This is a genomic window from Peribacillus sp. YIM B13481 (assembly GCF_042787985.1).
In the GTDB taxonomy this organism is placed as follows: Bacteria; Bacillota; Bacilli; order Bacillales; family DSM-1321; genus Peribacillus; species Peribacillus simplex_A.
In genome coordinates, this window is record NZ_JBHZPE010000012.1 from 57,672 (window position 1) to 108,149 (window position 50,478).

Sequence of the window (50,478 nt, forward strand, 5' to 3'; positions counted from 1 at the left end):
AAGGATCGAGAAGAGATACTAAAACTTGCTGTAAAGTATGGTGTCTATATTGTAGAAGATGATTATTTAGCAGATTTCGAAGAGAATATGAAGGTAGACCCCATTTTTTCCGGGGATACTCATCACATGGTCATTTATTTAAAAAGCTTCTCTAAAATAATGTTTCCAGGATTGCGCATAGGTGTTGCCGTATTGCCTAAACCATTAGCGGTCAACTTTCAACTTTATAAAAGAACAGCGGATATTGATAGTTCAATGATTTCACAAGCAGCCTTGGAAATCTATATAAAGAGCGGTATGTTTGAACGCCATAGAAACAAAGTACGTCTGTCCTATCTAGGGCGTGCAAAATTGCTATATGATGCTCTAGAAAAGCACTCTGCTCAAGGCTTTTATCGCCCATCATCCATATGTATGAACGCTCATATCGTACTGCCTCATCGTTTAAATAGTGCTCACCTCATCAAAAACTTACAAAATCAACAAGTACTGGTAGAGACGATAGGTCAAAATTATATAGATGATTTTCACCAGGAAAAAATATTAAAGATAAACGTGTCCAATACAAATATACAAAAACTTGACCAAGGAATAGCTCTCATTTTTAAAGAATTGAATAACAAGCAAAATTATTACTTATAGAACTTTTACATAATGTATAGCCACTATATAGCAAAAATTAGTGGAAATATTTTTTGCTATTGTAATACTGAAAACATGGGCAAATGAGCACAAACAAAAGAGAGCCAATTAGAATTGGCTCTCAACAATGTTTCTCTTATCAGTCCACTTTATTTATAAAATTTTATACGATCCTCAAGTGGTTTGAACTCTTTATCACCCGGTTGAGCTGCTGGATTTCCAAATGGCATTTGCGCAATCAATTTCCAATTACTTGGGACATCCCATTCTTTTTTCACTTCATCATCAATTAGAGGATTATAATGCTGTAAAGTTGCTCCCAACCCTTCTGCTTCAAGTGCAGTCCAAATAACTAATTGATGCATCCCTGATGTTTGTTGTGACCAGATAGGGAAGTTATCGGCATAAGTTGCAAATTGTTCTTGAAGTGATTTCACAACAGATTCATCTTCAAAGAATAAAACTGACCCATATCCCGCTTTAAAGGAATCCATTTTTTGTTGAGTGCCAGAGAAATCTCCCTCTCCAACAGCTTTCCTTAACGCTTGCGTCGTAATATCCCATAATTTATCATGTGCTGAGCCTGTCAAAACAACAAGTCGGGAAGATTGGGAATTAAAAGCCGATGGAGTGTGTTTTACGGCAAATTCAACAATTTCTTTAATTTTCTCATCCGATACTTGGATATCTTTATTGATTCCATAATATGAACGTCTCTCTTTAATGGCCGTGTAAAAATCTTTTGTCATGAGTAATTCCTCCAGAGCATTTTTATATTTCAAATGATTATTCCATTTTTTATTTCTACCTAATTTAGTATGGGCATAAACCAATATATAATTCGCAAAAGGCTATCATTTATTCTTTAATGAATTCCTTGGTGCTTCTTACTGTATCAATGGGACGGACCAACTTTTCGATTTGATCCCTTTTCGGTTCTAAGAACGGTGGTAAAGATAACTTTTCCCCAAGCGTTTCATATGGCTCATCCCCCATAAATCCAGGACCATCCGTGGCAAACTCGAATAAAATTTGCGGCGCCACTCGCACGTAAAGCGACTCAAAAAAGTGACGATCAACATAACCAGACGTATGAAATTGAAAGCTTTCCATTCTTTTGATCCATTCTTCCAGAACGGAACGGTCTTCTACACGGAAGGCTGTATGGTGAACAGTCCCAAAACCCTGCCGTGCCTGAGGAAGGATCGAATTATGTTCGACAATTACTTGTGCACCATTCCCACCTTCCCCTACTTCGAATAAATGAAATGATCCTTCAGTGTCTATTTCTTTGAATAATAGGACTTTTTCCATCATTTCTTTAAAGTATTCGAAGTTGGCGATGCGAATGAAAATTGGTCCTAATCCTGTTATTGCATACTCCAGGGGAATCGGTCCTTTTTGCCAAGGGATTCCAGCTGCTATCCCTTCATTGTTTTCATCTGAGATCAATTGATATTGCTGATCATCAAAATCAACAAAAGAAATGATTTTTTTACCAAATTGTTCTTGGATTCCTTTATTCCCCACTTCTAATCGATCGAAGCGCTTAACCCAATAATCTAATGCTGCATCATTCGGTACACGGAAGGATGTTTTTGAAATCTCATTAGTCCCATGCACTCCTTTTGGAATACCAGGAAAGTCGAAGAAAGTCATATCAGTACCTGGACCGCCTACATCGTCAGCAAAAAAGAGGTGATACGTTTGGATATCATCTTGGTTAACTGTTTTCTTGACTAAACGCATGCCTAATATATTTGTGAAAAATTCATAATTCTTTTCTGCACTGCTTGTTATGGCCGTTACGTGGTGTATTCCTTTTAATCCGTTCATATTTTATTCCTCCCATTAAAACAATTCAACTTTTGGATGTTCAGCTTTTTCCTTAATCCCCTACATTTTTCCTTCAATAAGAGTGGCCTATTCATTAAAGGAGGTTTATTATCTCGAATTGATATATCTTTATTTAAAGATAATTTATCATGAATAACATTTGTTGTCAACAACATTACCTCAAATTAATATATCTCAGCTTCAAAATAATTTAAGACAAAAAAAACACCCTTGTCCATTTTCATTTCTATAATATCCATTCTAAAGCAAATGCCATTTTTAAATATGGGTTACTGCTATAGCTATAAGTCGCGGCAAAGACGATCCATCACTTCTTTGGCAAAATTGAATTAGAGTTAAATACGAAAGCCCCCAGGAAAAAACAAATCCTTTACGTGAGGGCTATTTCGTTTTGTTTTTTTATTTTACGTGACGCAATTCCCCATGTTTTCCGGATGAAGAGTTTGTACCATCATTTACTTTTGACTTCTTAGATGAAAGATAAACTCCTGCGAAAATAATCAGCAGGCCAATAATTACATTAGGATTAATCGCTTCTCCCAGCAGGACATAGCCCCAAACCATAGCGGTTGCAGGAATAAGATATGTGACCGTTGCGGCTAACTCTGGGCTGCCATTTTTATTGATGTAGAAATAGATCAGCTGTCCTAGCCCAGAGCCAAAGCACCCAAGACCGACTATGGATAAAACCGTTAGCGGTTCCAACAACATCACTGGCTTAATCGGCTCAGTTATCAGCATCCCGATCAAACCGATAACGGCACCCGTGAGCAGCGTAAACGTCGTAATGACCAATATGCTGGTATTGGAAAGAAATCTTTTCGTAAATTGGCCGGCAAAACCATAACAGGTGGACGCTAGCAGCATTGTCCCAACCCCAATGAATTCCTTGCCGAAAAGCTGACCGACTTGAAAATCCATCAATACTAGAATTCCGAAAAAACCGATAAGAATGCCCACCCATTGTCGGGCGGTTAAAACATATGAAAAAATGATAAATCCGATGATACCCGTCCAGATCGGAGTGGTTGCATTAAGAATCGATGCCGTGCTGCTGTTAATCTCTGTTTCACTTAAAGCTATTAATCCCCATGCTAATCCACAATTGAAGATTCCGACAACGACCAGTGCTTTCCACGGCAATTTCCAGTTGATATCCCTGCGCTTCAACCATAAAATGGGAAGCAGCATTACAGCACCTGCCAAACAGCGGAGAAAAACAATTCCCCAAATGCCCGCTGGCGGGAGCAACCACTTCATAAAAACAAACGATAAACCCCATATCAAACTAAGGCCGATTAAAGCCCCGTATAATCGAAGCATGATGTTCCCCCTTCCTACTTTCTTATTATGACAAACATTGTCAGGGATTTCATATAAAATATAAGATGAACTTGAAATTTATTTTCTGCCAAAATCGGTATAGAATAAACAAAAACCTATAAAGGCAGGATAAAAATGCCACAGATTTCGAATCAAAATAAATGTTTTTTCATATCATAAAAAACTAAAGAAGCTGGAGATCATTAAAGAAGGCAAGCCAGTCTATAGGCTTGCCTTTATCTGAAAAATAAAGTAAAAAAACTTAACATGTTATTTCGTTTCTTCTTCCTACCGCCCGTTTAAATTCTGTGCTAAGTTTTGAGGTAATACTTTACATGTTCACCAATCACTGTGCCGCGTACAACATTTAAAAATTCACAATATTCATTGCTAATATATCGAATTTATCGACAATTACAATTCCATAATATGTACTTTCAAATACCATATCTAATAGTTTATTATTGGAGAATTGTCCAGTAAGTCTCCTTTACCCAGAATCATTTACCATATAATGCCGCGCTTTTGTTCAATACATCCTTACAAAATGAAATTTTTTCAAAAAATCACTGCGAAATAAAGTGTTTTTAAAAGGCTGTTTTCACATACTTTGTTGCTATTTACCAGGTAGTGAGTTGTGGTTGATTTCCCCTCCAGATGCTCGCTTTCCGCGGGGCGGGCGGTGAGCCTCCTCGGCGTAAACGCCTGTGGGGTCTCACCTGTCCCGCTGCTCCCGCAGGAGTCTCGCACTTCCGCTCCAATCAACCTTAAATAGTTTCGTTTTGTAAACAACAATCTTACGAAAAGAGCCTTTTAAAAAAATCGGTCGAGATATATAAGCCCTCTCTAGCGTAATCAAATAGATTATTTTTTCACGCTTCTATGGTTTATATTTAGCGCAAAAAAAGTCTGGCAAACTTTTTTATAGTTGCTAGACTTACGTTCATTTTTAAGATTCAACCCCGATATAAAAGGCAGATTTTGATGATTACTGATCTGTATTATATGAACTATATATGGATGGTATTGAAAGTAATAATAATTTATGAAATAGTCAACTTGTTCGAACATTACCCTTCAGGTGCTTGGTCTATACTCGCTGCAGTCTCGTCTCCAATAAATACAAGGTAAAGTTTATTATTTGCCCGACTTGCTGCAACGTATAAGATCCGAGAAAATTCTAAGGTCGTTTGACGATAGACTCAACTTGAAGGGTGGTATTCTGTGGATGATTGATTATCCCCATTGGCTGAATGGAACAGAAAGCACCTGTTTTATTGATTGTTAATGTACCCTTCTCCCATATCTTCAGGTTTCACCTTACCTGTTCGGAATTTTTGGGCAAGTTCACGGACATCCTTGGCAATTTCCTTAATTGATTTTTCATCGGAATGATTAATAACGGAAATACAAGGTTCGTTCCTCCGTGCCGATCATTTAATAGGCTGCCAGGTCCCGCAGTGCCTTTTCGACTTTTTCAGGATTCACCATGAAGGATTTCTCCAATGCTGGGGAATATGGCATCGCTGGAACATCCGGGCCTGCCAGTCTCATGATTGGAGCATCCAGATCGAAGAGGCAGTTTTCTGCAATAATTGCCGATACTTCACCAATGATGCTCCCCTCCTTATTATCTTCAGTAATCAATAGGACCTTTCCTGTTTTCGATGCAGCTTCAATAATGGCTTCTTGATCCAATGGATAAACGGTTCGCAGATCAAGTATATGAACGGATATGCCATCACTGGCAAGTCTTTCAGCTGCCTGAAGCGCAAAATGAACACAAAGGCCGTAAGTAATCACGGTAACGTCCTCGCCGTCACGTTTTACATCCGCTTTACCAATGGGTAAAACATAATCATCAGTCGGCACTTCTTCTTTAATAAGGCGATAGGCACGTTTATGTTCAAAGAAAAGGACTGGGTCCTCATCCCGAATTGCCGCTTTCAATAACCCTTTCACATCATAGGGCGTAGATGGCATGACAATTTTAAGTCCTGGCTGATTGGCAAAAATGGCTTCAACAGATTGTGAATGGTATAACGCGCCATGTACTCCCCCGCCGTATGGAGCCCTGATGACGATAGGGCATTGCCAGTCATTATTGGAGCGATAACGAATTTTTGCAGCTTCTGAAATGATTTGGTTGATTGCAGGCATGATAAAATCAGCAAATTGCATTTCTGCAATCGGCCTCATCCCATACATGGCCGCGCCAATGCCCACTCCTGCGATTGCTGATTCAGCAAGCGGGGTATCAATGACCCGCTGTTCCCCGAATTGTTCGTATAAACCAGATGTCGCTTTAAAAACGCCGCCTTTTTTCCCTACGTCCTCCCCTAAGACAAATACACGGGAATCACGTTCCATTTCTTCTCGCATAGCCATTATTACGGCATCTATATAAGATATCACTGCCATCTTCTTTCCTCCTTACTTATCTGCATAAACGTATTTTGAAAGCGTGTCTTCATTTGCAAATGGAGCATTTTCCGCATAATCCGTCGCTTCGTTCACAACTTCCATTATTTCCTCGTTCATTTGTTTCTCTAATTGATCATCCATGATCCCTACAGCTTTTAAATAGGCCCCGAATGTAATGATTGAATCTATTTTTTTTGCCTCCGATACTTCTTCAGGCGACCTGTATTGACTATCATCATCGTCGCTTGAATGGGGTGTCAACCTGTATGAAACCGTTTCAATCAAGCTTGGTCCTTCACCACGCCTTCCCCTCTCAGCCGCTTCTTTCACCACCCGGTATACTTCGATCGGATCATTTCCATCAACCGTCACCCCTGGCATGCCATAACCAATGGCTCGGTCCGACACTTTGCTGCAAGCCAATTGTTTTTCGATAGGGACGGAAATGGCATATTGATTATTCTCGCACATCAAGATAACCGGAAGTTTATGTACACCTGCAAAATTCGCTCCTTCATGGAAATCACCTTGGTTTGATGACCCTTCACCAAATGTAACGAACGAAACGATATCTTTTCCTTCCATTTTTGCAGCGAGTGCAATCCCCACTGCATGCGGCACTTGAGTGGTAACTGGCGAAGATCCCGTTACGATGCGATTCTTTTTTTGCCCAAAATGCCCAGGCATTTGCCTTCCGCCTGAATTCGGATCTTCCGCTTTTGCAAAACTGGATAACATTAAATCTCTGGCGGTCATCCCAAATGCAAGCACTACCCCAAGATCCCGGTAATAGGGAAGGATATAATCCTTTTCACGATTTAAAGCAAACGCAGCACCCACTTGAGCTGCTTCTTGTCCTTGACAAGAAACGACGAATGGAATTTTTCCAGATCTGTTCAACAGCCACATCCGTTCATCTATACGTCTTGCCAACAACATCACTTTATACATCTCTAGAACATTTTCATCACTCAGACCTGCTTGCAGATGACGGTTTTCAACCATATGTCATCATCCCTCCTAATAATCAGAACATTTTACTTTAAAACCCAAATGCTGGTCCTCATACTGGCATCCTTTTCAAACGGGAGTGCTGTATCACGAAACACTATTGTTTCTCTTTAGCTATCTCTTTGTCTCGCAAACTAAATTCGCTTATGTTTTCTCGAAGGAAGAAAAATCTCCATTATGTAAACATGCTTTCTATTTAACACCCATACATTCTCATTTACGTTATCATCTAGTATTATTACCTGGTACTAATCCAATTCAATATTATCCTAACACTTTTTATCACATATTTTCAACTAATTTCACTTTGTAAAACAGATCAATTTTCTTGTCTAGTGAATTAAGAACATGAAAAAATGTGTTGTTTGAATTTCCTAAACGACTTTGCCTGAAGTACAAAGCCTATTTATGTACGAACCAAAGTCAAGAAAAACACCGGAATGATGAAAGCGTTTTTTTTGTTGACTAAGTTGAAAAATAGATGTAAATTAAAATAATTCATAAAAATAAATGTTCAGTTTGGAACAGTTTAATAAAGAAAGAATGGTGATGTTGAGTGAAGAATGAAAAACAAATAATTCGATCAGTACAACTATTGCGTTCATTTTGGAACGTGCAGAAAAATATCATGCGATTCGTTCAAAAGACAGCGGCAGAAAATGATTTAACAGTTCCGCAATACTCCATTTTGATGACCATTTCCCCTCATAAGGAGACCACTCAAAAAATAGTTGGGGAGAAAACGTTTCTTCCAAAAAGCACGCTGAGTCAAGCGGTCGATGGCCTTGTTCGGGCAGGCATGCTCCAACGAGAGCATGTGGAGGGCAACCGGCGTGAGATTCAGCTGTCAATCACCGAAAAGGGGGAAAATACATTAAAAATGATTCATTTTCAAGAAAGCAGTATCCACCAAATATTTCAATCGGCGATTGAATTGCTTTCTGAAGAACAGTATGAAGAGTTGCTTGAAACGCATCTTCAAATTACAAACTTTTTAGAAGCTCAAGCAACAGAACAAGGAGAGTGTACAAAATGATAAAAATACTGAAAAATTTATCCGTTTATAAGTGGATTATTTCAGCAGTTATCGGTCTGGTTTTTATTCAATCGATGTCGGACCTCTTTTTACCTACACTCATGGCGGATATTATTGATAAAGGCGTCGTTCGAGGTGACACTCCTTACATTTGGAAAATCGGTGGTTTGATGCTGTTAGTTTCAGCACTTGGCGCTTGTGCTTCCATAATCGCAAGCTACTATTCGTCCAAAGCGGCAATGGGAATGGGACGGGATCTCCGGCTGAGAGTCTTTAATCATGTAGAAAAATTTTCGTTACAAGAATTTGATGAAGTCGGTACCGCGTCATTGATTACAAGGACGACCAATGATATAACACAAGTCCAGCAAGTGGTTATCATGATGCTACGTATGGTAATCAGTGCACCCATCATGTTAGTCGGTGGAGTGATCATGGCAGTATCCATGGATGCAAAATTATCCCTTGTCATTGTCGTCACTATGCCTTTGTTGATTGGTTCGATCCTGCTTATTCTATACAAAGGTGTACCTCTTTTTCAAAAGGTGCAAAAACGATTAGACCGGTTAAACCTTGTATTAAGAGAAAATTTAACTGGAATTCGTGTCATTCGTGCCTTCAATCGTGAAACCCAAGAAAAAGAACGTCTTAAGAAAGCGAATAAAGAATTGACAGATGTCTCGATCAAAGTCAATAAAATCATGGCGTTCATGATGCCTGTAATGATGCTTGTCATGAACTTGACGGTTGTTGGTATCATTTGGTTCGGAGGAGTTCGTATTGATAACGGCGGCATGCAGATTGGGGACTTAATGGCCTTTATCCAATATGTAATGCAAATTATGTTCGCCCTTGTAATGGCATCCATGATGTTCGTTATGGTTCCACGCGCGGCTGTATCCGCAACGAGGATAAACGAAGTCCTTGACATGAAACCTTCATTCTTAGATGAAGGGACAGAAAAGGCAGATCGTGAACACGGTACACTTGAATTTGAACATGTGACGTTCAGTTACCCAGGGGCAGAAGAGCCTGCATTATCGGATATCAGTTTTTCTGCAAGACCTGGTGAAATCACCGCAATAATCGGCGGAACTGGTTCAGGGAAAACGACGCTCGTCAATTTGATCCCTCGCTTCTATGATACTTTAAGTGGGACAATTCGTGTCAATGGTGTTGATATTCGTAATTCATCACAAGATGAAGTCCGGTCAAAAATTGGCTTTGTACCACAAAAGGCTGTCCTCTTTACTGGTACCATTGCTGAAAACATTCGCTTTGGAAAACAAACCGCCACACAAGCTGAAATTGAGCATGCAGCCCGTATCGCGCAAGCTGAAGATTTTATCAGTAGCATGAAAGACGGCTATCATGCAGAAATCGAACAAGGAGGCTCAAACCTGTCAGGAGGGCAAAAGCAACGGCTTTCGATTGCACGGGCACTCATTAGGAAACCTGATATTTATATATTTGATGATAGTTTTTCTGCACTAGACTTCAAGACAGATGCCAACCTTCGTGCAGCCTTGAAAGATGAAACGAAAAATGCGACGGTACTACTCGTTGCACAGCGTGTCAGTACGGTCGTTGACGCTGACCGAATCATTGTATTGGACGAAGGACACATTGCGGGTATGGGAACACACCAAGAATTGCTAAGTACAAATGACATATACCGTGAAATCGCCTTATCACAGCTCTCAGAGGAGGAAATTGCATGAGTAATCAAAAAAAACCTCAAAGCGGCGGTCAGATGGGGCATGGTCCTGGTGGCGGTAACATGATGATGATGGGTCAAAAAGCAAAAGATTTTAAAGGAACACTAAGACGTCTCTTGGCCTATTTAAAACCGCGGCGCAACAAATTGATTGCCGTGTTCTTCGCTGCAATCATGAGTACGATTTTCATGATTGTTGGACCAAAAATCATGGGAACGGCGATTACGGAATTATTCGAAGGAGCCTACGGGAAATTTCAAGGAATACCTGGAGCTGCTATTAATTTTGATAAAATTGGCCAGATTCTTCTACTACTTGCTGGACTGTATGTCTTAAGCAGCCTTTTCAACTATGTACAACAATACATTATGTCCAGTGTTGCACAAGAAACGGTATATGATCTACGGGAAGATGTTAATAAAAAGCTCGAGAAACTTCCTCTCAAATATTTTGAAGGACGTCCTAACGGTGAAACACTTAGCCGAATGACAAATGATATTGATACAATCGGGAGCACCCTTCAACAAAGCTTAACGCAGTTCATCACATCAATCGTCACGATTTTGGGGATTATCATCATGATGCTTTCCATTAGCCCGTTATTGACATTAATCTCGATAGTCAGCTTACCTTTGTCAATATTTGCAATCCGGCCTATTTTAAAAAGATCCCAAAAACATTTTGCCGATCAACAGCGTACACTTGGGCAATTAAATGGGCACATTGAAGAGATGTACACTGGCCATCAAGTCGTTAAAGCATTCGGACATGAAAAAAAGGCAAGTGCCCAGTTTACTAAGGTTAATGAAGAATTGTATAAAGCGGGAAGAAAGGCACAGTTTATATCTGGTATCATCATGCCCATGATGTTTTTTATCGGAAATTTGAGCTATGTCCTCATCAGCGTTGTCGGCGGAATATTGGTAACGCAACGTTCGATCTCAATTGGTGATATTCAAGCATTCATCACATATTCAAAGCAGTTCACCCAGCCGATCACACAAACAGCCAACATCGCAAACATTATTCAGTCAACGGTTGCAGCAGCTGAGCGTGTCTTTGAGCTACTTGATGAAGAAGAGGAAATGAAAGAAAAAACCACAGCTAAAATAAGGAGAGCAAATGGTGCTGTCACTTTTGAACATGTCGACTTTGGATATGGGGAAGAAATGTTAATTAAAGATATGAACATCGATGTCTCGTCTGGACAGACGGTCGCAATTGTTGGACCAACTGGTGCTGGAAAAACGACTATGATAAATCTCTTGATGAGATTTTATGAACTAAATGCCGGAAAGATTAAAATTGATGGTCTGGATACACGGAATATGTCCAGGAATGATCTTCGTAAGAACTTTGGGATGGTGCTTCAAGATACCTGGCTCTTTAATGGCACGATTAAGGACAATATCGCTTATGGAAAAGATGGAGCAACAGATGAAGAAATTTTTACAGCTGCTCGGACGGCACATGCCGACCATTTCATTCGGACACTGCCAGATGGTTATGAGACAGTTTTGAACGAAGAAGCTTCGAACATCTCACAAGGACAAAAGCAGCTTTTGACAATCGCACGAGCTGTTCTTGCAGATCCACCAATCATGATATTGGATGAAGCGACGTCGAGTGTGGACACTCGGACCGAAGTCTTTATCCAAAAGGCGATGAACAGACTGATGGAAGGACGGACTAGCTTTGTCATTGCCCATCGTCTCTCAACGATTAAGGATGCAGATTTGATTCTCGTTATGGATCAAGGAAAAGTGATCGAGCAAGGAACGCATTCGGAACTATTAGAAGTAAATGGTTTCTACGCAGATCTTTACAATAGTCAGTTTACTGAAAATGTAGCTGGTTAATAAGAAAGAGGCTCGATTTCCATTCGGAATCGAGCCTCTCTTTATAATACACAACCACTCCATGCTTACACCGATTAGTCACCCATAAATAAGCGATAACTTATAAGCTGTATCAATATCCCCTTTTATTTCCCTTTTTCATAAATTCCCAATCTACCTCAATATTTTTTCTGACCCTTTGAAGAAGATGAAACACCGCTTCCGTTTCTTCCAAAGAAAATCCAGATAATGCAACCTTGTCGGTATACTCCCCTTCTTTCTGTAAAAAAGGATAGACCTTTTCACCTTTATCAGTAGGATATAACTTTTTAATTTTTTTGTTGCCCTCATCATTTTTCTTTTCGATAAAACCTTGAATTTCAAGTTTTTTAATGGCACGAGCTGCTGTCGTTCGGTCGACCTTTATCATTTCTGCTAACTTTTCTTGAATGATTCCTGGATTTTCACATATTCGAACAAGATACAAATACTGCCCTTTTGTAAGGTCAAATTCTTTAAATTCAATATTACTTATAGAGTCCAATGCCCTTGCTATCATTCCAATTTCACGGAGTATTTCCTTCATTCAAAAAGCCCCTGACTTTTTGTTGTATTTACAACAAAATTAATTTCATTTATACTATAAAAAGGATAGACATTTATTATGACTTGTCTTATTAAATAAATCTAGAAAAGGGATGAAGAACATTGGATTCTAAAAGAATAACTACAGAAAATGATTTGAAAATAGCCTTTCATATCAGAAAAGAAGTATTTGTCGAGGAACAAGGTTTCCAATTAGAAAGTGAATTTGATGAATTTGATACACTTAATGCTCCTTCTGAACACATATTAGTTTATTATAATGAACAACCAGTCGGAACTGGAAGGTTAAGAGTTGTTGATGGTTTAGGTAAATTGGAGAGAATTTGCATCTTAGAGCCTTACCGTAAATTTGGTCTTGGAAAAATAATAATAAAAACGTTAGAAGAAATTGCAAAGGAAATGGAATTATCCCTGGTTAAATTACATGGTCAAACACAGGCAGAGGGCTTTTATAAAAAACTCGGCTATCAAACTTCATCCGATGTCTTTATGGAAGATGGCGGTCCACATCTTTTAATGAAAAAAGAATTAATTAATGAATAAGTGTGTTAAATGTAAGTAAAACAAAAATTAACCTCTATCTGATCGGGATCACACTATTAACCCTTGGTTGTTCTTTAACTATCCAATCAGACCTTGGAACATCACCATTTGGCGCCCTTTTGGACGGGCTTTCCATACAAGTCTACCTTACTGTAAGCTGGGAATTCATAATAGCCTTTATCATGATATTTTTAAATTCGCTTTTAAAAAGGCAAAGACCAGAATTTTTGGTCTGCTGACAGCTTTTATAACAGGCCTTGGTAATTGAATATGGCTTTGGTACAGCCAGAACTAATACTCAATAAACTTGTCTGTTTAGCTGTTATAGGACTAGGAACGGCTATCTACTTACATGAAAATTTTGCACCTATAGACCGTTTGATGTTGATCATTCAAGATTTAACTGGAATGATTTTTTTTTCAAAAACATTAATTTATCTTGTTTTGGTAATCACATTCAATGGAACAATTGGTATCGGGACTCTATTAACCGGTTGTTTAGGAGGGCCTTTTCTCAATTACTTTATCCCATTAACTAGTAGTTTATTAAATAACCCCATTCCATCAGCAAATAGAGATAAAGATAAAGATAAAAACCATTCTATAAAGGACGGTTTTTATCTTTATTTTTCAGTTTTATTCCACAATCTGTCCCTTTTATGAAGCAACTAAAGCTTAATTTCTCACTTTCCATCGAGGAAATAGGCTTATTTATATTTGGATTTCCTTAACGTTGTAAATCCGCGTATTTCCGGTTCAAGCTAAGGAACCGTAATAACTTCAAGCCCTTTATAACACAACGGGTGCTTTTTCATGAACAAGCGGGTGAAGCGCTTGAGTCTCATCAATGTAAACAAAAGCATCATATCTATTTGACAATACAGAAGGTACATAGTTTCCATATTGTTCATATTCCGGTCTGTATACAACCCCAATCGCCCGATGCCCAATCCTATCTAGGAATAGCTGCCGATTTTCATCATTGAAAATGAGCAACTTATCATACGCCCCCGAAAGGTGCATAGCCTCCTCCCAACTTCCCTTCATTGCCGGAGGTACTGTTTTTATTTCAAAATCCATGCCCCACTCGTCTGCTGCAATTACAGTTCCCCTGTAGGTTCCGAAACCTGTGATAAATACATCTTCAGTTGGGTTTTGCTCACGAATGACCTGGCCGACATTAATCATCCCGGAATCTCTCATATCAGTAGCACTGGCATCGCCAACATGGGTATTATGTTCCCACACAATCGCCTTGCCTTCAGAACCGTAAAAATCCATAATTTCATTAAGTGCATCCACCATATGCATATCTCGAATATTCCATGATCTATCGTCATGAACTACCATTGTCCTGTAATAATTTTCTGCATTATACGCCACCAGTGCATTCACTTGAAGATTCAAATTCAATTCTTCGTGATGGGGGTATTTTTCTTTTTTTCGCTGAATAGTTGTCAGTAATTCGGCTACCTCCTCTATACAGTCTTCCGAATAAATGCCTGCCGAAACTGCGTACTCTTCGTTATTCCGATTGAATGGCTCAAAACATGTGAACGCCTGTCTGGCAGCATCGAGGTCAGGTGAATCAATTTGCTTTAAGTAATGGATGACTTCATCCATGGATTCCCAAAGACTATAGATATCGATTCCATAAAATCCAATTTTCTTTTGATTTTGTCCAGACTCATTGTATTGTTTCATCCATTCGATCAAGTCGATTATTTCCTCGTTTGCCCACATCCAGGTCGGCCAGCGGTCAAAACTCTTAAGAACATCCTGTGCGGATTTAGTTTCTAGGTCATAACCTTTAACATATCTATTAATTGCCTGGCATGCGGGCCAATCGCCTTCAACGGCTACAAAGGTGAACCCTTTTTCTTTAATCAGTTTTTTTGTTATTTCAACTCGGGCCGTGTAAAACTCGGATGTTCCATGTGATGCCTCACCCAGCAAAACAAATTTTGAATTTTTAACTTGTTGAACGAGCTTATCCCAATCAGCTTCACTTGTAAGCGGGACTGAATGTTCGATTATTGACTGAACCAGATTATGATGCACTGTTTTTCCTCCTATTCTTCTCACAACCATTATCGTTTGTACTCAGCATTATAAGAATTTGAACCTGCGTGTACTGACAGTAGTGTATCAGCGTATCCTACTAGACGATTTACAAGTTCATCACAAATGGAGTAAACCAGCTGAAAATTTTCTTCCTCAAATAGAGCATAGTCATCCAGAATGACAGTCGTGTTAATGAACATATCTTTGTTTCCATATAGATTGTAGTGAACTATAACCTTTCCAGCAGCGCCTCCAGTAACTGGATCCTTAAAGCCGGGAATAAAAACAAACCATTCTTCAGCAGTAGCAGACCTGAAGTTTTTTGTGAAAGACATTCGCTCGGTTACATTCTGTATCTTTTTTAAATCTTCCGGGTTTATATCCTTGATCTTATTCATTCCATAGCCACCCTTAACACCCTTGTTAATAATCATCAGTTATAGATTTTCCTTAAGGGACCAATCCTATAAATATTATTATGAAAAAATGACTTTCCCCGGAAAAAAGCACGCCTGAACCGCCTAGACTGGCATAAATTTCAGGAGAACCAAATTATTTGCCATATACTTATTATTGTTCAGATTCTTCATTAATTTTAGGTGAGAATGGGTCGGTCAGAATATCACTTAATATCACTGCCCAAAAGGGGACAAACTATATTTGAAATAAGAAAGGAGATGTGAGACATGACAAAAAAATTTAATAAAGGCAGCCGAAATCAAAATTCACCGCAATTACACGGACAAGCTCCTGTTAGTGGGGACAACAGTAAAGGAAATAAAAGAAATAAAGATCAAAGTTCAAAAAGAGATAGTGGAATTTAAATGAAACAAACCGGTCATATTGAAGTGAACCCAAAAAGTTAGACACTTTATTTAATTAGACAGCCTTGAGGGCATGAACCCGGTAATCTACTGGGCTCATGCCTTTTAATTTCGCTTTGGTTCGTCGGTGATTGAAGTGGATATAATCTTCTAGTTCTTGTTTAAAATGCTGTCGGTGATCGGCATTCGGAAGGGCTGAAAATTTTATGCATATTAAATCTGACCGGAAAGTGGGATTTGAAGCAGGCCTTCACAACAGGTGGCATGCCAAGTTCGCACTAATCCTATGTGGGAGCGAATAAAGGCTGGTTGCATACGGAGACATCTCCTGCGACAGTGTTTGCCGTGATTGTGATGAATGATGCTCAGGGGATTCGGCGCCATACAGGTGCTAAGCTTGTGAATGATCTTGAAGATAATCTGCGAAGTTTTCTGGAGAGTTTCCGAGTTTTGAGTTTGTGGAGCGTGAGAAAGAACTAAATGAACTGCTCGGACATTAGCCTGTGGAAGTGGGAGCTGATGAACTGCTTGGAGTTGTACTTGGGTTTATGTCGGGTAAATTGGAGGATGGCAAGCCCTCAAAAATCAAACGGCTGAAAACGGTGGATAAGCCTTCATATTCTAAAACTTGAAGTAATGTATAAAAATTTCATAACGCTTATATTAATACGTTCCTATGCTATTAAAATAGACGAACAATAACTTAAGATAATGGGTTTTTAACAGTTCAAAACCGAATAATTTATCTCAATGAATTTAGAGCCGAAAATGACCTAGGCCTCTCTGCTTATTAGAAAGGCTTAGGTCATTTCATGTCCCCAAAATCAGTTCTTCCGGGACATTTTCATAGCGAAAGAGTACATATCCGATCTGAATAATCCTTTATAATATTCTACTAAGTTACCATCAGAATCAAAAATCATCCGTTCTGTAATCAGCAAACACATCGTTTCTTTTATCCCCAAATGTTCAGCATCTTCTTTTGTTGGAAAGCCGCAGGTTATAATTTGCTCCGCTTCACAAAAGTTAATGTTCAGATCTCCTTCGAGTGCGTCATATAATACGGTGGTACTTAAATCGAATTTCGTCAATTCTTTTCCTAGGTCCAAAGAATAATAATGCAATTCAATGGCTATGGGGACATCCCCCTGTAGACGCAGCCTTTTAATATGGTAAGATTCATCTTCAAAACCATTTGCATCAGCTATATTTTCAGGCGTCATTACACGGCCATGATCCAGTAATTCAATCCCCATGCCTTTAGTAGTTTCAGTGAAACTTATCATTTTAAGCCATTCCTGTACGGGTTTAAGGGAAACGAACGTTCCCTTCCCATGCCTTTTTTCCAATATCCCCTCACGAACCAGGATGGATACGGCTTCCCGTACAGTGCTTCTGCTGACTGAATACATATCCATTAGTTCCCTTTCACTCGGGATTTTGTCTTTATAATAACCTTCTAAAATCTGATTTTCCAATATGGTTTTTAATTGAGCGTGTAATGGGATTGGATTTTTAAAGTCTAACTCCATAAAATTTCCTCCAAACAGAAAAAGACATCGTAATGTTCGTATCAGTTCTTATATTGTAAACCAAATAGTTATAATTTTCAAACATGCCAACACTCGCTTTTCCTTATATTGGGATTTGACGGATTATCCATTGTTTCTTTTCCAATACAACTCACATTCAAAAACCGTTTTCTATGAATGAATAAATAAGCCCCGATTAGTACTCGTATTCAGGGTATCCTATATGCACCCGTCACCACAAGTGGAAGATTAAACAATAAAGTACGAGATTATGGAAAGCAGCAAAGAGGTAATGGTCATGGCTAAAAGAGGACGCATGGCTTTTGTGCGCAGTGCCTGCAGGCTTACATTCAGTCCAAGACCGATCATGGCCATTGTTAATATGAATGTAGTCGTATTGGATATACCATCCATTACGATTGGAGACACAGTAATATAAGTTCCAAACACATAACTTCCAATTAGACTCATGATTATAAAACCAACGAGGAACCAGGGAAAATCAATTTTGGCATCATGGCCCATTTTCCCGGATGTACGTTTTTTCATCCAATACATAAAAATGAAGCATAAAGGGATAAGTAAAAAGACACGGCCCAATTTTGCGAGGAGTGCAATCGCTAGCGCATCTTCACCAGCCGGAGCTCCTGCCAATGCAACATGGGCGATTTCATGAAGACTGATTCCAGACCATATACCATAATCCAAAGCGGACATCGGTAGGATTGGACGTAAAAGGGTATAAACAATGGAGAAAAGCGTTCCCGTTAAAGCGATTATCCCGACGCCTATGGCTGTATCTTCTTCCTTTGCTTTCACGATTGGAGATATTGCCGCAATAGCCGCTGCACCGCATATCCCAGTTCCAACAGCAAGAAGAAGGGAAATGGAGGCATCTGCCTTAAACCACTTTGCAATCAGGACCATCACGACTATGGCAAATGTTACTGTCCCTATGTCACGTATCAACAATGGCAAACCCTGATTGAAAATCACATCAATATTTAACTTCAATCCGTATAAAATAATGGCAAAACGCAAAAGTTTTTTAGCGGAAAATTCAATTCCCGTCCGGAATTTTTCTGGATAACCAGCGATTTGACGATAAATCACGGCAATGATGATCGAACACGCAAGAGGACCGATTCGATTGAATCCTGTAATCTTGGACAGCCCCAAGCCTAAAAGTGCTATAAAAAAGGTAAAAGCGATACCGCCCATCCATAAAAGCACCTTATTTTGAAGCGGTGAATTCGAATTTTGCTGTTCCTGACACGTTTCTTCCATTGGCTCATATTTTTCTAATTCCATACATTCCTTCCCCCTTCCCAGATAACCTGAATCATTAGGATCATCCCCTACTTTCAATCGTTTGAAAAAGATCGGTCTCTTCTATATTATTAGGTGAATTCCCTTTGATAAAATACTCGGATTCCTTTAAAAAAGGCAAGTTCGGCTTTTGGTTTCCCCACAGTTCAGGAACGGCTAGAGTCTGGGAACGATGAGATCTTAAAGCTCGGATCTTTTTCTGTAAAGTCCCTGCTATATTCACTCTTGTGATTCTGCTCAGCCCGTTTTCCTTTAACCATTCATCATAAAACACATGCCAAAGGACAAAGTACAGACTTTGAACTTTAAAAGGTGGAAATACTGGATCTGGATAAAAATCGGGATCACGGGATTTTAGAAAAGCAAATTCGGCAGCACGGCCAATCGCACAATGGTCTGGATGCCCGCCATATTTCTCATGGAATGTTACTAGTGCATTCGGTTGAACCTTACGAATCACCTTTACGATTCTCACCGCCAATAAATCGAAGCTTTCAAATTCAATCGTTTTATCCCTTACGTGTAAAAATCGCAGGTCGCTGATCCCCAATTCTTCACAAGCTCTTTTTAACTCCTCTACCCTTAGTTCAGGCAATGCCTCCCTTGTAGTAAGAATGGGATTTCCCATGCGCCTGCCCATTTCGCCTTTTGTCGCACATAGTAAAGTTATATGAACACCTCTTTCAGACATTTTGGCAATGGTTCCGCCACACAGGAATGATTCATCATCGGGATGAGCAAGAACCACCAATAACCTTTGTTGTGATTGCATATTTCCTCCTACTTCGGATTCACCAGTTTTCCCACACTGTGAGACCCAATATGAAAAAATGGACATGGGATGTCAAAACGATTAGACATATCATGCCCATCTTCAAATTCGTCTATAAATATAGCACCCTAAAGCTAATCATCTTTTATGGTTAGCATAATTCATATAAAACAGATTTAACCGTTTCAATGACAAAGCGTAAATCTTCAACGGTCGAAGATAAAGGCGGTGCAATGATCAATACATTTCCATATCCAGGAACTGTATCACCATTACGGCCGATGATAAGGCCCTTTTCCTTGCAAGCCCCTATTATTTTACCCATGAACTCATCGGAAACAGGTGTTTTTTTCTTTTTATCTTCCACTAATTCAATGCCATATAAAAATCCAACACCACGTACTTCCCCTACTTTATCCAGGGCTGTCAATTCAAAGAGTTCACTGAGTGTCGATTCACTGAGTTCAGATACTCGTTGAACGATTTTTTCATTTTCTATGATTTCAATATTCTTTAGAGCAACTGCGCAAGATGCTGGATGGCCTCCATATGTTGACACATGCCTGAAATGATTTAACTTTCCATTCTCTTTGAATTTCTCATAAATCCTAGAATTCACTGCCGTTGCTCCAAGTGGAAGATAACCGCTGGTTAAACCCTTTGCCATCGTTACAATATCAGGTTGGACACCATCGGAGTGCATGAATCCAAACATTTTTCCGGTTCTTCCAAAACCTGAAACCACTTCATCCACAATTAAGAGAACATCATGCTTCTTACAGATTTCTGAAACTCTTGTTAGGTATTCTTTCGAAGGAATGAGGACCCCGCCACCAGAGATGAATGGTTCAAGAATAACACCGGCTACCGTTTCGGACCCTTCAAAATTAATAACCTGATCGATATATTCGGCTGCTAGCAAATCGGTGTTCTCAACGTTGTCCCCAAATGGGCTTCGATAACTGTACGGCGGTGGCACATGCAGGAAACCTGGAACCGCCGGGTCATATTTCACTCTCCGGTTCGCCTGTGCGGTCGCGCTTAGCGCCCCGAAAGTATTACCATGATAAGCCCTATACCTAGAGATGAATTTGTATTTACCTGGATTTCCATTTTGTGAATGATATTGCCTGGCAATCTTGAAAGCTGTCTCATTCGCCTCAGAGCCGCTGTTCGTAAAAAAAGTGGTATAGGAGCCCTTTAAATGTTCACTTATTTTTGCAGATAATTCGATTGCCGGCTTATGGCTTAACGTTAAAGGGAAGTAAGATAAGTTAATCATTTGTTCATAGGCTGCCTGCGCGATTTCTTTTCGTCCGTGACCCAGATTCAAGCACCATAAACCGGAAACCCCATCTAAATATTTATTACCTTTAGTATCTGTGAACCATGAACCGGATCCTTCTGTAGCCATCATGGGAGCATCCTTCTCATTATAGCGATGCATCGCATGCCATAAATGGTCTTTATCCATTTGAACAAGGTCTTTCGTTTCAGTTTCCATCTTCACTATTGAAACCCCCTTATTTTTCATTGAATGCAATTAAGTTAAGTTCCCATGCTGTTACAGATCTTTAGAGTGAATTGGTGTTGGAACGATAACCCAAATTCAGGTCATCGCACAAGTCATATCACTCTTTTCGAACCATTATTTATCCCAGTTTTTATGATCTAAATGAGAATATTTTTCTAATAATCTAGTAGGCATTTTTAATGCATCTTTTCTAAATGGAGGAGCTAATTGTGTTCCATCCACTTGTATATCAATGACAGTCGGTTTGTTTGATTTTATTGCTTTTTCAATGACAGAACCCAATTCCTCAGGTTTTTCCACTCTAATGCCGACAGCACCCATAGATCGGGCAACTTCTGCAAAATCAGGATTTTGGATATCAGCCCCTACAAAACGGTTATTATAAAAATCGACCTGGTTCTTTTTCTCTGCGCACCATGCATTATTATTGAAGACACATGCTATGACCGGTATGTTTTCTTCTACAGCCGTACTCACTTCATGTAAGCTCATTCCCCATGCGCCATCTCCAACAATGGCTATAACAGGTGTATTCGGCTCAGCTAATTTGGCACCTAATGCGGATGGGTAAGCAAATCCCGTATTCCCGAATGTAAGCGCAGCGATATGCCTGCGGCTCTGATTGAATTTCAAGTAAGCGTTTGCAGTTGACGATACATTACCGATATCTGTAGTAACGATGGCATTTTCGGGCAACACTTTAGTCAATTCCAATAGGGCACGACGCGGATTGATCGGGGTTCCATCGATCATCGCAAGTTTCACCAATTCTTCTTCCCATTTTTGTTTTTCATTCGTTACTTCGACAATCCGCCCTTTTTCTTGTTTTAGGTCAGGTTTACTAGCCTTCAACCGTTTCAAGATTTCACGACTCGCTTCACGGGCGTCTCCGATGATCCCGACTTCCACAGGGTGCGTCCTCGCTATTTGCCTTGGGTTAATATCTATTTGGATGATTTGCGCATCTTTAGGGAAATAATCAATGTCATAGCATGGTAACGTTCCAAATACCGATAATCTTGTACCGACCGCCAATATGACGTCCGCTTTCTTAAGTGTATTCATGGCAGCCTTTGAACCCATGTAACCGATTGGGCCGACTGACAATGGATGATCAGCAGGAAAGGCATCATTATGCATATAGGAGACAGCTACCGGAGCCGTTAAATATTCTGCAATATTCTTAATTTCCTCAATACCATCTGAATCAACCGTTCCCCTCCCGGAAATGATGACAGGATACTCAGCCTCAGCTAAAATTTCAGCTGCTCTATCCAAGGATGCAGAAGATCCGCAGCCCCTTTCATCTACGCGATATTGATGTGGCTGAAGTATTTGATCTTCCACTTCACCATAGAAGTAATCACGGGGGATATCGAATAAAACCGGTCCCCTTTCGGCATAGGCAATCCGGAATGCTGTCCTCAGGCAATCCGCGACCCGGCCTGGGTGTGTCACTCTAACCGTTTCTTTCGTGATTGCCTTGAAGATGGATACCTGATCACATTCTTGAAAACCATCCCATCCAACTGTTGGTGTACCAGCTGAAGGTGATATGACCACCATTGGAGTATGAGCTTGATTGGCCGCTGCAACAGAGGTGACCATATTCGTCATTCCAGGTCCGTTTTGCCCGATGACAACTCCAGCAACACCTGATACACGACAATACGCATCTTCCATATGTGCTGCACTTTGTTCATGGCGGACACCAATGAAACGAATGCCTGCAGTTGGCAATAAATCAAGCATATCCATGAAAGCCGATCCCAGAATTCCAGAAATATGTTTAACTCCCTCAGCCACTAATGTCTCAACGATGGCTTCACTTGGTGTCATTTTAACTTTCGTTCCTCTTAACATTTTTGTTTCAACCATAGCACATTCTCCTTTAATTTTAGTTATTTCTGATAATGACGTTGCGACGTCCGTACCAGTTATAAGATGTATAATACTACCACTGGATGAAACAGTCAATAAATAAATTGAATATTTTGATTTTATTTAAAACCTCTAACCATCATAGTCACTAACTCATGTATTTGAATCTTTTTTAACCAATAAATATATCCTTTTTTTCTGTCAATCTGTAGTTGATCCTATCGATGATCTCCAATAAATCACCTATATCATCAATTACGAAATCGGCACCTGCATTCCAAAAACGATTTTCTGCATGTTTCATCCGTTTTTGCAGATCATATGGGCCCATTTCGTTGATTTCTGCTTCTGAAAGGCCGATTTCACTGCCGCCCTTCAATACGGCAACAGTCCACATTCCTGCAGAAATGCCTTCTTTGATGTCACTTATCGTATCGCCAACTTTAACGATTTTACTGAGTGGATACACTTGGAGATTCATCGCCGTCTTAAAGCACATCCAAGGGGCAGGCCTTCCTGTAGGCACTTCGGTAGATGCAACGATGGAATCTGGTTGATAGCCCCATTTTTCCGCCTCTTGTTTAACAACATCAATCATTTCACGAGTGTACCCTGTTGTCGATCCGATTTTTATTCCTTGCTGCCTTAAACGGCTGACTAATTCAATTACGCCTGGTATTGGCTTGGAGTTTTCCTTGAGAACCTTAAAAAGCAAAGCCTCAAAGTCCATATATAATGATTTTAAATCTCTTTCGTCCGGTTCTTTCCCGAATTTAGCAATCCATAAATTGGAGATTCGTTTCATTTTCAGGAGTTCCATTATATGATCCATTTTCAATAAACCCATAGGTTCCCTTGCTTCCTTAATGGTAATATCTATCCCCCTTATCCTGAAAATCTCGACAAATGCTTGGACCGGTGCAAAACAACCATAATCCACCGTCGTTCCTGCCCAATCAAATATCACAGCCTGAACCTCTTTGCATTCTTTTGCACTTTCCAAACTATGTCCCCTCCTATCGCTTACCCCCTCCAAAATCACCGAACTTGCTAAACCTGTTAAAACCCATAAATTCCCCACTGGTGATAACCTGGGTATAAAGAGAATTCATTTCACTTCTTCCAAAAATAACTGTAGATCTTCTTTAGTAGCTTCAGAGAGTCGTTTTATCTTTTCAAGGTCCTTATCCGGATTCCCTGACTCCCCAATTAATGGGTAAAGGTTTTTCTCAATCCGTTCATACCAATCAGGGTATTCATCTTCCACTTGCTTTTCTATCGAATCCCAAGTAGAACTGATCTCTTTTCCCATTTCTTGAATTTTCACTGAATCCGCCTCCGTACTTATTTCTGATTCCAATCCTTTAATGGATTGAATCACATCGTCGACACCTTTTTTAATAACCCCTGCATTTTGGGTTTCACCCGTATTTGAATCTGGATTTTCATTCATGACTGGACTATTTTCTTGTTGGGCCTCGTCTGGTTCGCTTGAATTGTTGCAGCCTGACAGCAATATGGCTCCAAGGACAACCCCACTAGTAATTACACGGAAACCATTCAACATAATCCCTCCTTCATGATTTAAAGACAGATGTCACCAAGCACTTGTTGACGCAACTCTCTTTTTCTATGGGAAATCATATTCTAGCTGATTAGTGATTGAAGAATTTTGTCTGAGGAATTCCATAGAAGTAAACGAAGCATTACCTTAAATTAAATCAATGGTATAGAGCCAAAGCTATAACTTTTCAGAATTAGGGGAACCAGAAACAATATTTAATTCATTCTCCATATACTTCGCTTTTTTTCGCCGAAGGAAAAAGAATGAACAGATAACGATCAAGCTAAATAGCATGGTAAAGATAAACTGTGGACGCTGCGAATCGATAAATGCCATTAATATTAACACGGAAATCATGGAAATTATGGTCGCATAAGTCAAATACGGGAATAACCACATCTTGATTTTGAAAACTCCGGGATTCTCTTTCTCCATTCTCTTCCTTAATCGGAGATGTGAAACCGCAATGGCCAGATAAACAAGAATTCCGACTCCACCCGAGGAATTCACTAAAAAGAAAAAGATTTTATCAGGTGAAACATAACTAAAAATGGTGCTGATAAAGGCAAATAAGGTAGAGCCGACTACAGCAAATATAGGAACGCCGTTTTTGCTCACTTTGGAAAATAACTTTGGAGCGTCGCCTTTTTGTGCAAGTGAAAATAACATCCGTGAACTCGTATATAATCCCGAATTCAAACAGGAAAGCAATGCAATGAGAATCACTAAATTCATGATCAGGGCAGCAGAAGGGATACCCATCATTTCAAGTACGGCAACAAATGGACTTTTCAGCAAAGAAGCCGAATTCCAGGGTAATAGCGTCACTAGTATGGCGATGGACCCAATATAGAAAATCAGGATTCGCCAAACTACACTATTCAATGCACTTCTAACTGACTTTACCGGATCACTGGTCTCACCAGCAGCAATCGCGGGAATCTCCACTCCAACAAAAGCATGAAAAACAATTGCGACACCAACAAGCACAGAACTTATCCCATTTGGAATAAAACCGCCAAAATTCAAAAGATTAGAAGTGCCAGGTGGTTTTATCGTTGGGATAAAACCTAATATCACTGCCACGCCCAAGAACAAAAAAAGGATGATACTGATTATTTTAATGATTGAAAACCAGTATTCGAACTCACCAAACGATTTTACGGAAAAAATATTCGTCATTTTCAATAGGATAATCAAAGATAGACTTATGACCCAGACGGGAACGGAAGGAAGCCAGCTGTGTATGATTGCAGCTCCCGCTGTTGCTTCCAAAGCGATTACGATAACCCAAAAGAACCAATATAACCAACCTGTTGTAAAACCGGCCCATTCACCAATCCCCTCTCTTGCATAAACGGCAAAAGATCCAGTATTTGGATTCACTGTGGCCATTTCCCCAAGCATCCTCATGACTAATACAACGATCAAGCCTGCCAAAACATATGATAAAATCGCCCCGGGGCCCGTTTGACCAATAATGATACCGCTTCCTACGAATAAACCAGCGCCTATGACACCACTCAAAGATATCATCGTTAAATGTCTTTGTTTCAGACCTGGCTTCAGTTCTTCCTGTTGATGTTTCATACCCTCCACCAACTTTCAATATTTTGGGGAATCAACTAAGATAATCGCTACTTGAATGTAAAAACAAGGCTTTTCAGCTGCCTGTCCTTTACACTTTCACAAAGATAGTGGGAACTTGGAAACATGGCATTTTCCAACAGCACAGGAGATGACGCTATGAACTTAAGATTCTATATCACTATTCCTCCTTCCTTAAGGCTTGAAATTCGAAGCGAATCTAACATCACTACGTCATGATGTTAGTACCACTTTCTATGTGTATAATACACTCTGATTTTTTTAAAGTCAATTTAAAAATCAGAATATTTAGATAACAAAATGAAAATTTAAATAAATGGTGGTCCTTAATTCAAGAATCACTGCTAACCTCTAATTTTTTCATTTTATTTCTTTCACACTGGAGGCTTCATCGAACGCACTATCCCTTCCTATCTTTAAGGCCTTCTGCTTCCTATCCAGCATTTTCTTTAAAAGAAATGAAAAAAACAATGTAAACGCAACTCCCTTAACAATCGATGTATAACCGTAAACAAGAAGGCCCAATATCAGTACAATAAGATTAATAATCCTTATTGTCGCTGCAATATCTATTTTTTCATTCTTATGATGTAATATTAAGGCGATCACGTCAAAGCCAACAGTGGAGGCATTTGCTGTTATACATAAATAGTATCCTATCGCTATCAAAATCGATGAAATAAGAATCACTAGAACGATATTCACATCAAAATCAATATTCAATGAATAAAAGAAATTGAAGAACAGCATATAGCTAAGGGAACTTACAATTGACTTAAAAAAGTACTCTTTCCCCAGAAAAACTAAACAAATGATTAACAGTAATCCTGTAACTAAATTGGCGAGCATGGCAATATTATAACCTGATAATGCATGCAATAATAATGCCGAGCTAGTTACGCCTCCATTAATAATTTCGTTGGGAACGATAAAAAAAGCATAGGCAAAGGTCATGGAAATGTTTCCTGCGATAATTTTCATTAAATCCCTCATAAATTTCTCACCACCCCTTTCAATATTTTGATAATGCTTTCCCCCCTAGATATATATTTATACTTGAACGATGCAATCAACATTCATTTCTCCATCCAATTTTTTCGAATCATTCAGCTTTACAATCACATTGATTTAATAATGCTTCCTTTGGAATGACCCCTTACCTTATTCATGTTGGGTTTCTTGTATTAGTGGTATTTTGTTTAAAATGATTGGGTGAAATTAAAATAGGCTGGTTTATGTCAAGTGATTACAATTATTCGCTAACCATAACCCCCTCTCCTTCTAATAAATAAAATAAAACATGCCACTTATAATCATTTAGGGATTGCAGGCCTTTTGTCCAACTAGTAACTTATGATTTCCTTGAAACGATTTACAGAAGTCTTTGATTTACCTAAATGAATATGATTCCAAAAAAATGATTTGAATTTTCAATCCCCGTACTTTTTACAGGTTATATTACAAGTTATAGGAAATGTATATACCGGTTTTACCTGAAAGGTCAGACACTTTTCACGAAGGACTTTACATTGTAAAGAGTCGTATTAACCTTCACTCATTATAATGATTGCCTCCATTGACTTAGTTCTGATTCCCACAGCTGTTAAATGAAATGGGTGAACCTGACAAAAAACGGATTAGAAAGTGATCCAGCAAATATTATTCCGCAATAAAAAAGTTAAGGAAATTATGTCCCTCAACTTTTTAGTGTTCCATTGACTATTTCCCAAGAAATGTTTTTTTCAATAGCAGCTAACCCTTTCATGTTACAGGTAATGCTGACTCATCTTTCATAAGCCTTTTTCGATAAACCATATTGGACAGCTGCACACTCACTTCATAAAGCACAAGCAAAGGGACGATAACCAAAATGTCCGAAATCATATCAGGAGGCGTAATCAGGATAGAGATGATGACCAGGACGAAATAAGAAATCTTACGAGACTTTTTCAACACTGTTGGATTGATGATTCCCAATCTGGTTAGGAACATGACCACAAGCGGCATTTCGAATAAAATCCCAAATGGTAAGATCAAATTAATCATGAACCGAAAATATTTTTCAGCTGTGAACATCATCTCGAATTGCCCGGCTGATAGGGAAGTGAGGAAACCAAGCACTATTGGAAACAAAACAAAATATCCAAATGAGATACCTGTGATGAATAAGATGAACAGCCCAGGAATGAACCGGAATGTAACTCTTCTCTCTTCCGGTTTCAATGCAGGAGCCACAAAGCGCCATAACTGATAGGCAGCTAGCGGAATCGTTGCAGCTATTGCGCAAACCGCAGCAATTATCATATATACCCACAGGATGTCACTTGGGCCGAGCACGGCAAGCTTCCCATCTAAATCCTTAATAAGCAGTTCATAAATATCCTGTACGAATATGAAACTCACTATAAAAAAAACGAGAAAACCTATCAGTGTTTTAATGATTCTGCTTCGGAGTTCCTCCATATGCTCAATAACGTGTAAATCCTTGCTCTCCACTTTCACTCCTCCTTTTTGACAATTTACAAGCCATATATAAGTATTATAATTGCTAAATCCAATATCCCTCGAACTCTTCTCATGAAAAGAAGCAGGCGAGTCTTTCCGCCCGCTCTATCCCATTAAATTCATCCCTCTTTTTTAACGGCTTTTAACGCAGCTTTATTCTCGTTTTCATCCTCTTTATCTGAATCATTCACCAATCCTTTGGTTGCACTTTTGAATTCGGATAAAGTTCGACCAAATGCACGGCCGATTTCCGGCAGCTTGGACGGTCCAAAAATAATCAGTGCAATCACGAGGACGATGACCAAGCCAGGTATCCCTATATTAGAAAGCATTCTCATTCACTCCAATCAAGTAAAATTATTTTCCCATTCACATTTCCTTGTCTTTCTATCAATTAGTGACTTTCCTCTGCCTGTTCATTCTTTGTTTTTCATGTGCGCGATTATGGGCCCGTGTCCGATCTTCCTCGACTTCTTTCGTTTTTTGGATACCTTCCGTAACCGTTGCTGACGCAACCTTTCTTAGTCCAGTTTGATCCTTATCAAACACAAAGGATGCTCTTGTTGATATATCCGCTCCTGGATCTGTCACGAAAGGAACTACACGGTAATCCGCCTTCCATTGTTCTGGTGTTACTTTGCATCGGACATACCCACGGTAATCATTAAAGAACTTGATATGTGGATTCTGGCTTAGTATTTTATCCGTATCCGCACGCTTATCTGCTCCGTTTCCACCGGATGTGATGGATGTGCCGACAAACTCCACACCGAAAGTCCTTGAATTTGGATCATTGAAATCCGTCTTTAAATTGGCTGCCCAGCTTGCATGTACATCACCGGTCAACACGACCAAATTTTCTATATTATTACTTTTAATTACATCAATCAAACGATCACGAGCAGCCGGGTAACCATCCCAAGAATCCATGCTGAATTTGGGAGCGGTAGGTGTTCCATAATTCCGTTGTGCAAAGAAAATCTGCTGTGGGAGCACATTCCACTTCGTTTTTGATTTCAAAAGATTATCAGTTAGCCACTGTTCCTGCTCTCGACCTAGTAATGTACGATTTGGATCAAGTGACTCAGGCGTTTGCGGTGAACTGACATCGCCGTTTGCCTGATCATCCCTGTATTGGCGTGAATCCAATACGAAGAAAGAGGCCAGGTCGCCATAAGTGAAATTTCGGTATAACCGCATATCCGCTCCCTTTGGCAAGGAAGATTTACGAAGGGGCATATGCTCATAATAAGCCTGATAAGCGGCTGCCCTTCTCTTGATGAATGCTTCAACCGATTGTCCTTTTTCCGGAATGACATTTGCATAATTGTTTTCAACTTCATGATCATCCCAAGTCACGACCCATGGGAAAGCAGCGTGTGCCGCTTTTAAATGAGTATCAGAGCGGTATTGTGCGTATCTATTTCGATAATCCTCAAGAGTAATGATTTCCGGACTGTTATGTACACGGACATTACCTGTAGAAGCAACATATTCATTTGGCCCGTACTCATATATGTAATCGCCAAGGTGAAAGACAAGATCCAAATCTTCTTTTGCCAAATGTTTATAGGCCGTATAATAACCATGCTCAAATTGCTGGCATGAAACAAAAGCGAATGACAGGCTTGAAACACTTGAACCGATTGGCGGAAGTGTTTTCGTTTTCCCAGTCTGACTTACTTCCCCTCCACTTTTAAAACGATAAAAATAGACCATATCCGGTTTTAACCCGCTTACTTCCACATGAACGGAATGGCCAAGTTCAGGCCTGGCTATTTCCTTGCCTTGTTGTACAATCTGTCTGAAATTTTCATCCTTTGCCACTTCCCATTTAACGGATATGGCTTCTTGTGGCATACCTCCTCCATTTAACGGATCAGGTGCCAGCCTTGTCCATAAAACAACACTATCCGAGAGCGGATCACCGGAAGCTACACCTAGAGTAAATGGAAAATCACTGAATTTCGGGGCAGCATTTACTTCAATCCCGCCCATTGATTGAGCAAGGGCAAGACCTAATGAAAGTCCGGCAAGTTTACTTGCTCCCTGGATAAAGTTTCGGCGGTCCATATTCTTACCTAATTCGCTCCAATTCTTAATTAAATCATCCATTGCTCTTTCATTATTCATTGATCTTTCCCTCCTATTATTTGAATCTGATTCAAGTATAGTATGGCCCTTTTAAAGGTGTATGAATAAGTGTAAATCAACAAATTTCCAATTAGGGATTTCCGTGCAGGACTTATGGGTCTCTTTAAATAATAAAACAGATCTGATTCATTCATACATTTACATAGACCTACAAACTTTCATCTACAACATCATTCTTTCAACCTATTTTTCTTAATGAATCATTTATTTAATCGTTACAAATAACTGCTATGGGCTATTTTTACAATAAACCTTTAAAACTATAAAAGCCTTTAAAACTATAAAAGCCTAAAGAAGCCAGCGAAATAATGGAATAAAAGAAAGATCGTCATCACTTGGTTGGATCCCACCGCAGTAAGGAAACCTTGATTCAAAGGAAGGTTTAGAAATCATCATAGTTTTCTAAAATCGGACTAAAAATGCTTCAATAATAATTTTATAAGTCAATACTCACTTTCGGTTTAAAAACATCCTAATTTATGTAATAATAGTTTCATAACAAAAAAAGAAAGCACTTGAGGATTCTGCATTGGAGAGTATGGAAGCATTATTTAAAAAAATTGAGATATTGAGGAAAGAACTAATAACCACCGGATTGATTTATGGATTTACAGCTCCAAAAACATTACATAAAAGCCAGGAACTAGATGAACTGTTGAATTTACTTACAAATGAAAAAGAACCAAATGATTTAGAATATGTCTAAAAAGATCCATGAACTAATACTTCATGGATCTTTCTTGGACTTTTACCTATTGCTTCCTAGTATAGTTTTCTACCTTATTTCGTGTAGAATTCGCCATGGGAATAGAACATAAAAAAGTTATAATAGAAAGATAACCAGACATCAAGGGGAAGTACAATGGATAGTAATGATAAATCTAAAGATTTTTTAATGCAGGAGTTACTAAAGCTAAAACTTTCACTAAGACATGAATTAAATCGTGTCACTCAAATAATAGATCATTTAAAACCCGGATCAAGAGGCTGTACTTCCTTTAAAAGATGTGTCAATACATAATGAATTGTTGGACGATAAAGATATATTCTCCCTTGTTAAATTACAAATGCAGAAAAAGATCTCTAAACCGAGCTATGAGGCTTGGATGAAAGATGTGTACTTTTCTTCTATTGAAAGTGACCAAATGACATTAGTTGCACCTAATGTATTCGCTCGAGATTGGCTTGAGGAAAGGTACGCAGAATTAATTAAATTCTTGCTGAAGAGTATCAATGGAAAAGATTATACGATTCGATTTATTATGAAATAAGGGAACTCGTAACCAACCAAACGAAGAAGCTATAAAGGCTCCTTCGTTCGTTATAAGAAAATAATAAAGTACATGTTATGTGCCTAAAGCTTTAGTCTGAGATAATATGAAGTAAATAGGCAGTCAACTGGCTGTTTTTTCGTCCGGAATTTCCCCAATTTCATAAGTTTAGCGTTTTCTAAGCATTCATTTTCCTATATCTTACGGTCATATCAACGATTGTCAATAATAAAACAAACCATAACATAGGATTATTCAAAGAAATTCCTACAGTAGATTTTCCGCCCATTACCGTTAATAATCCTATTAGCACTAACATATAAAAAATAAATACTGCTTCTTCAATTAATGCATTTTCACAATCTTTTTCAGTCTTTCGATTAATGACAATATAGACAACCGCTAATGAGATCATTCCAATTGTCAGTGCAGTTTTAGGAATGTCTTTGAGAACGAGATGAGGGAAATAATCAAAAATCATTAGAAAAGAAAATAATAAAAAGATACCTATTCTCAATAACATTTTCAAATTCATCTTATTCCCCATTTCCTCGATTTTTATCTCCTAAACCAGTAATTACATTGGAAATATTGAACTGATTTAGGTGATGTGTAATTACTTTTGCCATAATGAACCACTGTCGCATGATAATTTCTTTTCTTTTCTGCAGTGCTATATGAACTTGATACCCAAGAACCCACGTAAGTTGGACTAATTTTGGACCAGCTATTTAACTTTACAAAAAGCCAATTAGCGAATACACTATCTGTCAGTTTTTTAGGAATCTTTTTCATCATATATGCAAAAATTAGATTTTTGGCTTCATTTACACCGGTATTTTTGTAGGTTCTATAAATAGGAGCTATTTCAGTTATTGTTGATCCACCTGAAATAGGTCCATATGCAGTTATACCACCAGAGTTAAGTGTATTAATACTCATAACTTCATTATATAGATTTTCAATCTCTTGCTCCGTTAAAATTGTATTACTTATTATTTCTAGTTCATTAAAAGAATAGGCATGTTCGTTTACTTCTTGTTGTGTCGATGTCTCGTTGCTAACTTCTATACTTGCAAATGAAGGAGCATCAACGATAATGAAAAGGCCAATATATTTTTCATAATCTTCTATTCCCCTTCTAGTAGATTTTTTCTTAACATTTTTCCTACATTTAAGAAATAAATTCTCTCATAGAAGATGCTGTTTATGGAGTGATCTAAGTAGAGGCTGAAGGACAAAGGTTTAAGGCTGAAGGCTGAGGCGGTAACAATTCCGATTTCTATATCTGTTTATAAAATCCTCTCCTTTCCATGGTTAGGTATTATCTACCACTTTATATTAACATTAGTATGAAAATATAACTAGATTTATTTTATTTTTATAAAAATATATATAAAAAAGGGTCTGAAGAATCATTATCCAAATTATCGTTACCTCTTTTAGAAGCTGTGGGATTTTATGACTTCATTCAAGACTTGAAATATGTCTCAGTCAAGATTTTTTTCGAAAGAAGTAGTTTTTTATGTTCGGTCAATTCTTTGACTGGTTCACATAGACGTCGTAAAAGATACTATTTATTATGTCATCTAATAATTTTTAAAAGTCTCATTTCCTCATACATTTAAATGCTTTTATAATATTTGTTAACCAATATCAAAATAATATATTATATTAATTTTTTATGAGTGTAATTCCACTTATTGCTTTTGAATTAAACGATTGGTTCGTTCATTCAATAAGAAAAAGAGCCGTCGTAACAGCTCCTTGTCCATCTCTTTCACACTTTTGAAACGATAGCATATCGTTTCTCCTACTTATTTTTTACTCTTTGCATGCGTTTGACCTTATATTGTTCAAAATCCCACTTCGACAAAAATTCTTTTGCAGAAGTATAGCCTGATTTATAGAGAAAGTCGATTTCATCCTCATTCAGTTCAAAATCCGTTGCGTTGATGCCGCCAGTAGGAATTTGAATCGTGCGTTCAATCGTTTCTTCGTTCATATAACGTAAATCATGGGCTTGAAGCATCGTTTTAAATATATTTTTGAAAAGGTGGATTGGCGTTGGTATAACCGCATCTATGTTAACTTCATCTTTCACAAAATGGAATCCAAACGTTGGAAAGCGAGGATTGTCTGTATCAAATATCCATATTGGGAAGTTACTAAGTAAACCACCATCTAAAATGTAGGATTTTTTCCGGTCTTTTGATTTCCAAATAACCGGACGGAAGAAAAATGGTAAGGAGGCACTCATCATTACGGCAGTTGAAACTTTTAAATCAGCAGGAGTCATCCCATAGCGATCCAAATCATCTGGCAAAATAAGCATCTGGCCATTCGAAACATCCGAAGCAATTATCTTCAACTTTCCATCTGGAAGATCCGCGAATGTCTTAATCCCTTTTTCTGAAAGAAGAGAATCCACCCATGTTTCCAAATAATCGTTTTTGTAAATCCCGAGATGAACCATAAGTTCCAAAAATAATCCACAAATGGGAATTCGATTCAGAATTGTCCTGCCTCGAAGCTTTGAGTAATTGATTTCACTATACCGTTCTTTAATTTCATGGCTTTTATAGCCACTAGCCAAAAGAGCAGCTATTACTGCTCCTGCTGATGTCCCAGCAAGTCTTTCCCATTCTACTTTTTCCTCTTCCATTGCTTGAATCGCTCCAATAAAAGCAATTCCCCTGACCCCCCCACCTTCAAAAACGGCATCTGCTTTCATTTTTTCCCACCTCTCGATAAGAGTTATTATTATTAACGATAATTTCTAATAGAAAGAAATTTTCACACTCTTGAATCCTGAAAATCAGCCCAAGCCAGTTTTAGGATAAACTAGCCCGATTGCCATCCATGATTGGAATCAATGACGGTTCTATTTTCTCTAACAAATTAATTCGGAAACAGTATCAAGACACTCATGAGTTTAAAAGATTGTGTTTTTCAATCTGTAACACAACTTCTGTATATTCACGTTCTTTGAACTTCCAGATTTTCAAGTCGTTCGCATGGTTAATGATACTTCTAATCTCTGTTTATGCAGTTCATCCCTGATTGACAAATTGGGTGCATATCTCCTTTATTATTTCATCATGTCTGTGACATTGCCCACTTGAGAAACCCTTAATCATTTACTCTGTCTCTACTGCAAAAATATCAATAGTGGATAGACCCCCTTAACAATGGTCAACGCAATGTTGATGGATCAGCCGTAATGGCAATAGTAGGATAGCATCTTTTATCATGGTATGTATATAACGAGGCATTTGCATGGGACAAATTATCAGATACCTTCTAAAAAACTTAATTGAATCAAATAATGTTTATATTATTGAACAAACGCCTCAAAATCTTCCTTTTAGGGTAAGTAATTTATGTAAACTAACAGAATAACCACCAGTCGCTAGTGAGAGAAAACTTCTTGACAAAAGCATTTCTTTCCCAAAACTTCAAACCGAATTTTGACAATGCACTATCGGGATATGTTTTCCATAAAATTCCAATGTGGTCAAAAGCCTAGGTTTGTCTTAATATAGTTCATCTAAATTAAGCTGGGCATGGAGTTCCCTCCACATCCGCTTTTCCATTTTTCGGGACATATAGTAGCAAAAGGAACAGTTGTCTACATGGGCATTTTTTTCCCAGGATGGTCAGCCATCGCATACTGACTTTATTAGCTTAGAAAAAAATTTTAGCGTTAAACGCTTAACCCACAAAGTGCCCAGGATTCATCTTCTTTTGATTCTGACCTTGTTTCTATCATAAAAAATAGAAAAGACTGATGCCTTGGTCTGCACTTAGTATATTTTGAAAAAATAAAGCTATAACAATGGTTATCTAACTAGAGAAAACACTTACCGCTTTTTAGTGCGTTTTTTTTCTAATTTCCCCCTCGCAAGACAAGAATTACGTCATTCTGATGGAGATTGATTTTTTTGAATAAAAGGAAACTTTTGTAATTATAGATCGTAATAAATTAATAGGAATAAATCTTATTGGAGGTATTGAGATGGATTATGGTTTATTGATCATTGGTATAGCTTTTTTATTAATTTCCTATTTAGTGGGAATCAAAAAGCAAACATGGCTGTTAGCTGGATTTAATGAAAAGATGATTAAAAATAAATCTTTATTGGGGATAGTGACAGGCAGCGGCTTTTTTCTTCCAATAGGCTTATTAATGATTACAAACAGCATGATCGACTATCATTATGAAGGTAAAATTCTTATCCTAGCCATATTTGTCTTTTTAACAATTATATACGTGTTTATCAATAGAAAGTTACTGGATTAATAATTGAGCATATTTAGAATAAAACCGTAGGATTAGAAAGAACTATGAGGAATGTTTGGCATAGGAACACTCAGCATTTCTTTTACTTTTTCAGGAAAATCCCCCTCTTTAATATCAAGATTTTTAGCAGGATTTGATAAAGGTATTCTTTAATTATTGTCGAAATGGGTTAAGTAACAATAGAAGGAGTGAGAAAAATGGAAAAGAACCGTGCCACGAAAATGTATGATTACCATGTTTGGGCTAATCAGCAAGTTTTCCAGAACTTAAAACAATTACCTGACGGAGTCTATGTCGACACGATAAAAAGTGTCTTTCCATCCATTAAGGACGTCCTGGTTCACCTTTACGCAACAGATATCACATGGTTGGAGATAATGAAAGGAAGCACCATTCAAGATACTTTTAAGAAAGTTGAACGGCGGCGGGAAGCAGTGGGTGGAGTTTCAATAAATGAACTAGAATCTTGCTATGATGGACTTGCAAAGGATTATTATGATTTTCTTGCAACGCAGCCTGATCTGGAACGGACCATTGTAACCGAACACCCCAAAATGGGGGCTTGTGAGTTTGTACTTGCCGACCTCATCCATCATGTAGTGAACCATGGGACCTATCACCGGGGTAATGTGTCAGCGATGCTCCATCAACAAGGCGAGCGTGGCGTACCTACAGATTTTGTATTTTACTGTTTAAAATAAGCTTGGCATGGCAACCTCGATAATAAAGGAATATCAAGCAGGAGTCGCTGTAAATATACTAAAGTTCATTTTCCAGATGAATGCCGATTGTCCCCTTGCCAAGGATTTATCGTATGTAATGGCAAATCCAACTCTTAAGGCAGATTGAAAAAGGCATTGATAATTACCAATGCCTTCTTTTTATGGTTATATGGTTTTTTTTAGCTTTACCCGTTGAAGGCGCAGTGCATTTAATACGACTGATACAGAACTGAAAGCCATGGCAGCACCCGCTAACCACGGGGCAAGCAGTCCGATTGCAGCAATTGGTATTCCGATTACGTTATAAGCAAATGCCCAAAATAGGTTTTGTTTGATATTTCGCATCGTTTTCCTGCTCATGAGGATTGCATCTGCAATACTGTTCAAATCACCTCGAATCAAAGTGATATCGGCAGCTTCCATGGCTACGTCCGTCCCGGTTCCGATAGCCATTCCTATATCAGCAAGTGCAAGTGCTGGTGCATCATTTATCCCATCCCCGACCATTGCCACTTTTTTACCGGCGGCCTGCAGTTTTTCAACTTCCTCTGCTTTCCCTTCAGGAAGTACTTCTGCAATCACTTGGTCAATCCCCACTTGATTGCCGATGGCATTTGCTGTCCTTTGATTATCCCCTGTTATCATGATGACCTGGATATCCATTGCTTTTAACCTTTTAATAGCCGTTAGCGAGGTATCTTTTATCGTATCCGCAACAGCAATGAGGCCTGCATATTCACCTTCAATGCTAGCGAGCATTGCGGTTTTCCCTTGCTCTTCAAGTTCTTCCATCGCTGTTAGCGCCTTTGTTATATCCACGTTATTCTGCTTCATCAATTTTCGCGTTCCGATGAATAGCTCTTTTTGATCCACTACAGCTCTCACCCCATAACCAGGTATCGCTTCGAATTCCCCAACCTCTGCAAGTGATACCTGTCTTGCTTGAATTCCTTGAACGATAGATTGGGCAAGAGGGTGTTCGGATTGTTTTTCAACTGCACCAATAAGAGATAAAAACTGGTCTTCTTCCATTCCATTCTCGATGATGACATCGGTTAACACAGGGGTACCATTCGTTACCGTTCCCGTTTTATCCAAAATGACCGTATCAATATGGTGAGTGGTTTCCAAGTGTTCCCCACCTTTAAATAAAATACCGAATTCTGCAGCCCGCCCTGATCCTGCCATGATGGATGTGGGGGTGGCCAGACCTAAAGCACATGGACAAGCTATGACTAGCACTGCAATCATCGCTTCAAAAGCAGGTAGGAATTCTCCAGGGCTAACCACTATAATCCAAACAAGAAAAGTTAAAAGGGCGATTCCGACAACGATAGGAACGAAGACACCGGAAATTTGGTCAGCAAGCCTTTGAATCGGAGCTTTGGACCCTTGAGCATCTTCGACGACTTTGATGATTTGAGAAAGAGCTGTATCCTTTCCGATCTTCGTCGCTTTCATTTGGAGAAAACCATTCTTATTCAATGTTGAACCTATCACAGTATCCCCGATTGTTTTATCTACCGGAATGCTCTCACCCGTTAACATGGATTCATCGACTGCAGAGTTCCCTTCAACCACTACTCCATCGACAGGGATCTTTTCACCCGGCTTCACCAAAACCGTATCCCCTACAATGACCTCTTCAAGAGGTATGTCACGCTCTTCACCATTCCTTAACACCAATGCCGTTTTGGCCTGAAGCCCCATCAATTTTTTGATGGCCTCGGAAGAACGTCCTTTTGCTTTTGCTTCAAAAAGTTTCCCTAAAAGAATGAGGGTGATAAGAATCGAACTTGTTTCGAAATAAAGTTGTGCCGTATTGTGATGGGATCCAATCGAAATGATCGCCTGATAGACACTGTAAAAATAGGCAGCGGATGTTCCCATTGCGACCAATACATCCATATTGGCGCTTTTATTTTTCAAGGCTTTATAAGCACCAACATAAAACTGCTTTCCAATGATGAATTGCACGGGGGTGGCAAATGCCATTTGCACCCAAGGATTCATGAGGAAATCAGGCATATAGATAAACGAAGTAAAACTAAAATGGCTTACCATTGCCCATAACAATGGAAAAGATAAAATGACGGAAAAGATGAATTTATTCTTTTGTTTGTGAATTTCTTTCTGACGGAAATCCACTGAATCCATATTATCTTCCTTGATGATCGCCCCATACCCCAACTTCTCCACTCGTTGAATGATATCAACTGGGGACGCTTCGGAAGGGTCATATTCGACGGTCGCATTTTCAAGCGCCAGATTCACATTAGCCAGGCTCACTCCATCCAACTTATTTAACCCTTTTTCAATTCGGGTAGCACAGGCTGCACAGGTCATGCCAGTAATCGTAAATTCCTTTTTCTCTTTCACTACACCATAGCCAAGATCTTGAATTTTCTTTTCAAAGTCCTTGTTGCTTAATTTTTCTGGATCATACTTAATGACTGATTTCTCAAGAGCCAAATTAACGGTGGCTTCCTCCACGCCTTCCATTCTGTTTAACCCTTTTTCAATCCTGGTTGCACAGGCAGCGCAAGTCATGCCTGAAATCTGCATACTTGTTTCTTTTATATGGCTGCTCACATCATCCACGCCTTCCCATACCGCTATGGGGTATATTTTTTTGTAAAAAAGAAGTGCCTTAGAAGCACTTTTTTCACCTACTCGACATCGTAGCCTTGATCATCGATTGTTTCTTTTATTTTTTCAAGTGATACTCTTTCTTTATTAAAAGCTACATCTACTTTGCCTGCTTCCAAATGCACTTTTACGCTTTCAACACCTGCCAGTTTTCCTACATTACCTTCAACAGCATTCACACAATGACCACAAGACATTCCACTGACATTCAATGTTACATTTTCCATTTAAAACCACTTCTCCTTTACTTCTTCATTAATTTTTGTATCGTTACAAGCACTTCATCTATAACCGCCGTATCCCCATCATTCAGCCGTTCAACCACACAATTCCTAAGATGGCCTTCCAATAAAATCTTGGCCACACTATTCATCGCACTTTGAGTAGCAGCTATTTGGGTAATCACATCGTCACAGTACGTATCTTTTTCAATAAGACCCTTTATACCGCGAATTTGACCTTCGATGCGATTTAACCGGGTCGTTAAATTCTTTTTTACTGAATCCGAGTGATGGCTCTTTCGGCCGTGGGAAGAGGTCGTACAGCATTCATCTTCGTTCATCGAATCATGCCCATTCATTATTTCATCCATTTTCCATCCCTCCTAGAAATTAATATACCATACCCTCCTACCCTATGCAAAGAATGAGATTTACGTTCTTTATTTATTTACTATTCGTTTTTTACCATTTTCTATTCTTTAGTTAGGAAACTCATATTTTGGGAGTTACCAGCCAAGGTCCTCTTTGCCTAAGAAATGCGAGTAGTCAGGATGTTTTATTAATACATTAGCCCAAACTAAACGCTGAAGGTTGTAAAAATTCGAACGTTGATTGGAACGTTGGGCATTCGCTTTCCGCCGGCGGTCGGGGGTTCTCCCCTAGACGCCCTTTTCTAAGCAGGAGTCTCGACACTCGCTCCAATCAACTTTGTTTTAACAATTAGATAGAACCGCTTTTGCCTAAAGTCTTTTTTGTTTTAAAATAGGAGTATAAAACCTTGAGGTGATGACGATGCTTTCGAAACATCATTCTAATCAGCGAGATCAACTTGAAATGATTACTTTGGATCAACTGGTGCCAGCGAACCATTTGGTTCGAAAAATGGAGGCCGCCACTGACTTCTCATTCATATTGACTTGGTGAAAGATATGTATTCAGAGATAGGGCGCCCAAGAATGGCTTAATATAGTGGGCTCGTAGAGGCCCCATCTCTTAATCTTGAGAAAAAAATTCAAAGGGGATTTCAAAAGGGGTCCGGAATTAAAACATTCCGAACCCCTTTTGTCTACAAACTGCGCTAGAGGCTACTCATGTATCCTCAGCGTATTTATTTTCATTTAATTTATGATTCCAATGTGATGATTACTGTTCTTTTGAAATATTATTATCATTATTCCTTTTCTTTTTCACTAAAAGAATGATGCCAATGATAAAAGCTATTACGCTATATATCCAGGTGAACATAAAGGCAAGGCCCAATCCGATATTCGCGTCCATGTAATCGCTGGTCGCATGATCAATGGCTAAATAGAGAAGCGGCGCACCTCCAATGATGAACAGGATGACAAAGAGAACATTCTTTTTCGCATTCCTGGCCGATAAAAAAATGATGATGAAGGATAGCAAGAGAAACGCTTCTGAAGCTATCGTCAAAGTTACAAAATTGCTCATGATAATTCACTCCTGATCATGGTTGCATAAATGGAATTCATTTTACATGTGTTCCCTTATATCTATGTTCCTTTTTGCACCTTTTTCATAAATCCCAAATTTTTTTATTTTATTAACTGTGTATACTGCTGATTATAGAAACTCTGCGGCACACACGCATAATGATGGTGAACCTGGAAACCTCCAACAGGAAATGAAGGAACCAGATTTCATGTTAATTTTTCTTTGATAATTGCAAGGCATTCTTAATGCTTTTCAGTGATTTTGAGCTTCCGTACATCAAGACTCCACCACGATAGATTTTTGATCCGATTATACCAAGTAAAACAATGGTTAGAATCAACACTGAAATGCTGATGGCGATTTCCCAGAATGGAACATCAAGCATGCCTACGCGCAGGAACATGATCATAGGCGTGAAAAATGGAATGAATGATGTAATCGTAATATAATTGGCTGACGGATTCCCTAGTCCAAACATCGCAATCATGAAGGCAATGACAACTAACATGGTCATCGGTGAAATCATTTGCTGGACATCTTCAATTTTGCTGACAACGGACCCCAGACATGCAGCAAGAGTCGCATAAAGAAGATAACCAAGCAAAGCGAAGATGATTGCATAAATGATCGTTGAGATATTGATGTTGCCGAATCCAAAAAACGAGAAGAATCCTTCATCCATACCTGTCAAGTTTTGTTTTATCGAGAAATAACCCACGCCAAAAAATAAAAGCATTTGAGTAAGACTTAGCAAAGCTACCCCCATTATTTTGGCGAACATCTGCGTGACTGGCGGGACACTTGAAATCAGGATTTCCATGACGCGTGAAGTCTTTTCAGTAGCTACTTCCATTGCAATCATCGTTGCATACATCAACACACCGAAGTAAATGACGAATAAGAGCACATACACAAGACCGCGAGCTTGATTGAGGTCTTCTTCTGTTTTTGCATTTTTCTGAAGCGCAATCGTTTCAAATGCTGGCGGCGTATTCAATTGTGCGATTTGCTGCTCTGTCAATTTCAATTCCTTCGCTGTTATTTGGCCCTTCAATTGGGTAAGCGCGAGAAGCAAATCATTACTTACCATTGAATCTGAAATTTGATTCGCTTTATACGTTCCCTTGAAGCCCAGGGTATCATCCTTTTTGATCAACAGATACCCAACGATTTCTTCTTTGCTAACCATTTCCTCCGCTGCCTTTTCATCCTGGGCGGATATTACCGAAATGGCCTCGTTCACACCTGCTACCGCATTTTTATAAGAATCAAATATGCTATCTTTAGTCTGATCGATGACAGCAACCTTTTCCTGATCATCACTATCGAATGAATCTATAAGTTTCGAAATATTCGTAAGGACAAGAATCAAGGCCATCATAATGATTGTAGAAATGATAAAGGATTTCGTTTTTAATTTTGATAGATATGTATGGGAAAGGACAATCCAAAATTTATTCATAGACGGCACCTACTTTTTCAATGAAAATATCCGTAAGCGAAGGTTCTTCCAATTCAAATTTTCGAACGAAACCTCTTGGAACGAGATCACGAATCATGTTCTCAGCTACATCTTCACCAGTGACTTGAAGGATTTTCCCCTCCATCGTGTTCTTAATTTTTGTTACACCTGAATAAGTATCCAGGAAAGATAAATCAAAATCGGCTTTTATTGAAACATTCTTTTTACCAAAAGAACGCTTAATTTCTTTTAATTTTCCAGCCACAACCGGGGAACCTTTATGCATGATGCAAAGATGCTCACACATCTCCTCAACATGCTCCATGCGATGACTCGAGAAAACGATCGTCGTGCCGCTGTCCCTTAAGTCGATGACCGCTTTCTTCAGTATTTCCACATTAACCGGATCCAGCCCGCTGAAAGGTTCGTCAAGGATAAGTAATTCAGGTTTATGAATCATGGAGGCGATCAGCTGGATTTTTTGCTGATTCCCCTTAGAAAGCTCTTCTACCCGCTTATCGATGTACTCGGGCACCATAAAGCGGTCTAGCCAATACTCCAACTCTTTCAAAGCATCCCGTTTGTTCATCCCTCTTAATCTAGCCAAATACACAATTTGATCGCGTACCTTCAGTTTAGGATATAGCCCGCGTTCCTCTGGAAGATAGCCAATCAATGAACTGGTCGTATAATCGATTTTCTTACCATCCCAGATCACTTCCCCTTCAGTGGGGTCAAGCAGGCCGAGTATCATCCGGAACGTTGTCGTTTTCCCCGCCCCGTTCCCACCTAAAAAACCGAACATTTCTTTCTCAGGGATCGTTAAATCAAGCTGATTGACAGCTGTGAAATCCCCGAATTTTTTCGTAACTTCTTTGATTTGTAAAGCCAATGTACAACCTCCTAATATATGATTCTATTCCATGTTAACGGAAAGGTTTTCCAAATTCAACTGCCGAGGTAATCTAAAGAACTCTTCTCCCCCACCATTATATGCAAAATTCTAGAAACAAATTTTCACTATCTAGACCCACTTGAAAAGAATTACAAACGCTTTTAGCGTTTTGGGTTTGCTAAGTACTCAACAAGCATTTTTTCTGCGAATCTTAGTAAAAATACCCCTTTCCTCCGATAGGTGGTATCAATGAGGATGCTTTCGATAGAATCAATTTTAAAGAAACCGCTCCATATAGGCTGACTTTTTTTATACTATTTATTAGCAGTAACCAACATATCCGTAACCGCCTCCGGATCAACCCAACACAACTGCTTCATCAACGATTAAGAGGTAACAAAACGGACCAAATGTGAAACCTCCACCGAATCCAAAACCGCCGTCACAACCTGACATATAGAATATCTCCTTTATTAAAAAGAGGAACTTAAGTGGGTTAAATCTTTTTTCGTCCAATCAGGAAAGTGATATGACTTTCACAATTAAGTTTTCGTTCAAGTTGACTATATGGACAGGGGTTTTCACACAGAAAATAGGGGATAACCTTTTGGACTATTCTTTCGCTTTAGTACATTTGGACTTTTGCTTCTTTTTAAAACAAACGATTCCAAAAGAGTGGATTGGGTACAATATGAACAGAACTGGTCCATAATAATATTTTGCCCAACAGTACATTAAATATTTTGAAACATAAGGAGGAAGTTTTTATGATTAATGAAAAAGTCGCCTTGATATTAGAAGATAAAATTAACGTTATTAAAGGTGATGAAAAATCCATTTATTTAGTCGGACCTATCAAATTACCCGTTAACTTAGATGGCGAAACAACTATATTCCAATGGTATTGCTGGTTACGATGTGATAATATGGCAGGTCATTTTTGTAATGAAGGCTCTTATAATATGGAAAAGATCATTGAAACTTTAGCCTCTTCCAATTTAGCGGAAATGCAGCAATCCAGTGTGTTGCTGTATGGAGATTTTCAAAATTCCTCGGATGCTCTTATCCGGATGCATAGCATTTGTCATACTGGTGATATATTTGGCAGCAAACGATGTGATTGTGGCTTTCAACTAAAACATGCTATGAAAATGATTGCTGCTCAAGGAACCGGTGCTTTATTTTATTTAGCGAATCACGAAGGAAGAGGCATCGGATTATTTAGTAAAGCCATGGCTTATGTTCTGCAAGAAGAAGGATTGGATACGGTGGAAGCGAATTTAGAGCTTGGATTTGTGGATGATGCACGTAACTATGATGACGCCATTCGAGTGTTAAAAAAACTGCGCTCCAATCCAGTGACACTTATCACCAACAATCCGAGAAAATTAGAAGCCCTTCAAAATTCAGGTGCCAATGTTGCAGGCAGAATTCCGTTATGGGGAGATACCTCCGAGTTTAATGAAAAATATTTAGAAACTAAAGTCGTACGTTCCGGTCATTTAAAAGATATTAAACAAAATGAATGATTCATTTGTTTTATATGAAATTGGCTTTACCCCATAAGGTAAAACCGCCCTAATTCCCCTTGTTAGATATGTTTACCGAATGTTTCCGAATTGCTGGAATAAGAAAGCATTTTTTAGCGGGGGAACCACATGAATCATGAATGTAATATCATATTTATATTGTTAATAAAATGACTTGTTATGGAAAACAGACAACTAAATAAACTACGGGAAAACCAAATAATACAATCAACGAAAGAAATAACCCTAATTATGTGTCCTTTTTCACTTTGCTCCCTCCTTTCACTAAATTTATTCTGTGTTTTTAATATGCCTTCTTGCATTATTCATACTCTTATATCTACGAATTATTATAGAGATTTTTAATGCTTAATGTTGAACAAAACAACCCCGTAGCACAAAATATAAAGCGGTCTTCTTATTGAAAAATCGCACCCTTCCGTACAATAAGAACTCCTTATTAGGCATAATAATTTTATATAACAATTTCCTCAATGATTGAACTGCCTTCAGTTACTTCAGCGTCAAGCCATTTCCAATTTTAATATGGGCATAATTCGCCCATCTGGTAAGACTTTTAGGAGTAGAAACACATTTCCTCCTAATTTCAATTTTGCTATTAACATGGTCATACCTTAACCACTAAGCAACTATCCTCTTTTACAATTCCAATCAGTGTTCCTTGTATGATTTGTCCCCACTATATGTTACTGAGATTATATGTCCTTCATGGTTATATTTAAAAATAGTCCTTAAAGAAACTTCTCCGTTAGTCTCAAGTGGGCATTGTAACGGTATTGTCTTTGTGCTGTAATACCATATCTTAACATTATTAATATATATGATTAATAATATAGATATTTAGTTTTGTTATATTTAACTTGCTGTCCTAAGGGATAGTAATCATAAATATATAGGAGGAAAAGCTACGTGAAAAAAACTCAAAAAAATTGATTTCAGTTGCCCTGACTCTAAGCATTGTGGGTGGGTATGGCAGTACTCTCTCTTTGGCAGCAGCTGATTCAAATCCATATGTTAGTAAAGTGACCGTTACATTTAATGGCAATTCTACGAATTCTAAAGGATTCACTTGGTACACTTCACTGGATTCCAAGAACAGTGATTTACAAGTTGTGAAAAAGCCGGGCGTTAAGAAGCCTGATTTTAAGAAAGCCTTAAAATTTTCAGGTACTCAAAACATTTCTACAAATTCTCAAAAAGAGTATGTACATAAAGCAGAAGCAACTGGACTTAAGGCAGATACTGAATACTACTACCGTGTTGGAGATGCATCATTAAACAATTGGAGTGAAGTAGGTACGTTTACAACAGCACCCAAAAATGGTGCTTTTACCTTTATTGACTTGACCGATACTCAAGCTAAAACGGAAGATGAGGCGATCCTTTCGTCCGAAACCATTTCAAAAGCTTTAGATACGGTCCCTAACGCCGAGTTCATGGTTCATAATGGCGACTTAGTTGACGATGGAGTCAAAGAGGAACAATGGGATTGGCTACTAGGGCACTCTCAGGAAAGCTTGCTAAACACGACATTTGCACCATCCGCGGGGAATCACGAGGATGAAAGTTATGCTTTTATCGACCATTTTAACCTGGATGTGCCTGAAAACTCAGCTACCGAAACAGGTGCCTATTATTCTTACGATTACAGTAACGCTCACTTTGTTGTCCTCAATAGCAACGAGGATTCTGAGAAATATGCGAACTTTTCGGAAAATCAAATTGAATGGTTGAAGGAAGATGTAAAAGCAGCCAAAGCCAATGGATCTAAATGGGTTATTGTTAATATTCACAAGGGACCTTATACGACTTCTAACCATGCAACGGATGATGATATCATGGATCCGAACGGAGTGAGAAACCAGGTGGCACCACTCATGGCGGAGCTTGACATTGACTTTGTCCTTCAAGGACATGACCATATTTATGCACGTACGAAACCGATCACGAGTAATGGTACGGCTTCAGAAACTGAAAAAATTACGGAAACTAAAAAAGGACAAACAGTTGAATATACCGTTAATCCAGATGGCGCTATTTATTTGATCCCTGCAACAGCTGGACCAAAAGTATATTACAAAAATCAAGATCCCGTACTTGGAGAAGCTTTCTATAATCTTTTCGAAGTAGCCGATGAAAATCATTCAGCGATCTATGGCCCAGACCCAAGCAATAACACCCGTCCAGTACGCGGCCAAATTCAAAAATTCGTTGGTATCAGCATGGATAAAGAAAAACTGACTGCCGTAACTTATGAGATTGATCAAAACAAGAATAATGCAGAACCTTATATTATTGATCAATTTGGTATCATCAAGAAATAACAGCTTTTCGAAAAGCCAACAAAGCATATTGTTAGGGAGATCTTCAGGGTCTCCCTTTCCTTTTGTTTCACCCCCATTATTTTTCTTCTGGGGACACGGGGGCGGAACTTCCATTTACCTCATTTCACTAAATTTTGAACACGTTGATCCTTGTTTAAAAGATGACCTGTGAGGGATTCAAACACGCCCTTCCCTGTCAAAACTAATTCCATTGTAATATAAATAAAATTGTATCAACCAAACTTTTGGCGCTTAATCGAGTATGGATTATTTAAGGTGCCAAGAGCAGGATTCTCATACACTTGACTTGCCCAGGTCTCACTTTACCAAGCACTCTACTATGATAAATCCTTTTTCATAGAAGTATCTTATATAACTACCGAAAGAGAATATAATCATTTTTGCGGTTCGTGCATATCCCAATGAAATTTATATGAGTTATTAAAAATAAGTTCAATATATTTTTAAATTATAGTATTTGCTGTATTATACATTCTAGCAGGTACCACAGCATAGCCTTAGTATGTTGGAAAGTCTTCTCCAACAGTAGAATCTATAACTCCACTAAACAATACCAGGACTGTATTACTTTTTCTCACCGTTTTTCGCATTGCTAACCTCATTTTTTTCAGCCCTTTTTGCTCTCCGTCCCTATAATCCGGTTGGAAAAACATTCTTTTTTCTTCTAATATACTTTCTATTGCACTTCTTTTGCAGGGACTAAGTAAATATAGTGTCTAACTTTTTGGGTTCACTTCAGTATTCCAGACCTCTTTCATAATCACATCCGATGCGTGAATCAACTACCTTTTGGATTTATCTTTTATAGTTTTTGCTATTGCTAAAAAAATGATGTTAATATAGAAGTAGCTATTAAAAAAAATTATAGGAGTGAAGGACAATGAGTGTACATAAAGCCCTTACGTTACATGCTCAAAAACAAAATCAACTTTTTACTGAATTTTCCCTATTAGACCAACAACGTGAAGATTATATTCAAGGAGCTATAGAATTATGTAAGGCTGAAAAGGATTTTACAACAGACCATATTAATCAAATCACTATGCAAATCAATGTTCTTGCAAACCAAAGGCTAATACCTACTCGTAAATTAGTTACCCCAGAAATGGTTCATTCATATGTGGAGTCATTAAAGTAAAATAATTTACTGATCTCTTAGTCGTAAGAAAAAGCACCGAATATCGGTGTTAACCCTCGACCTCCTAATCAAATATTAAAGATAATTTATAGCCCCCAGAAATGAGGGCTCTTTTTCTTTTAATCTAAAAAAAAGGGTTAATTTTGAAAAAATACTTTCGTTGGTTTTCTTGTAATTTATGTTGTTAGCTTGATGGGCATGCCAGCAAAACGCGAATTTACAACGCTAAGGGGTGTGTAAAAAATAACCGGTTTTCACCACGGTAAGGGTGTAACCGGTAATTATTACTATTATTGGTTGTTCCACGGTCGTAATGATTCTAAGGTAGTAACCCTTTTTTGATCAAATCGATACTCTAAAAGTTATATTTTGTTAACTTTGTTTCGCTATTTTATCTCTAATCTCCGCAATGGATAAGCCAGATTTCTTTAAGCTTTTAATAGTCTCAACTCTTTCCACTGCTGCTTCTCGAGGGTAACGACGTGTTAAGTTTTCATCTAATTGTTCAAATGGAATTAAATTAGCTTCGGTATAATATTTTAATGTACTGTATCTCAAATCAGTTATTCGAGCCAGTTCACCGATAGATATATACTCAGATTTCAAAATATCTTCTAATGAACGTCTCCTTGACACTTAAATCCCCCCTTATGAACCTGCCGAAGCAGAAGCAATGATTGTATTAATTGTGTGTGATAACGCATCAATCATTGCAAAAATTTCTTTGTTAGCCGTATCATTGCGAAGCATAGATAATTTATCATTAAGGTCTTCTTCCTCGAATTTACTGAAATAGTTCTTCAACATACGACTGCCTATTAACAAACTTGAAAGAACAACTGTATCGGTTGAAACTGGTCCCTCTTCTAATAATTCTGCACGAATTTGTTCTACAATTAATTTTTTAGCACCTTCACTGGGTATAAAGTGGTTGGATCGTCCTAATAAGCCAGCATTTGTTTTGGAGACCAAATCCAATTCCACTAAAGAATCACCGACTGCGTTGAATAATTCCTTGAATAAATTTCGTTTAGTAACTATTCCCCTTGCTAATTTTTTCAGGGATATTGAATTATCTTCGGAAATCATATTATAGATTGAACCCAAATACCCTTTATTACTTGGTAAATCTTGTTTTAATGTCACTTGATTCTCCGAAAACGAAACAATATCTTCTGCTGTAAGTTCTAAAATTCCACTGGCAACCATAAAAGCACGAACCCTCATACTGCCAATAGCAGCAACACTGCCTTTATCATTTAGTGCTAATAATAAATATTTTTGCGAAATTTCCATATCCTTCATAAAAACACCTCTCATTAGTTTTAGTCCAATTCAATAATGTGACTTACCGTTTATCACTTATTACTTATTACTTATTACTTATCACTTACTACTTATGATTTAAACTATGCATTTTATTTCTTTTTGTGTCAAGTAAATTTAATATTTGAGAGCAAAAAATGGGCTGTCTCAAAATCATTTTTTCACGATTTTGAGGCAGCCCCTTCTTTTTTGATATTAAGGCTAGTGACAGGGTTCTTGCTGTAGACCGCAAAGTAAATTAGGAGAAATAATAAAACACCCCTATTTTTTTATTTCTTCAAGCTTCCTTCTATTGACTGTGGACAGGTTACACTTAGTTGGACAATAAAAATAAGGGCATGTAGAATCATACACAATAAGTGAGGAGAATCTACTA

46 protein-coding genes and 4 pseudogenes (1 of these 50 cut by a window edge) are annotated in these 50,478 nt (G+C 38.5%); 17 read left to right on the plus strand and 33 right to left on the minus strand.

The annotated features are described in order from the left end of the window. Positions 1–642: the final stretch of an aminotransferase-like domain-containing protein gene (locus tag ACFX4X_RS09815; RefSeq protein ID WP_377383128.1), read on the plus strand. It extends 702 nt beyond the left edge of the window; only the last 642 of its 1,344 coding nucleotides appear in the window; its start codon lies off the left edge, out of view; the stop codon is at positions 640–642. Positions 643–791: 149 nt separating this feature from the next. On the opposite strand, the gene ACFX4X_RS09820 is transcribed toward ACFX4X_RS09815, so the two are convergent. From ACFX4X_RS09820 to ACFX4X_RS09845, 6 genes and pseudogenes are all read right to left on the minus strand, one after another. Next, positions 792–1,391, minus strand: coding sequence for a nitroreductase family protein (locus tag ACFX4X_RS09820; protein ID WP_377383174.1), 600 nt, complete (start codon positions 1,389–1,391; stop codon positions 792–794). A gap of 109 nt (positions 1,392–1,500) precedes the next feature. Then, positions 1,501–2,478 (minus strand): ring-cleaving dioxygenase, encoded by a 978-nt coding sequence (locus ACFX4X_RS09825; protein ID WP_377383129.1) that lies wholly within the window; start codon positions 2,476–2,478, stop codon positions 1,501–1,503. A gap of 420 nt (positions 2,479–2,898) precedes the next feature. Beyond that, positions 2,899–3,822: a DMT family transporter gene (locus ACFX4X_RS09830; RefSeq protein ID WP_377383131.1), complete on the minus strand. Its 924-nt coding sequence runs from the start codon at positions 3,820–3,822 to the stop codon at positions 2,899–2,901. 1,183 nt (positions 3,823–5,005) lie between these two features. Then, a pseudogene (locus tag ACFX4X_RS09835) lies at positions 5,006–5,225 on the minus strand (2-oxo acid dehydrogenase subunit E2); the annotation flags it as partial. A gap of 34 nt (positions 5,226–5,259) precedes the next feature. After that, complete coding sequence (locus ACFX4X_RS09840) at positions 5,260–6,243, minus strand: alpha-ketoacid dehydrogenase subunit beta (RefSeq protein WP_125163310.1); 984 nt, start codon at positions 6,241–6,243, stop codon at positions 5,260–5,262. A 12-nt stretch (positions 6,244–6,255) separates the two neighbouring features. Then, positions 6,256–7,251, minus strand: coding sequence for a thiamine pyrophosphate-dependent dehydrogenase E1 component subunit alpha (locus ACFX4X_RS09845; protein ID WP_061462835.1), 996 nt, complete (start codon positions 7,249–7,251; stop codon positions 6,256–6,258). 562 nt (positions 7,252–7,813) lie between these two features. Here ACFX4X_RS09845 and ACFX4X_RS09850 point away from each other — a divergent pair. Genes ACFX4X_RS09850 through ACFX4X_RS09860 form a run of 3 tightly spaced genes read left to right on the plus strand, consistent with a single transcriptional unit; the run spans position 7,814 to position 11,870 of the window. After that, complete coding sequence (locus ACFX4X_RS09850) at positions 7,814–8,293, plus strand: MarR family winged helix-turn-helix transcriptional regulator (RefSeq protein WP_377383133.1); 480 nt, start codon at positions 7,814–7,816, stop codon at positions 8,291–8,293. Further along, entirely contained in the window at positions 8,290–10,014 is a 1,725-nt protein-coding gene (locus ACFX4X_RS09855; RefSeq protein WP_377383135.1) for an ABC transporter ATP-binding protein, read from the plus strand. The genes ACFX4X_RS09850 and ACFX4X_RS09855 overlap by 4 nt, the downstream gene beginning before the upstream one ends. After that, positions 10,011–11,870, plus strand: a complete 1,860-nt coding sequence (locus tag ACFX4X_RS09860) for an ABC transporter ATP-binding protein (protein WP_377383138.1) — start codon at positions 10,011–10,013, stop codon at positions 11,868–11,870. Before ACFX4X_RS09855 ends, ACFX4X_RS09860 begins: the two co-directional genes overlap by 4 nt. A gap of 112 nt (positions 11,871–11,982) precedes the next feature. On the opposite strand, the gene ACFX4X_RS09865 is transcribed toward ACFX4X_RS09860, so the two are convergent. Continuing rightward, positions 11,983–12,435, minus strand: a complete 453-nt coding sequence (locus ACFX4X_RS09865) for a MarR family winged helix-turn-helix transcriptional regulator (protein ID WP_377383139.1) — start codon at positions 12,433–12,435, stop codon at positions 11,983–11,985. Positions 12,436–12,557: 122 nt separating this feature from the next. Between ACFX4X_RS09865 and ACFX4X_RS09870 the strand changes: the two genes are divergently transcribed. Next, entirely contained in the window at positions 12,558–12,998 is a 441-nt protein-coding gene (locus ACFX4X_RS09870) for a GNAT family N-acetyltransferase (RefSeq protein WP_377383141.1), read from the plus strand. Between the two features lie 2 nt (positions 12,999–13,000). Next, positions 13,001–13,661 (plus strand): annotated as a pseudogene (locus ACFX4X_RS09875) (YczE/YyaS/YitT family protein). Positions 13,662–13,787: 126 nt separating this feature from the next. On the opposite strand, the gene ACFX4X_RS09880 reads toward ACFX4X_RS09875, so the two are convergent. Next, positions 13,788–15,059 carry an erythromycin esterase family protein gene (locus ACFX4X_RS09880; protein WP_377383143.1) on the minus strand — a complete coding sequence of 424 codons (1,272 nt, stop codon included), beginning with the start codon at positions 15,057–15,059 and terminating at the stop codon, positions 13,788–13,790. 29 nt (positions 15,060–15,088) lie between these two features. Beyond that, a complete protein-coding gene (locus tag ACFX4X_RS09885) occupies positions 15,089–15,460 on the minus strand; it encodes a hypothetical protein (protein WP_089363320.1) in 372 nt (123 codons plus the stop codon). Between the two features lie 288 nt (positions 15,461–15,748). Between ACFX4X_RS09885 and ACFX4X_RS09890 the strand changes: the two genes are divergently transcribed. After that, positions 15,749–15,886 (plus strand): hypothetical protein, encoded by a 138-nt coding sequence (locus ACFX4X_RS09890; RefSeq protein WP_167555979.1) that lies wholly within the window; start codon positions 15,749–15,751, stop codon positions 15,884–15,886. Positions 15,887–15,941: 55 nt separating this feature from the next. Here ACFX4X_RS09890 and ACFX4X_RS09895 read toward each other — a convergent pair. Next, positions 15,942–16,055 (minus strand): annotated as a pseudogene (locus ACFX4X_RS09895) (IS3 family transposase); the annotation flags it as partial. 26 nt (positions 16,056–16,081) lie between these two features. On the opposite strand from ACFX4X_RS09895, the pseudogene ACFX4X_RS09900 reads away from it, so the two are divergent. Further along, positions 16,082–16,518, plus strand: a pseudogene (locus tag ACFX4X_RS09900) (divergent PAP2 family protein). Between the two features lie 192 nt (positions 16,519–16,710). Here the strand turns inward: ACFX4X_RS09900 and ACFX4X_RS09905 are convergent. The 12 genes from ACFX4X_RS09905 to ACFX4X_RS09960 form a co-directional block, all read right to left on the minus strand. Next, on the minus strand, positions 16,711–17,418 hold the full coding sequence (locus ACFX4X_RS09905; protein WP_089363302.1) for a GntR family transcriptional regulator: 708 nt from the start codon (positions 17,416–17,418) through the stop codon (positions 16,711–16,713). A gap of 249 nt (positions 17,419–17,667) precedes the next feature. After that, the gene (locus tag ACFX4X_RS09910) at positions 17,668–18,705 is read right to left on the minus strand and encodes a YeiH family protein (protein WP_377383176.1); all 1,038 of its coding nucleotides are present in this window, start codon (positions 18,703–18,705) and stop codon (positions 17,668–17,670) included. Positions 18,706–18,769: 64 nt separating this feature from the next. Then, complete coding sequence (locus ACFX4X_RS09915; protein WP_377383146.1) at positions 18,770–19,519, minus strand: PIG-L deacetylase family protein; 750 nt, start codon at positions 19,517–19,519, stop codon at positions 18,770–18,772. A gap of 151 nt (positions 19,520–19,670) precedes the next feature. Further along, positions 19,671–21,023 carry an aminotransferase gene (locus ACFX4X_RS09920; protein ID WP_377383178.1) on the minus strand — a complete coding sequence of 451 codons (1,353 nt, stop codon included), beginning with the start codon at positions 21,021–21,023 and terminating at the stop codon, positions 19,671–19,673. Positions 21,024–21,167: 144 nt separating this feature from the next. Continuing rightward, positions 21,168–22,931, minus strand: coding sequence for a sulfoacetaldehyde acetyltransferase (gene xsc / locus ACFX4X_RS09925; RefSeq protein WP_377383147.1), 1,764 nt, complete (start codon positions 22,929–22,931; stop codon positions 21,168–21,170). 175 nt (positions 22,932–23,106) lie between these two features. Further along, entirely contained in the window at positions 23,107–23,937 is an 831-nt protein-coding gene (gene phnX / locus ACFX4X_RS09930) for a phosphonoacetaldehyde hydrolase (protein WP_377383149.1), read from the minus strand. 105 nt (positions 23,938–24,042) lie between these two features. Further along, positions 24,043–24,498: a hypothetical protein gene (locus ACFX4X_RS09935; RefSeq protein WP_377383150.1), complete on the minus strand. Its 456-nt coding sequence runs from the start codon at positions 24,496–24,498 to the stop codon at positions 24,043–24,045. A 177-nt stretch (positions 24,499–24,675) separates the two neighbouring features. Further along, entirely contained in the window at positions 24,676–26,088 is a 1,413-nt protein-coding gene (locus ACFX4X_RS09940) for an amino acid permease (protein WP_284471040.1), read from the minus strand. Positions 26,089–26,466: 378 nt separating this feature from the next. After that, positions 26,467–27,087 (minus strand): YitT family protein, encoded by a 621-nt coding sequence (locus ACFX4X_RS09945; protein WP_377383152.1) that lies wholly within the window; start codon positions 27,085–27,087, stop codon positions 26,467–26,469. A 780-nt stretch (positions 27,088–27,867) separates the two neighbouring features. Beyond that, complete coding sequence (gene tatC / locus ACFX4X_RS09950; protein ID WP_375166304.1) at positions 27,868–28,569, minus strand: twin-arginine translocase subunit TatC; 702 nt, start codon at positions 28,567–28,569, stop codon at positions 27,868–27,870. A gap of 161 nt (positions 28,570–28,730) precedes the next feature. Next, positions 28,731–28,943, minus strand: a complete 213-nt coding sequence (locus ACFX4X_RS09955; protein ID WP_061462820.1) for a twin-arginine translocase TatA/TatE family subunit — start codon at positions 28,941–28,943, stop codon at positions 28,731–28,733. Positions 28,944–29,001: 58 nt separating this feature from the next. Then, positions 29,002–30,744 carry an alkaline phosphatase D family protein gene (locus tag ACFX4X_RS09960; protein ID WP_089363294.1) on the minus strand — a complete coding sequence of 581 codons (1,743 nt, stop codon included), beginning with the start codon at positions 30,742–30,744 and terminating at the stop codon, positions 29,002–29,004. Between the two features lie 559 nt (positions 30,745–31,303). Here ACFX4X_RS09960 and ACFX4X_RS09965 point away from each other — a divergent pair. The 3 genes from ACFX4X_RS09965 to ACFX4X_RS09975 all read left to right on the plus strand — a co-directional run bounded on the left by ACFX4X_RS09965 (position 31,304) and on the right by ACFX4X_RS09975 (position 32,036). Continuing rightward, positions 31,304–31,471, plus strand: a complete 168-nt coding sequence (locus tag ACFX4X_RS09965) for a Spo0E family sporulation regulatory protein-aspartic acid phosphatase (RefSeq protein WP_377383180.1) — start codon at positions 31,304–31,306, stop codon at positions 31,469–31,471. A gap of 156 nt (positions 31,472–31,627) precedes the next feature. Continuing rightward, complete coding sequence (locus tag ACFX4X_RS09970; RefSeq protein WP_377383155.1) at positions 31,628–31,786, plus strand: hypothetical protein; 159 nt, start codon at positions 31,628–31,630, stop codon at positions 31,784–31,786. After that, positions 31,773–32,036 (plus strand): DnaA N-terminal domain-containing protein, encoded by a 264-nt coding sequence (locus ACFX4X_RS09975; RefSeq protein ID WP_284471045.1) that lies wholly within the window; start codon positions 31,773–31,775, stop codon positions 32,034–32,036. The genes ACFX4X_RS09970 and ACFX4X_RS09975 overlap by 14 nt, the downstream gene beginning before the upstream one ends. Positions 32,037–32,214: 178 nt before the next feature. On the opposite strand, the gene ACFX4X_RS09980 is transcribed toward ACFX4X_RS09975, so the two are convergent. The 3 genes from ACFX4X_RS09980 to ACFX4X_RS09990 form a co-directional block, all read right to left on the minus strand. Then, complete coding sequence (locus ACFX4X_RS09980; protein ID WP_284471046.1) at positions 32,215–32,571, minus strand: hypothetical protein; 357 nt, start codon at positions 32,569–32,571, stop codon at positions 32,215–32,217. Between the two features lie 23 nt (positions 32,572–32,594). After that, positions 32,595–32,978 carry a hypothetical protein gene (locus tag ACFX4X_RS09985; protein ID WP_377383157.1) on the minus strand — a complete coding sequence of 128 codons (384 nt, stop codon included), beginning with the start codon at positions 32,976–32,978 and terminating at the stop codon, positions 32,595–32,597. Positions 32,979–33,849: 871 nt separating this feature from the next. Beyond that, positions 33,850–34,770 carry a patatin-like phospholipase family protein gene (locus ACFX4X_RS09990; RefSeq protein ID WP_284471048.1) on the minus strand — a complete coding sequence of 307 codons (921 nt, stop codon included), beginning with the start codon at positions 34,768–34,770 and terminating at the stop codon, positions 33,850–33,852. Between the two features lie 1,284 nt (positions 34,771–36,054). Here ACFX4X_RS09990 and ACFX4X_RS09995 point away from each other — a divergent pair. Beyond that, the gene (locus ACFX4X_RS09995) at positions 36,055–36,339 is read left to right on the plus strand and encodes a DUF3784 domain-containing protein (RefSeq protein WP_284471049.1); all 285 of its coding nucleotides are present in this window, start codon (positions 36,055–36,057) and stop codon (positions 36,337–36,339) included. 197 nt (positions 36,340–36,536) lie between these two features. Next, complete coding sequence (locus tag ACFX4X_RS10000) at positions 36,537–37,040, plus strand: DinB family protein (RefSeq protein WP_284471050.1); 504 nt, start codon at positions 36,537–36,539, stop codon at positions 37,038–37,040. A gap of 186 nt (positions 37,041–37,226) precedes the next feature. Here ACFX4X_RS10000 and ACFX4X_RS10005 read toward each other — a convergent pair whose 3' ends face one another. The 3 genes from ACFX4X_RS10005 to ACFX4X_RS10015 all read right to left on the minus strand — a co-directional run bounded on the left by ACFX4X_RS10005 (position 37,227) and on the right by ACFX4X_RS10015 (position 40,290). Continuing rightward, positions 37,227–39,653 carry a heavy metal translocating P-type ATPase gene (locus ACFX4X_RS10005; RefSeq protein ID WP_377383159.1) on the minus strand — a complete coding sequence of 809 codons (2,427 nt, stop codon included), beginning with the start codon at positions 39,651–39,653 and terminating at the stop codon, positions 37,227–37,229. Positions 39,654–39,730: 77 nt separating this feature from the next. Beyond that, positions 39,731–39,937 (minus strand): copper chaperone CopZ, encoded by a 207-nt coding sequence (gene copZ, locus ACFX4X_RS10010; protein ID WP_377383161.1) that lies wholly within the window; start codon positions 39,935–39,937, stop codon positions 39,731–39,733. A 17-nt stretch (positions 39,938–39,954) separates the two neighbouring features. After that, a complete protein-coding gene (locus ACFX4X_RS10015; RefSeq protein WP_089363317.1) occupies positions 39,955–40,290 on the minus strand; it encodes a metal-sensitive transcriptional regulator in 336 nt (111 codons plus the stop codon). A gap of 433 nt (positions 40,291–40,723) precedes the next feature. Here ACFX4X_RS10015 and ACFX4X_RS10020 point away from each other — a divergent pair, with 433 nt between their 5' ends. Further along, positions 40,724–40,855: a hypothetical protein gene (locus ACFX4X_RS10020; RefSeq protein WP_377383183.1), complete on the plus strand. Its 132-nt coding sequence runs from the start codon at positions 40,724–40,726 to the stop codon at positions 40,853–40,855. 219 nt (positions 40,856–41,074) lie between these two features. Here ACFX4X_RS10020 and ACFX4X_RS10025 read toward each other — a convergent pair whose 3' ends face one another. From ACFX4X_RS10025 to ACFX4X_RS10035, 3 genes are all read right to left on the minus strand, one after another. Further along, complete coding sequence (locus ACFX4X_RS10025) at positions 41,075–41,383, minus strand: hypothetical protein (protein ID WP_377383163.1); 309 nt, start codon at positions 41,381–41,383, stop codon at positions 41,075–41,077. A gap of 214 nt (positions 41,384–41,597) precedes the next feature. Next, positions 41,598–42,848, minus strand: a complete 1,251-nt coding sequence (locus ACFX4X_RS10030) for an ABC transporter permease (protein WP_377383165.1) — start codon at positions 42,846–42,848, stop codon at positions 41,598–41,600. After that, a complete protein-coding gene (locus ACFX4X_RS10035; RefSeq protein WP_061462806.1) occupies positions 42,841–43,740 on the minus strand; it encodes an ABC transporter ATP-binding protein in 900 nt (299 codons plus the stop codon). The genes ACFX4X_RS10030 and ACFX4X_RS10035 overlap by 8 nt, the downstream gene beginning before the upstream one ends. 770 nt (positions 43,741–44,510) lie before the next feature. Here ACFX4X_RS10035 and ACFX4X_RS10040 point away from each other — a divergent pair. The 3 genes from ACFX4X_RS10040 (at position 44,511) to ACFX4X_RS10050 (ending at position 48,776) form a co-directional block, all read left to right on the plus strand. Continuing rightward, complete coding sequence (locus ACFX4X_RS10040) at positions 44,511–45,272, plus strand: GTP cyclohydrolase II (RefSeq protein WP_377383168.1); 762 nt, start codon at positions 44,511–44,513, stop codon at positions 45,270–45,272. A 1,007-nt stretch (positions 45,273–46,279) separates the two neighbouring features. Further along, positions 46,280–47,617 carry a purple acid phosphatase family protein gene (locus ACFX4X_RS10045; protein WP_377383170.1) on the plus strand — a complete coding sequence of 446 codons (1,338 nt, stop codon included), beginning with the start codon at positions 46,280–46,282 and terminating at the stop codon, positions 47,615–47,617. A gap of 901 nt (positions 47,618–48,518) precedes the next feature. Continuing rightward, complete coding sequence (locus ACFX4X_RS10050) at positions 48,519–48,776, plus strand: DUF2533 family protein (RefSeq protein ID WP_061462797.1); 258 nt, start codon at positions 48,519–48,521, stop codon at positions 48,774–48,776. Between the two features lie 372 nt (positions 48,777–49,148). Here the strand turns inward: ACFX4X_RS10050 and ACFX4X_RS10055 are convergent, their stop codons facing one another. Both ACFX4X_RS10055 and ACFX4X_RS10060 read right to left on the minus strand, forming a co-directional pair. Further along, the gene (locus tag ACFX4X_RS10055) at positions 49,149–49,412 is read right to left on the minus strand and encodes a MerR family transcriptional regulator (RefSeq protein WP_089363280.1); all 264 of its coding nucleotides are present in this window, start codon (positions 49,410–49,412) and stop codon (positions 49,149–49,151) included. Between the two features lie 12 nt (positions 49,413–49,424). Further along, positions 49,425–50,081, minus strand: a complete 657-nt coding sequence (locus ACFX4X_RS10060; protein ID WP_377383172.1) for a GPP34 family phosphoprotein — start codon at positions 50,079–50,081, stop codon at positions 49,425–49,427. Between the last annotated feature and the right edge of the window lie 397 nt (positions 50,082–50,478).

Excerpts from the sequence above, each read along its gene's own strand:
- ACFX4X_RS09825 (WP_377383129.1), bottom strand. The coding sequence starts at position 2,478 with ATGAACGGATTAAAAGGAATACACCACGTAACGGCCATAACAAGCAGT.
- ACFX4X_RS09955 (WP_061462820.1), bottom strand. The coding sequence starts at position 28,943 with ATGCTTTCTAATATAGGGATACCTGGCTTGGTCATCGTCCTCGTGATT.
- ACFX4X_RS09945 (WP_377383152.1), bottom strand. The coding sequence starts at position 27,087 with ATGAAAATTATCGCAGGAAACATTTCCATGACCTTTGCCTATGCTTTT.
- ACFX4X_RS10020 (WP_377383183.1), top strand. The coding sequence starts at position 40,724 with ATGCTTTCGAAACATCATTCTAATCAGCGAGATCAACTTGAAATGATT.
- ACFX4X_RS09860 (WP_377383138.1), top strand. The coding sequence starts at position 10,011 with ATGAGTAATCAAAAAAAACCTCAAAGCGGCGGTCAGATGGGGCATGGT.
- ACFX4X_RS09845 (WP_061462835.1), bottom strand. The coding sequence starts at position 7,251 with ATGGTTGAAAACCGTCATCTGCAAGCAGGTCTGAGTGATGAAAATGTT.
- ACFX4X_RS10015 (WP_089363317.1), bottom strand. The coding sequence starts at position 40,290 with ATGAATGGGCATGATTCGATGAACGAAGATGAATGCTGTACGACCTCT.
- ACFX4X_RS09885 (WP_089363320.1), bottom strand. The coding sequence starts at position 15,460 with ATGAATAAGATCAAGGATATAAACCCGGAAGATTTAAAAAAGATACAG.
- ACFX4X_RS09910 (WP_377383176.1), bottom strand. The coding sequence starts at position 18,705 with ATGGAAGAAACGTGTCAGGAACAGCAAAATTCGAATTCACCGCTTCAA.
- ACFX4X_RS09920 (WP_377383178.1), bottom strand. The coding sequence starts at position 21,023 with ATGGAAACTGAAACGAAAGACCTTGTTCAAATGGATAAAGACCATTTA.
- ACFX4X_RS10030 (WP_377383165.1), bottom strand. The coding sequence starts at position 42,848 with ATGAATAAATTTTGGATTGTCCTTTCCCATACATATCTATCAAAATTA.
- ACFX4X_RS09960 (WP_089363294.1), bottom strand. The coding sequence starts at position 30,744 with ATGAATAATGAAAGAGCAATGGATGATTTAATTAAGAATTGGAGCGAA.
- ACFX4X_RS09995 (WP_284471049.1), top strand. The coding sequence starts at position 36,055 with ATGGATTATGGTTTATTGATCATTGGTATAGCTTTTTTATTAATTTCC.
- tatC (WP_375166304.1), bottom strand. The coding sequence starts at position 28,569 with ATGGAGGAACTCCGAAGCAGAATCATTAAAACACTGATAGGTTTTCTC.
- ACFX4X_RS09820 (WP_377383174.1), bottom strand. The coding sequence starts at position 1,391 with ATGACAAAAGATTTTTACACGGCCATTAAAGAGAGACGTTCATATTAT.
- ACFX4X_RS09985 (WP_377383157.1), bottom strand. The coding sequence starts at position 32,978 with ATGAGTATTAATACACTTAACTCTGGTGGTATAACTGCATATGGACCT.
- ACFX4X_RS10050 (WP_061462797.1), top strand. The coding sequence starts at position 48,519 with ATGAGTGTACATAAAGCCCTTACGTTACATGCTCAAAAACAAAATCAA.
- ACFX4X_RS10025 (WP_377383163.1), bottom strand. The coding sequence starts at position 41,383 with ATGAGCAATTTTGTAACTTTGACGATAGCTTCAGAAGCGTTTCTCTTG.
- ACFX4X_RS09915 (WP_377383146.1), bottom strand. The coding sequence starts at position 19,519 with ATGCAATCACAACAAAGGTTATTGGTGGTTCTTGCTCATCCCGATGAT.
- copZ (WP_377383161.1), bottom strand. The coding sequence starts at position 39,937 with ATGGAAAATGTAACATTGAATGTCAGTGGAATGTCTTGTGGTCATTGT.
- ACFX4X_RS09980 (WP_284471046.1), bottom strand. The coding sequence starts at position 32,571 with ATGAATTTGAAAATGTTATTGAGAATAGGTATCTTTTTATTATTTTCT.
- ACFX4X_RS09830 (WP_377383131.1), bottom strand. The coding sequence starts at position 3,822 with ATGCTTCGATTATACGGGGCTTTAATCGGCCTTAGTTTGATATGGGGT.
- ACFX4X_RS09840 (WP_125163310.1), bottom strand. The coding sequence starts at position 6,243 with ATGGCAGTGATATCTTATATAGATGCCGTAATAATGGCTATGCGAGAA.
- ACFX4X_RS09905 (WP_089363302.1), bottom strand. The coding sequence starts at position 17,418 with ATGGAGTTAGACTTTAAAAATCCAATCCCATTACACGCTCAATTAAAA.
- ACFX4X_RS10060 (WP_377383172.1), bottom strand. The coding sequence starts at position 50,081 with ATGAAGGATATGGAAATTTCGCAAAAATATTTATTATTAGCACTAAAT.
- ACFX4X_RS09990 (WP_284471048.1), bottom strand. The coding sequence starts at position 34,770 with ATGAAAGCAGATGCCGTTTTTGAAGGTGGGGGGGTCAGGGGAATTGCT.
- xsc (WP_377383147.1), bottom strand. The coding sequence starts at position 22,931 with ATGGTTGAAACAAAAATGTTAAGAGGAACGAAAGTTAAAATGACACCA.
- ACFX4X_RS09890 (WP_167555979.1), top strand. The coding sequence starts at position 15,749 with ATGACAAAAAAATTTAATAAAGGCAGCCGAAATCAAAATTCACCGCAA.
- ACFX4X_RS09855 (WP_377383135.1), top strand. The coding sequence starts at position 8,290 with ATGATAAAAATACTGAAAAATTTATCCGTTTATAAGTGGATTATTTCA.
- ACFX4X_RS09865 (WP_377383139.1), bottom strand. The coding sequence starts at position 12,435 with ATGAAGGAAATACTCCGTGAAATTGGAATGATAGCAAGGGCATTGGAC.
- ACFX4X_RS10000 (WP_284471050.1), top strand. The coding sequence starts at position 36,537 with ATGGAAAAGAACCGTGCCACGAAAATGTATGATTACCATGTTTGGGCT.
- ACFX4X_RS10040 (WP_377383168.1), top strand. The coding sequence starts at position 44,511 with ATGATTAATGAAAAAGTCGCCTTGATATTAGAAGATAAAATTAACGTT.
- ACFX4X_RS09940 (WP_284471040.1), bottom strand. The coding sequence starts at position 26,088 with ATGAAACATCAACAGGAAGAACTGAAGCCAGGTCTGAAACAAAGACAT.
- ACFX4X_RS09965 (WP_377383180.1), top strand. The coding sequence starts at position 31,304 with ATGGAAGCATTATTTAAAAAAATTGAGATATTGAGGAAAGAACTAATA.
- ACFX4X_RS09970 (WP_377383155.1), top strand. The coding sequence starts at position 31,628 with ATGGATAGTAATGATAAATCTAAAGATTTTTTAATGCAGGAGTTACTA.